42 protein-coding genes (1 of these 42 only partly in view) are annotated in these 57,671 nt (G+C 45.8%); 13 read left to right on the top strand and 29 right to left on the bottom strand.

Annotated elements, in window-relative coordinates:
* Window positions 1–62 precede the first annotated feature (62 nt).
* A complete protein-coding gene (locus FEM33_RS21065) occupies window positions 63–1,547 on the top strand; it encodes an ArnT family glycosyltransferase (RefSeq protein ID WP_139013958.1) in 1,485 nt (494 codons plus the stop codon).
* 31 nt (window positions 1,548–1,578) lie between these two features.
* Here the strand turns inward: FEM33_RS21065 and FEM33_RS21060 are convergent, their stop codons facing one another.
* On the bottom strand, window positions 1,579–2,856 hold the full coding sequence (locus tag FEM33_RS21060) for a sensor histidine kinase (RefSeq protein ID WP_201747820.1): 1,278 nt from the start codon (window positions 2,854–2,856) through the stop codon (window positions 1,579–1,581).
* Window positions 2,853–3,530 carry a response regulator transcription factor gene (locus FEM33_RS21055; RefSeq protein ID WP_139013957.1) on the bottom strand — a complete coding sequence of 226 codons (678 nt, stop codon included), beginning with the start codon at window positions 3,528–3,530 and terminating at the stop codon, window positions 2,853–2,855. Before FEM33_RS21055 ends, FEM33_RS21060 begins: the two co-directional genes overlap by 4 nt.
* A gap of 169 nt (window positions 3,531–3,699) precedes the next feature.
* Here FEM33_RS21055 and FEM33_RS21050 point away from each other — a divergent pair, with 169 nt between their 5' ends.
* Window positions 3,700–5,157: a TolC family protein gene (locus FEM33_RS21050; RefSeq protein ID WP_229214340.1), complete on the top strand. Its 1,458-nt coding sequence runs from the start codon at window positions 3,700–3,702 to the stop codon at window positions 5,155–5,157.
* A 60-nt stretch (window positions 5,158–5,217) separates the two neighbouring features.
* The gene (locus tag FEM33_RS21045) at window positions 5,218–9,579 is read left to right on the top strand and encodes an efflux RND transporter permease subunit (RefSeq protein WP_139013956.1); all 4,362 of its coding nucleotides are present in this window, start codon (window positions 5,218–5,220) and stop codon (window positions 9,577–9,579) included.
* Window positions 9,580–9,643: 64 nt separating this feature from the next.
* Here FEM33_RS21045 and FEM33_RS21040 read toward each other — a convergent pair whose 3' ends face one another.
* From FEM33_RS21040 to FEM33_RS20930, 22 genes are all read right to left on the bottom strand, one after another.
* Window positions 9,644–10,219, bottom strand: a complete 576-nt coding sequence (locus FEM33_RS21040; protein WP_139013955.1) for a DUF4136 domain-containing protein — start codon at window positions 10,217–10,219, stop codon at window positions 9,644–9,646.
* Window positions 10,220–10,553: 334 nt separating this feature from the next.
* The gene (locus tag FEM33_RS21035; RefSeq protein ID WP_139013954.1) at window positions 10,554–11,921 is read right to left on the bottom strand and encodes a Gfo/Idh/MocA family protein; all 1,368 of its coding nucleotides are present in this window, start codon (window positions 11,919–11,921) and stop codon (window positions 10,554–10,556) included.
* A gap of 415 nt (window positions 11,922–12,336) precedes the next feature.
* Window positions 12,337–12,570 carry a hypothetical protein gene (locus FEM33_RS21025; RefSeq protein ID WP_139013952.1) on the bottom strand — a complete coding sequence of 78 codons (234 nt, stop codon included), beginning with the start codon at window positions 12,568–12,570 and terminating at the stop codon, window positions 12,337–12,339.
* A 74-nt stretch (window positions 12,571–12,644) separates the two neighbouring features.
* Window positions 12,645–13,586 (bottom strand): sugar ABC transporter substrate-binding protein, encoded by a 942-nt coding sequence (locus tag FEM33_RS21020; protein ID WP_139013951.1) that lies wholly within the window; start codon window positions 13,584–13,586, stop codon window positions 12,645–12,647.
* Between the two features lie 112 nt (window positions 13,587–13,698).
* Window positions 13,699–14,652: an ABC transporter permease gene (locus FEM33_RS21015; protein WP_139013950.1), complete on the bottom strand. Its 954-nt coding sequence runs from the start codon at window positions 14,650–14,652 to the stop codon at window positions 13,699–13,701.
* Window positions 14,653–14,694: 42 nt separating this feature from the next.
* Window positions 14,695–16,197: a sugar ABC transporter ATP-binding protein gene (locus FEM33_RS21010; protein WP_139013949.1), complete on the bottom strand. Its 1,503-nt coding sequence runs from the start codon at window positions 16,195–16,197 to the stop codon at window positions 14,695–14,697.
* 98 nt (window positions 16,198–16,295) lie between these two features.
* On the bottom strand, window positions 16,296–17,459 hold the full coding sequence (locus FEM33_RS21005; protein WP_139013948.1) for a Gfo/Idh/MocA family protein: 1,164 nt from the start codon (window positions 17,457–17,459) through the stop codon (window positions 16,296–16,298).
* Window positions 17,460–17,622: 163 nt separating this feature from the next.
* Window positions 17,623–18,660 (bottom strand): sugar phosphate isomerase/epimerase family protein, encoded by a 1,038-nt coding sequence (locus FEM33_RS21000; protein ID WP_139013947.1) that lies wholly within the window; start codon window positions 18,658–18,660, stop codon window positions 17,623–17,625.
* A gap of 280 nt (window positions 18,661–18,940) precedes the next feature.
* Entirely contained in the window at window positions 18,941–20,155 is a 1,215-nt protein-coding gene (locus FEM33_RS20995; RefSeq protein WP_139013946.1) for a class I mannose-6-phosphate isomerase, read from the bottom strand.
* Window positions 20,156–20,322: 167 nt separating this feature from the next.
* The gene (locus FEM33_RS20990) at window positions 20,323–21,405 is read right to left on the bottom strand and encodes an aldose 1-epimerase family protein (protein WP_139013945.1); all 1,083 of its coding nucleotides are present in this window, start codon (window positions 21,403–21,405) and stop codon (window positions 20,323–20,325) included.
* Between the two features lie 88 nt (window positions 21,406–21,493).
* On the bottom strand, window positions 21,494–22,309 hold the full coding sequence (locus tag FEM33_RS20985) for an alpha/beta fold hydrolase (protein WP_139013944.1): 816 nt from the start codon (window positions 22,307–22,309) through the stop codon (window positions 21,494–21,496).
* Window positions 22,310–22,636: 327 nt separating this feature from the next.
* Window positions 22,637–23,464, bottom strand: coding sequence for a sugar phosphate isomerase/epimerase family protein (locus FEM33_RS20980; protein ID WP_139013943.1), 828 nt, complete (start codon window positions 23,462–23,464; stop codon window positions 22,637–22,639).
* 38 nt (window positions 23,465–23,502) lie between these two features.
* Complete coding sequence (locus FEM33_RS20975) at window positions 23,503–24,573, bottom strand: ThuA domain-containing protein (protein ID WP_139013942.1); 1,071 nt, start codon at window positions 24,571–24,573, stop codon at window positions 23,503–23,505.
* Between the two features lie 25 nt (window positions 24,574–24,598).
* Window positions 24,599–25,450: a sugar phosphate isomerase/epimerase family protein gene (locus tag FEM33_RS20970; protein ID WP_139013941.1), complete on the bottom strand. Its 852-nt coding sequence runs from the start codon at window positions 25,448–25,450 to the stop codon at window positions 24,599–24,601.
* 45 nt (window positions 25,451–25,495) lie between these two features.
* Window positions 25,496–26,260 (bottom strand): 3-keto-disaccharide hydrolase, encoded by a 765-nt coding sequence (locus FEM33_RS20965; RefSeq protein WP_139013940.1) that lies wholly within the window; start codon window positions 26,258–26,260, stop codon window positions 25,496–25,498.
* A gap of 283 nt (window positions 26,261–26,543) precedes the next feature.
* Entirely contained in the window at window positions 26,544–27,098 is a 555-nt protein-coding gene (locus tag FEM33_RS20960; RefSeq protein WP_139013939.1) for a fasciclin domain-containing protein, read from the bottom strand.
* A 101-nt stretch (window positions 27,099–27,199) separates the two neighbouring features.
* Complete coding sequence (locus FEM33_RS20955) at window positions 27,200–28,345, bottom strand: beta-1,2-mannosidase (RefSeq protein WP_139013938.1); 1,146 nt, start codon at window positions 28,343–28,345, stop codon at window positions 27,200–27,202.
* A gap of 154 nt (window positions 28,346–28,499) precedes the next feature.
* The gene (locus FEM33_RS20950) at window positions 28,500–29,108 is read right to left on the bottom strand and encodes a YceI family protein (RefSeq protein WP_229214339.1); all 609 of its coding nucleotides are present in this window, start codon (window positions 29,106–29,108) and stop codon (window positions 28,500–28,502) included.
* Between the two features lie 86 nt (window positions 29,109–29,194).
* Window positions 29,195–29,767, bottom strand: coding sequence for an RBBP9/YdeN family alpha/beta hydrolase (locus FEM33_RS20945; RefSeq protein ID WP_139013937.1), 573 nt, complete (start codon window positions 29,765–29,767; stop codon window positions 29,195–29,197).
* A 26-nt stretch (window positions 29,768–29,793) separates the two neighbouring features.
* Complete coding sequence (locus tag FEM33_RS20940) at window positions 29,794–30,882, bottom strand: formylglycine-generating enzyme family protein (protein ID WP_139013936.1); 1,089 nt, start codon at window positions 30,880–30,882, stop codon at window positions 29,794–29,796.
* A 16-nt stretch (window positions 30,883–30,898) separates the two neighbouring features.
* Window positions 30,899–32,335: a phytoene desaturase family protein gene (locus FEM33_RS20935; protein WP_139013935.1), complete on the bottom strand. Its 1,437-nt coding sequence runs from the start codon at window positions 32,333–32,335 to the stop codon at window positions 30,899–30,901.
* A gap of 346 nt (window positions 32,336–32,681) precedes the next feature.
* On the bottom strand, window positions 32,682–33,260 hold the full coding sequence (locus FEM33_RS20930; RefSeq protein WP_139013934.1) for a DUF4142 domain-containing protein: 579 nt from the start codon (window positions 33,258–33,260) through the stop codon (window positions 32,682–32,684).
* A gap of 247 nt (window positions 33,261–33,507) precedes the next feature.
* Between FEM33_RS20930 and FEM33_RS20925 the strand changes: the two genes are divergently transcribed.
* The 5 genes from FEM33_RS20925 (at window position 33,508) to FEM33_RS20905 (ending at window position 38,928) form a co-directional block, all read left to right on the top strand.
* Window positions 33,508–33,951 (top strand): response regulator, encoded by a 444-nt coding sequence (locus FEM33_RS20925; protein WP_139013933.1) that lies wholly within the window; start codon window positions 33,508–33,510, stop codon window positions 33,949–33,951.
* A gap of 11 nt (window positions 33,952–33,962) precedes the next feature.
* Entirely contained in the window at window positions 33,963–34,580 is a 618-nt protein-coding gene (locus FEM33_RS20920; RefSeq protein ID WP_229214338.1) for a biliverdin-producing heme oxygenase, read from the top strand.
* Between the two features lie 11 nt (window positions 34,581–34,591).
* Window positions 34,592–36,877 (top strand): ATP-binding protein, encoded by a 2,286-nt coding sequence (locus FEM33_RS20915; RefSeq protein ID WP_139013931.1) that lies wholly within the window; start codon window positions 34,592–34,594, stop codon window positions 36,875–36,877.
* Between the two features lie 215 nt (window positions 36,878–37,092).
* On the top strand, window positions 37,093–38,193 hold the full coding sequence (locus FEM33_RS20910) for a DNA topoisomerase IB (protein WP_139013930.1): 1,101 nt from the start codon (window positions 37,093–37,095) through the stop codon (window positions 38,191–38,193).
* A 264-nt stretch (window positions 38,194–38,457) separates the two neighbouring features.
* Window positions 38,458–38,928 (top strand): ferritin-like domain-containing protein, encoded by a 471-nt coding sequence (locus FEM33_RS20905; RefSeq protein ID WP_139013929.1) that lies wholly within the window; start codon window positions 38,458–38,460, stop codon window positions 38,926–38,928.
* A gap of 128 nt (window positions 38,929–39,056) precedes the next feature.
* On the opposite strand, the gene lolA1 is transcribed toward FEM33_RS20905, so the two are convergent.
* The 3 genes from lolA1 to FEM33_RS20890 all read right to left on the bottom strand — a co-directional run bounded on the left by lolA1 (window position 39,057) and on the right by FEM33_RS20890 (window position 43,459).
* Window positions 39,057–39,707, bottom strand: a complete 651-nt coding sequence (gene lolA1, locus FEM33_RS20900) for an outer membrane lipoprotein periplasmic chaperone LolA1 (RefSeq protein WP_139013928.1) — start codon at window positions 39,705–39,707, stop codon at window positions 39,057–39,059.
* Window positions 39,708–39,840: 133 nt separating this feature from the next.
* Entirely contained in the window at window positions 39,841–42,381 is a 2,541-nt protein-coding gene (locus FEM33_RS20895) for an FtsK/SpoIIIE family DNA translocase (protein WP_139013927.1), read from the bottom strand.
* A gap of 46 nt (window positions 42,382–42,427) precedes the next feature.
* A complete protein-coding gene (locus tag FEM33_RS20890) occupies window positions 42,428–43,459 on the bottom strand; it encodes a quinone-dependent dihydroorotate dehydrogenase (RefSeq protein WP_139013926.1) in 1,032 nt (343 codons plus the stop codon).
* Between the two features lie 453 nt (window positions 43,460–43,912).
* Between FEM33_RS20890 and FEM33_RS20885 the strand changes: the two genes are divergently transcribed.
* The 4 genes from FEM33_RS20885 (at window position 43,913) to tamL (ending at window position 54,930) form a co-directional block, all read left to right on the top strand.
* A complete protein-coding gene (locus FEM33_RS20885) occupies window positions 43,913–46,342 on the top strand; it encodes a TonB-dependent receptor (RefSeq protein ID WP_229214337.1) in 2,430 nt (809 codons plus the stop codon).
* Between the two features lie 391 nt (window positions 46,343–46,733).
* Window positions 46,734–47,447: a hypothetical protein gene (locus FEM33_RS20880; protein ID WP_139013925.1), complete on the top strand. Its 714-nt coding sequence runs from the start codon at window positions 46,734–46,736 to the stop codon at window positions 47,445–47,447.
* A 126-nt stretch (window positions 47,448–47,573) separates the two neighbouring features.
* Window positions 47,574–52,505 (top strand): translocation/assembly module TamB domain-containing protein, encoded by a 4,932-nt coding sequence (locus FEM33_RS20875; protein ID WP_139013924.1) that lies wholly within the window; start codon window positions 47,574–47,576, stop codon window positions 52,503–52,505.
* Entirely contained in the window at window positions 52,495–54,930 is a 2,436-nt protein-coding gene (gene tamL, locus FEM33_RS20870; protein WP_139013923.1) for a translocation and assembly module lipoprotein TamL, read from the top strand. The genes FEM33_RS20875 and tamL overlap by 11 nt, the downstream gene beginning before the upstream one ends.
* A gap of 3 nt (window positions 54,931–54,933) precedes the next feature.
* Here the strand turns inward: tamL and mce are convergent, their stop codons facing one another.
* Both mce and rsgA read right to left on the bottom strand, forming a co-directional pair.
* Window positions 54,934–55,341: a methylmalonyl-CoA epimerase gene (gene mce / locus FEM33_RS20865; protein ID WP_139013922.1), complete on the bottom strand. Its 408-nt coding sequence runs from the start codon at window positions 55,339–55,341 to the stop codon at window positions 54,934–54,936.
* Between the two features lie 59 nt (window positions 55,342–55,400).
* The gene (gene rsgA / locus FEM33_RS20860) at window positions 55,401–56,336 is read right to left on the bottom strand and encodes a ribosome small subunit-dependent GTPase A (RefSeq protein ID WP_139013921.1); all 936 of its coding nucleotides are present in this window, start codon (window positions 56,334–56,336) and stop codon (window positions 55,401–55,403) included.
* Between the two features lie 351 nt (window positions 56,337–56,687).
* Between rsgA and FEM33_RS20855 the strand changes: the two genes are divergently transcribed.
* Window positions 56,688–57,671 carry the 5' portion of an ROK family transcriptional regulator gene (locus FEM33_RS20855; RefSeq protein WP_139013920.1) on the top strand. Its footprint extends 240 nt past the window's final position, so the window shows 984 of its 1,224 coding nt (coding positions 1–984); its start codon is at window positions 56,688–56,690; its stop codon lies off the right edge, out of view.

The raw sequence follows: 57,671 nt of genomic DNA, 5'->3' as shown, positions 1-57,671 counted from the left end.
AAAAAAGGAAGTCAATTGAGACTTCATCTTCGCTGTTTATTATTCTAAAATAGTTCTGTAAAATGGATTCAGGAAAGGAACTTGATTTGCGCAGGCAAAAAGAGTTTACTAAAAATCCGGGCTGGCTTTTGACCATCTGTTTTATAGGAATGACTTTTATCCCGAGGTCGTTTGATCATGTGCTGTTTATGGATGGACTGGCCTATGCAGCCATTTCCAGGAATATGGCTTTAGGGCAGGGCACATTCTGGGAACCGCATTTTGCTGATTCATTCTGGCTTCCCTACAATCAATGCTCGTTTTTCTGCGAACATCCGCCATTGATGTTCGGACTTCAATCGCTGTTATTCAGGATCATGGGCGACACCACGGCGGTCGAAAATACCTATAACACAATCATTCTGCTGGCCAGCATATGGCTGATTTTCAGAATTTGGCAAAAGTTGTTTGAGCATAAACGCCACATCCGGGAACACGCATGGCTGCCCGTTTTACTATGGTACTGCCTCCGAATTGTATGGTGGAGTGTACCGAACAACTTACTCGACACAACAATGGCTGTCTTTTGCCTAGGTTCCTGTTATTTCCAGTTGACCGCCATTACAGCAAGCCAATTCAAGCCTGGTCACTGGCTGCTTTCAGGAATCATGATTGTCCTGGCATGTATGACGAAAGGCCCTGCCGGGATTTTTCCGCTTGCGTTCCCGGCCATCTATTCCTTGGTTTATGGAAAGGTATTTTTTAAACCTGCTTTATCCGGCACCTCAACGATGCTTGCCGGATTTTTATCCCTGATGCTCCTCATTCTCCAGTACCCGCCAGCCCGTTATTTTCTCAGCCATTATTTTGAAGGACAGGTTATGGCGGCGCTGTTAAAGAAAAGAGAGAAAGTCAGTAATGACTGGACTGCCCATTTTTATCTGATCAGGCTCTTGTTCACAAATATTATTCCGCATCTTCTGATAATTCTGGGGCTTCTGGCTGCCCATTTTTATTATAAACTGGGACCAAGAATTTCCGGTCACACGAAAAACGTATGCTGTTTTACGTTCCTGCTGACAATCGCAGTCGTCTTTCCGATGCTGGCCAGTGTGAAGCAAGGTGATCATTATTTGTTGCCGGCTCTTCCTTTCGTCGGGTTATTTTTTGCCGCATGTACGATTGAACTGCTTTTACCAATTACAATAAAATTCCCGTTTGTAACCCGTTTGTCGGTTTATGCCTTGTCTTTGATGGCCGTGATCCTGATGACCTGCAAACTTTTCTGTCCCGAACCGGATCGTATGTTTGATATAGCAAAGAAACTTTCCGGATACGTGCCGCCCAATTCAAAAATTTATCTCCCAAGCAAGATTTCGAATTACCCTGAAATTCACACTTCTTTTCAAAGGTATAGCCGGTTATCCATCGCTTATAATCCAAACGAAACGAAGTACCTGTATTTTGACGATTCCAATGAAACAATGCTGGATTCTATCAAACAAACCGGCACGTATCAGATTATTGATCTGGGCGGTAATGCTGCGCTTGCAATTCATCACAAGTGATGCACGTGCCGTTTCTGGTATGAAGCGGAATTTATTTTACAGTTCCCGACTGTGCGCGTACACGGATAATATGCATAGAATCAATATTTTCATAGCAGATCTGCAGGCCGTAATTATCACAGATCTGCTTTACAATGGCAAGGCCGAGGCCCAGCGATTCCGCTCCGGACGATTCTTTTTTAAACCTTTCAAACAGCCTTTCAGGATCTGTTTTGAGCACATTTCCCGAATTGCTGATCTGAAGAAATCCATGGCCGGTTTCAATTTGAAGCAATCCGTTTACATGGTTATGCTTAATGGCATTGTTCAGCAGATTGGCAACCATGATATCCGCAAGCGCCGGCGACATCATTTTGTAAAAGCTGTCCGAAGACTGAATCTGTACATTAATCTGCTTGTGTGAAAGAATGTCTTCAAAATCGACGAGCTTGTTTTTGACAAACTCCGAAAAATCAATTTCTTCAAGTTCTGTAAACTGCTGATTTTCTATTTTGGCCAGTAAAAGTAGCCCCTGATTAAGCCGGGACATTCTCCTGGACGCATGATAAATTTCCTCGATCCAGTAAGTATGGTCTTTCCCGAGATCGCCCGACTGGATAAATTGTTCCACGCGCGCGTTGATGAGCGCCAGCGGCGTCTGGATTTCGTGCGAGGCATTTTCAGTAAATTCGCGCAGACTTTTATAATCGTGCTGCATTTTGGAAGCCATTTTTTCCATGACGTCGCCCAGCTCGTTGAACTCCGTAATGTTACTGTCTGCGAGCTTCAGTTTTTCATCCTTTGTCCAGTCAAAATCCTTGATGCGCGCCAGTGAATCATAGAACGGCTGCCATAATTTCCCGGAAAGACTTCTGTGAAAAAGGAACATACCAATCATCAGAAGACCGAGGAAAATAATAATCGCCGCAGAAACCGCTTCGATCAGTTTATAAGACTGAATCATGGACTTCCGGATCGCCACCCGATACGGTTTTCCGTTGATTACCGTATAAAATGTAAGCTGCCGGAAAGGGTCCAGACTTTCTTCATAGCGGTTATGAATGAGCGTATCCGTAAAAACCGCTTTTCTGGTAAAATGCTCTTTGGCAGGAATCACATCAATTTTATTTTCTACAAAATAGGAGTTGCTTTCCCATGTATTATGGATGCTGATGTAAGTTTCAAAATCCCTTTTTTCAACTTTAAGCCTGCTTTCGACTTCTTCATAAATCATTGTCCGGATGATCCGGTAAAAGGCAATTCCCACAACAAAGTAAATAACGAGCGACGCCAGCAGGTAAATGCGGCTGGTTTTTTGCAGCAGTTTCAAGAAGCAGTAAATTTATAGCCGATGCCGTAAATGGACTGAATATAATCTTTTCCGTCCTTTTCCAGAATTTTCCGGCGCAGGTTTTTGATGTGTGAATAAACCATATCCAGCGAATCCGACGAATCCATGTGATCGCCCCAGAGATGTTCCGCAATGGATTCCTTTGTAAGCGCAACGTCGATATTGGAAAGAAAATAAAGCAGCAGATCGTATTCTTTTCTGGACAGAAGCGTTTCCTTCTCACTTACGAAAACCTTGCGGGCTTTTAACTGCACCCGGATTTCCCTCCATATCATGTCGTTGCTGCCGCCAAAATGACGGCGCCGGATCAGCGATTTTACGCGTGCGTTGAGTTCGGAAAGGTGGAACGGCTTCGTCATATAATCGTCTGATCCTATTTCCAGTCCTTTGATTTTATCTTCCAGCGTGTTTCTGGCGGAAATGATGATAATTCCGGTTGTGGCGGCTATTCTTTTCAGTGTTTCAATAATGCTGAAACCATCGCCGTCGGGCAAGGTAAGATCCACAATCGTGCAATCGTACTGATAAAGGCTGATTTTTTCATCGGCCTGCCAGAATGTATTAGCCACTTCGCAGACAAAACCTTCTCTGGACAGGAAATCCACAATACTTTCCGCCAATCCCTTTTCATCCTCTACAACTAATATTTTCATGCAAGATTTCTGAAGATAACGGCCAAAGTTAAAGCCGGAAACTGGAAACATTTGGGAAGTCAATAAATTACCAATGAGGCTATTGCTGGCGGCCTTTTTCCCAAATGTTTCCAGAATCGGACTCTAATTTCGGCAGAAAGTTCTTTTGTCGGATTTATTTTCTCACTCCATGAATCAATCAAGTCTCAAAAACACGATTTCCGGAAAGCGCCGGAATTCCGGACCGCATTGCAGACAGGCTTTTCCATTTCTGAGTTCATTGTTGTTTTTTCTGCTGCTGTTTATGTCGCCCGTTTACAAAGCCGCAGCACAAAAAGTAAAATTGCAGGAAATACTGGAAAAGGGAAAGCAGAATTATCCTTTCCTGAAAGCCAAACAGGCTGAAATTCAGCATACTGAAAACCGCATCAAATCGGCAAAAACAGATTATCTGCCCGCTTTGATTGTACAGGATCAGTATACTTTTGCAACAAGCAACAGCGTAACGGGCGCATACTGGCCTAACGAAGGCAGCGCCATTTCTCCGTCGGGCGGCATCCGTTCAGAAAACATCTATACCGGTACTTTCGGCAGCTTTACAACCGCACTTGCAGACTGGCGATTTTTTAATTTCGGGAAAGTAAAAGCCAATGTAAAATCTGCAAAAGCCGAACTGAGCCGCAATCAGGCCGATTATGAAAACGAACTTTTTCAGCATCAGGTCCGCATTGCCGATGCTTATCTTGTGCTGCTGATCAATCAAAAACTCGTGGAAGCACAGCGTCAGAACCTGGAAAGGGCACTGGTTTTCAAACGTGTTACGGATGCAGCCGTCAGTTCGGGCATGCGGCCCGGCGTAGACAGCTCGCTTTCTGCTGCGGAATATGCCAAAGCGCAATTGCTTTTACTCGAAAGCCAGCGCTCCGAAAAAGCACAGCGGCTGAGGCTTTCCGAACTCACCGGCACGTTACAGGACAGTATTGAAGTGGACAGCATGGGTTTTTACTCGCAATTGCCCGTAATCCATGATCAGCCGGATTCATTTCTGAAAAATCCGGCACTGCGTTTTTCGCAGGCGCAGATTGACGTTTCACTTGCCCGGAGCCTTGCCGTTCGAAAATCATACCTTCCATCTATTTCACTATTGGCAGCCGGTTGGGCGCGCGGCTCGGGCATTTCCAATAAAGATGACTCGTACCGTACCGATTTTGCCAGCGGCGTTGGTTATCAGGTTTACAATTATCTGTTCGGGATTTCAACGCGCTGGAACCTGACGAACATTGCCAAAGTTCGCAATGATTACAAAAGCGAGCAGTTTCAGGTTGAACGTTTCAAGGAACTTTATGAAACACAGAAATTACAGCTGGACCGTCAATTGCGAGAAGCCCAAATGCAGCTTCAGTTATCACTCGAACAGGCGCGGCTTACGCCCGTTCAGCTCGGCGCCGCACAAAGAGCCTACAATCAGGCAGAAGCCAGGTACCAAAGCGGACTTACGGATTTGTTCACACTCGCACAAAGCGTAAATGCACTGAACCGGGCCGAAATTGACAAGTTTGTCACTAATGGCAATGTATGGCGTGCGCTGCTCATGAAAGCAGCCGCCGCAGGCGATATGTCATTGTTCCTGAACCAGATCGGAAACTAGCTTTTTGCCTTTTTAACCCGTCCGTAATACCAAAATCATTCAACTGTAACCGAATTCTTTATGTATCAACTCATTCGAACTGCCCTACGACAGCCTATTTCCATTGTGGTTGTGGTGATCGGGATTTTGTTTTTTTCAGTACTTTCCATCCGCAGCATTCCGGTTGACATTTTCCCGAATCTCGACCTTCCGACGATTTACGTAGTCCAGCCTTACGGCGGTATGGCCCCGGATCAGATGGACGGTTTCATTGCAACCCGTTATCAGGACCATTTTCTGTACGTTTCAGGGATCCGCGATGTGGATGTAAAAACGATTCAGGGACTTTCACTGATCAAACTGTCTTTTTACCCCGGAACCGATATGGCGCAGGCGGCTGCCGAAGTGGCCAATAACGTGTCACGTGCCAAAGCGTATATGCCCGAAGGAACCGTGCCGCCGCAGGTTGTGCGGTTTGATGCCAGTTCGGTACCGATCGGGCAAATGGTTTTCGAAAGTTCGTCCCGATCGCTGAACGAAATTCAGGATTTTGCCTCTTCGCGCGTACGTCCGATGTTCAGCCGGATTGAAGGCGTTTCCAGCCCGCCGCCATTCGGGGGAAACCAGCGCACCATTGTAATCCGCGTAGATCCCGAGCGCATCCGGAGTTATCATCTTACGCCGGAAGAAATCATCAAATCCATTATAACCAATAACCAGCCGTCCCCTGCCGGAAACATACGCATGGGCGACCGTACTTTGATGACGCCCGTCAATTCACTGATCCATAAACCCGAAGATTTTCTGAACATACCGATCCGGACCGGCACAGGCCCGACCGTATTTATACGCGATGTAGGAACGGTTGAAGACGGTGCCGATGTAACGGTGAGTTATGCTTTGATCAATGGCCGCCGGGCCGTTTACATTCCGGTTGTAAAAAAATCCGACGCTTCCACGCTGGACGTCGTGAACAACATTCGCGCTGCATTGCCGCAGCTGCGGAACGCGGTGCCGGAAGATGTCAAGATCTCATACGAATTTGACCAGTCCGTTTACGTTACGAATTCACTTAAAAGTCTGATTACTGAAGGTATTCTGGGCGCATTGCTGACCGGCTTAATGGTTCTGCTTTTCCTGAGAGACTGGCGGAGCGTAATCATTGTGATTGTCACGATTCCGATTTCTGTTTTATCTGCCGTAATCCTGATGAATCTGTTTGGTCAGACAATCAACATCATGACACTGAGCGGGCTTGCGCTGGCAATCGGGGTTCTGGTGGATCAGGCGACTGTAACCATTGAAAATATTCACCAGCATCAGGAGATGGGCAAGCCCAAGGAACAGGCGATTTGGGATGCGTGCAAGGAAATTGCATTTCCGGAATTCCTGATTCTGTTGGCGATCCTGGCCGTTTTTGCGCCGTCATTTGTCATGAGCGGCATTCCGCGGTCTATGTTCCTGCCGCTTTCACTGGCCGTCGGTTTTGCCATGATCGCCTCCTTTCTGCTTTCGCAAACGCTGGTTCCTGTTTTGTCAAACTGGCTTTTAAAAGATCATCCGCATCATGAAGCGCTGACGCTTGCACTGGACAACCGGGAAGTAAAAGACGTCATTGCGGAAGGAAATCATTCGTCATTGCCGCCAACGGGATTTGAAAAATTCAAAAGAAAATATGTTAACGTCCTGGGCGGTATTATGGATAAAAGTTCGTTTGTGGTGCCGGTGTATCTGGTTGCAGCCGTTGCCCTGATCATAGGCGGTTTCTTTCTGATCGGAACGGATATTTTGCCCAAAGCAAACAGTCACCAGTTTCAAATGCGGCTGCGGGTTGCCGACGGAATCCGTGTGGAACGTACCGAAGAAGCCACATTGAAAGTGCTGGACCTGATCAAATCGGAAGTCGGGAAAGAACACGTTGAAATCTCGTCGGCTTACGTCGGTACCGTTCCATCCAGTTATGGAACTTCCAACATCTTTGTTTTCAACAGCGGCCCGCATGAAGCTGTTCTACAGGTATCGTTGCATGAAGATTTTCCCGTCAGAATGGATGCATTGAAGGAAAAACTGCGCGAACGGATCGGCAAAGAAATCCCTGCGCTGAAAATATCCTTTGAACCGATTGAACTGGTTGATAAAATCATGAGTCAGGGCGCTTCCACGCCCATTGAAGTAAGCGTTGCCGCCAAAGACGTAGAAGAAGCCGGAAGGTTTGCAAAGAAAATCCAGAGCGAAATGAAGCAGATCGATTTTTTACGCGATGTGCAGATCGCACAGCCGCTTTCGTATCCAATACTGAATGTCGAGATTAACCGGGAAAGGGCCGGACAGCTGGGCATTACGTCCACGCAGGTGGCAAGATCCATGGTGGCGGCTACTTCTTCCAGCCGTTTTACGGACAAAAATCTCTGGCTGGACGATTCAAAAGGATTGGCTTATCAGGTGCAGGTACAAATTCCGGAACATCAGATGAGCTCGATAGAAGACATTGGGACCATTCCGCTCAAAACCGGCGCAAGCAATCCGCTTTTGGCCGACGTTGCTACTTTTTCCGAGAAAACGGCTCCGGGCGAATACGACCGCGCCGGCCCAAACCGGCTGGTGACTGTTACGGCAAACATTCACAAAAAAGATCTGGGTGCAGCGACTACCGCCGTAAAAAAAGCAATCCAAAATGCGGGCGAACCACCGAGAGGCGTATTGGTGGAACTGAAAGGCCAGTCGGATTTGCTTACTGAAACGCTGAGCAGCCTTCAGACCGGCTTGCTGATTGCCGTTGTCATCATGTTTCTTTTGCTTTCGGCTACGTATCAGTCGTTCAAACTTTCGCTCGTTGTACTTTCCACCATTCCGGCCGTTGTTGTCGGCTCGCTTGGCCTGCTGCTGATTACCGGTTCCACGCTGAACCTGCAGTCTTATATGGGACTGATTATGTCTGTCGGGGTTTCCGTAGCAAATGCGATTCTGATGGTGACCAATGCAGAAAATCTACGGCTTCAGCTAAACGATTCCAGACAGGCCGTACTGCTTGCTGCCGGAAGCCGGATTCGCCCGATCCTGATGACGAGTATCGCCATGATCGCCGGGATGATCCCGATGGCCAGCGGACTGGGCGAAGGCGGCGACCAGATTGCGCCGCTTGGACAAGCTGTAATCGGCGGCCTGATTGCATCCACGCTGACTTCCTTGCTAATCCTTCCGGCCGTATTTTCAATGGTTCAGAAAAAAGCATCGGTACATTCGGTTTCACTTGATCCAGAAGATCCTGAAAGTAATTTCTTCCGTAAAAAACTCCAAACATCCGTTTCCATGAATACCCTGAAATCATTGTTGATCCTGATTACCCTAGCCGTTGGCATCACTTCCTGCAGTTCCGAAGCGGGAGATACGGAAAAGCAGAAGCAGAACACCGAACCAACTACGGCCACAGCAGAACTGGCACATGTAAAAAGCATGAAACCCGCTAAACAGATCGGTTTGCCCGGCGAATTGAAACCGTGGAATAAAGTTAGTATTTATCCCAAGATCAGAGGTTTTGTAAAAACAGTAAGCGCAGACCGCGGAACGATGGTCAAAAAAGGACAGGTTCTGGCCGTACTGGAAGCGCCGGAAGTTATTTCGGAACTAAGCCAAGCCAAGGCGCAGCTTATTGCCGCAGAAGCAGCTCTGAGCGAGATCAATACAAAGTTTCAGACCAGCGCACTGACTTACAGCCGGCTTGTCCGCACCAATCGGACAGAAGGTGCCGTTTCGCTGAATGAACTGGACATTGCCAAAGCCCGCGTGATGACAGACAGTTCTGCTGCGGCCGTTGCCAAAGGGAATGTGCAGGCAGCGCGTTCGTTTCTGGAAACCAAATCGGAAATTGCAAGATACCTTACGGTTACGGCGCCATTTAACGGAATTATTACGGAACGGAATATCAGTCCGGGTGCGTTGGTCGGACCGGGTGAAGGCGCTGCAAAACCGTTGTTTATCCTGGAAGACAATACCAAGCTGCGTCTGACGCTGGCCATCCCTGAAAATCTGTCCGGTGCCGTTCCTTCCAGAGGAGAAATCACTTTTACCGTTTCTGCCAGTCCTGAAAAACAGTACAAAGCAGTTTACGCAAGAAGTTCAAGGACGTTATCCGAAGAGAACCGTTCGATGATGACCGAATTTGATGTTGAAAACCGTTCCAGTGAACTGAAGGCAGGCATGTATGCTCAGGTTTTACTGAACACGGCGCGTTCCGCTCCGACTTTGTTCGTGCCCGTGACATCGGTCGTAAATTCCAGTGAAATGATATTTGTAATCCGTGAGAAAAACCGGAAAGCAGAATGGGTACCGGTAAAAAAAGGAACCGTTGTGGACACGCTTGTGGAAGTATTCGGTGATCTGAACGAAGGCGATGCCATTGTCAGAAAGGCATCGGAAGAATACAGGAATGGACAAAACCTTTAAGTAGCCGCATAAAAAAAGACTTGCCGGTTTATTCCGGCAAGTCTTCTGCTTGACTTTCAGCTGATTATTTTCTGCTGTAAGTATCCAGCGTGGCCTGAGGGAAAGTTCTCAGAATATCGGCCATCGTATTTTTTACCATGGTTTCACGGTCTTCTTTTTTGGTAGGCGCTTTTACTTTTCCTGCTGCCCATCCCTGCCAGATCATGCGATCGCTGTTTTTCTGATAAATGTTCAGGATAAAACGGCTTTCCTGATAATTATAAGTAGAAATGTTGTTTCCACCGCCATACCACCACATATAAGGCGAGTACATGTTGTTGGAACGAACCTGCTGACGTTCTTTAACGTCTGTCATAAACCTTACAATGATCTCAGGATTCTGCTGATCCAGTTTGTAGCCTTTTGCTTCCATTACTTCAACAACTGCATCTCCCAGTCTTCTTCTGTTCAGCTCACTTCCCAAAAGCGGATCCTGTTCAATGTTATGTTCAGCTTCTACTTTAAACGTTTTAAACTGTTTCAGATTCACCGAAGAATCGTAATCATAACTAACCTGAAGTGCCTGACTACAACTCATGATCAGTATTCCCGCAAAAGCCACCAATGCAGTGGACTTCATCAACTTCACTATGTTTTTCATTTTCATCTGTTTTTAATTTATTAAATATCTGACTGTTTAAATGGTTAAAAGTTTAATCGTTTTTTTCAGATATTTCATTAACTAATAAACAAATACGCTTGGTATATCAGTTCAAAAATTTAATACAATTTAACGACTTTTAACCATTGAAAAACTGCGTCGGAAGCCTCAAAATGCCTTTACTGCAAAAGACTTTTGTGATAATCAGAATTAAGCTGATAACAGAAAAACAGGTAATCTGAAAGTCATTGCAAATCGGGTTTAAACAAACACGCGCCCGGGTTTTAAACCGGACGCGCCTGACTGGAATTGCGGACCACAAATTTCTGGAATACTAAACGTTTTTGTAATCAGGATGCTTGTACGGATCGCGGTACGGGCGTGCCAGCAGGTTATTTGCTTCACGGTCCCCAACAATCTCGCGCTTTACAGGATCGTACACAATCGGCCTTCCGGTTTTCATCGAAATATTGGCCAAAATGCAGCTTGCCGTGGAAATATGGCCTTCTTCAATGTCGGCTACGGGCTTGCTGCTGTTGTCAATGGCACTCAGGAAATCCAGCATGTGCAGCCTGGTGGCAGGCGCTGCGTTCAGCTCAATTTTATCTTCTTTAAGATCTTCCGGGTATTTTTCTTTTTCAAAAACGACATCTTTATGGATCTTTTCACCTTTGCCTTCAGGGATAAAGTCATACGACATCGTACTTGCCCACAAAGTCCCTTTTTCACCGTACAGTGTAAATGACCACGGATAATCCGGATTGTTCGGCGTTCCCCACGTGCGGTGCTGCCACACACAATTCAGCCCGTCGTACTCGAATACAGCCGACTGCGTGTCCGAAATATTGGATTTTCCTTCTTTCTGCACATATATGCCGCCCGTGGAACTGATTTTCTTTGGCCAGCCGAGTTTGAGCATCCAGCGTACCGTATCGAACATATGTATGCACATATCGCCGGTTATTCCGTTGCCGTACTCCATAAAAGTCCGCCACCAGCGCACGTGCGGCAGCCCGTCATAAGGCCGCAGCGGAGCCGGGCCGGTCCATTTTTCATAATCCAGAAAAGCGGGAACCGCTTCAACGGGCGGGTTGCCGTTGTTGCGCATGTGAAAGTAACAGCACATTTCCACATGCGAAATTTTGCCCAGCAAACCGGCATCGACGATATTCTTTTTAGCATCGATCAAATGCGGCGTGCTCTTGCGCTGCGTTCCCACCTGAACGACCTTTTTGTACTTTCTGGCGGCTGCAACCATTGCTTCACCTTCCATTACATCCACACTGATCGGTTTCTGTACGTACACATGCGCGCCGGCTTTCACCGCATCGATCATCTGCAGTGCATGCCAGTGATCCGGCGTACCGATGAGCACAATGTCCATTTCATTTTCTGCCAGCATTTTCTGGTAATCGCCGTAGAGTTTGGGCGTTTTACCGGATTTCTGCCGCTGACTGACCAGCTTGCCGGCTTCGTTCAACTGGTTTTTATCTACATCGCAAAGCGCAATTACCTCAACCGGAGCAACCTGTATCAATCTAAACAAATCACTTTTACCGTACCAGCCGGTTCCAATAAGCCCTACACGCCAGGTTTTAGGCGGATTAATGAGGTCCATTCCCTGCGCACCGAAAGTTGAAAGTGCAAGTGCAGCCGTGGCACCGTGAAGAAAATTCCGGCGGTTTATATTGAAACTGTTCATCAGGAATTTAGGATTGATTTTAAAAATAAAAAAAGCGTCCTTAATGAGTGGACGCTTATAGAAAGATCGTTTTTGACAATGTTTACTATTCTTAAACTTTACTTTACAAAATGGATTTTTTATTTATCCCATAATGGCCGCTGATATGTATTGTACACAGCAAGAATTGTGACTATTTTAAAGCTTTCATCAATACTAAAATGAATTAAAAACGGGAACTTCCAAACGTTAGCACATCTTATACTTTCATATTTTACAGAATAGATAAACGGATTTCTGGCAATCTGATTAATTGTACTTTCTACCTGATTATAAAATCGCAATCCCAATCCCATCAATTTTTCTTCATAATATGACATTGATTCTTCAATATCCTGAATTGCATGAGATGATAAGAGTATTTGAAAGTCCGGCATTAGTGGATGAATGCTTCAAGCCTCTGTTTCGCATCAATCCAAGAAATAAGTGTTTCAGGATTATTCTTTGCTTCATTCAGGCGAGCAAGCACTGATTCTTTCTGCCATTCCATTATTTCAATATCTTCTGTGTCTTGCTCCTGAATAATCTCAATTGCATCTACTTTTTGCAAATCTTCAATTAATGCAGCAGCATATTCCTTTTTAATCCTCAGATGATACGTTACAGACATAATATTAAGTTTAGTGTAGTGTAAATAATTTTAATGTAAGTTATCAAACAATCAGCTTATATCCAAGTTGTATTTTATTTCAGAAATTCCTCCACATTCTCCTTTGTCACCAGCTGAAACGGGACAAGAACCTCTTCTTTGAATGCTTCTTTTTTGGCGGCTTTTACAGCGGTTTCAATAGCCGTACCGCCCTGCTGTGCCGCGTTCTGGTAAATAGTGGCGTCCAGCGTTCCTTTTTTTACAGCCTGCAGAGCGTCCGGAATGGCGTCCACGCTGATTACGATCACCTTGTTTTTCATTCCTGCTGCTTCCAGTGCTTTTACGGCGCCCATCCCCATTTCATCGTTATGCGCAAATATGGCATTGATCTGATTTCCGTAGGATTGTATCCAGTTTTCAGTCAGCGACATGGCTTTGGCGCGGTCCCATTCGCCGGATTGTTCCGCCAGCAGTTTCAGGCCGGAATTGGCTTTCAGTATTTCCTTTGCACCGGCATCTCTTTTGATCTGCGCAGCCTGGCCCATAAATCCGTGCATGATCAGCACATTTCCCTTACCGCCCAGTTTTTCAGCAATGTATTTCATGGCAATGCGCGCGGATTCCGTATCGTCGGAACCGACAAAGGCCGTAGGTTTGGAAGAAGTTTCCGAATTGACATTAATAATCGGGATTTTGGCATTCATGGCCAGCTTTACTGCGGGCGAACTTGCCTCCACTTCGCACGGGTTCATGATGATGGCGTCCACGCCCTGCGCAATAAAACTTTCCACTTGTTCAACCTGTTTCAAAGCCGAGCGTTCCGCATCAACGGTAATCAGCTCCACATCAAGCGCCTTTGCCCGGGATCCCATTTCATCGCTTACATTGACAATAAATTCATTCTGCATGCTCAGCATCGTTGCACCAACGACAAGCTTCTTGCCCGAACTTTCACCACCGGATTCACCGCCGGACTGATTGCAACCAAACAATACTGCGCCGGCAACAAAAACAGCATAAACCGCATTAAACTTCATAGCCATTGATTTTAACTATTTTGAAACAAAAAAACTCAGCCACAAGCCATTAACGACACATGACGTCACATGACATTAATTTCCCTTCCTCCTTCTTCCCTTTCTCCTTCTTTCACCCCCTCTCCTTCTTCCCCGCACTATCCAGCACAACTGCCCCGATGATGATGATACCCATTACAACCTGCTGATAATATGATGTTACATTCAGAAGATCAAGGCTGTTGCTGATGACACCGATCAGCAGCGCACCGATCAGAGTGCCCGTCATGGTTCCGGTACCGCCGGATGTACTCGTGCCGCCGATGATGGCCGCGGCAATGGCGTCCAGTTCAAATCCTGCGCCGGCATTGGGCTGACCGGTTGTAATCCGGGAAGTAAGCAAAATTCCGCCCAAGGCAGAAAGGATGCCGCAAATGGTATAAACCCATATTTTAACGCGGTTCACGCCGATTCCGGAAGCCCTTGCAGCCGGTTCATTTCCGCCGACCGCATACATGTATCTTCCCAGAACGGTTTTTTTTAAAATCACCGAGCAAACCAGAAAAGCGATGATCAGAATAATGATCGGAAACGGAATCCCGAAAACATTCCCGCCGCCTATGAAATTGAACGGGTCGGACAAGTTGGAAACCGGACGTCCTTTGCTAAGAATCAGCGCCAGTCCACGGCCGATTGTCATGGTTCCGAGTGTAACAATAAAAGGCGGGACTTTGCTTTTTGTAACCACAAAACCGTTGAAAGCGCCAAAAAGCAATCCGGCGCCCAAACCTGCCAGCAGAGGCACAGCCAGCGGATACGTATCCGGATGTGCAAAAGTGGCCGCCACAACGCCGGTCACCGCCACCATGGAACCGAGCGAAAGATCGATGCCGCCGGTGATGATCACAAACGTTACACCGAATGCCAGCAATGCATTAATGGAAACCTGCGTACCGATAATCATGAGATTGGGCACGGTAAAAAACCGGGGCGTACTCAGCGCAAGTCCAATGCAGATAATCGCAAATGCCAGAAAGATTCCGTAGCGGCCTGATTTCAAATAGCGGGAGTTTAATTTTTCGTTCAATGATTGAGTCGGTTAATTATTACTTGTGCCAAAAGCCGGTTTTCAGGCCACTGCATATTTCATGATCAGTTCCTGCGTTGCTTCTTCTTTGGAAAGCATGGCCGTTTGTCTGCCTTTGGATAAAACCAGAATCCGGTCGCTCATACCCAGAATTTCGGGCAGTTCGGAAGAAATCATGATGATTGCGATTCCCTTTTCGGCCAGATTTCGTATGAGTTTGTAAATTTCAACTTTTGCGCCTACGTCCACGCCTCTCGTCGGTTCATCCAGAATAACGATTTCAGGCGATGCAAGCAGCACTTTTCCGATGACGACTTTCTGCTGGTTTCCTCCGCTCAGATGAACCGCTTTCTGATCCGTCCCGGAAGTTTTAATCCTTAATTCGCTGATGATCCGGTTTACTGTCAGTTCCTCGCTTTTTTCATCAATAAAAATTCCTTTCCGGTGCTGACGTAGACTCGACAGGATGATATTATCCGCAACAGACATGTCAGGAATAAACCCCCATCCTTTCCGGTCTTCGCTTACATACCCGATTCCCTTGCTGATGGCGTCCTGCGGAGATTGGATGCGTACACTTAGATTTCTGATTTTTATTTCTCCGTTTTCCAGCGGATCAAGTCCGAAAATAGCTCTTGCGATTTCCGTTCTTCCCGCGCCCATCAGTCCAGCCAGGCCCAGGATTTCACCGGAACGGACCTGAAAATGAATGTCTGAAAATTTCCCCTTACTGCTCAGGTTATGAACAGACAAAACAACTTCACCATGATTCCCAGCACTTTCCGGAAACATCTGACTTATTTCACGTCCGACCATCATGGCAATCAGCGAATTACTGTCCAGTTCCGAAGCAGCTTTGGTTGCAATGTATTTGCCGTCTCTCAAAACCGTTATGGTATCCGAAATTTCAAAAATCTCGTCCATTTTATGCGAAATGTAAATAATGCTTACTCCTCTCGCTTTCAATTCCCGGATGATGCCAAAAAGCGTGGCGACTTCCCGGTCGGAAATGGCGGAAGTCGGCTCGTCCATGATGATTACCTTGGCATTATTGGAAATGGCTTTGGCAATTTCGACCATTTGCATTTGTGCCACGCTGAGGAACTTCATTCTGGCTTCGGGATCAATGCTGACGCCCATTTGTTTCAGGAGTTCTGCGGCCTTTTTATTGATTTCAGAATCATCAAGCCAAAGTGACGACCAGCCTGATCTGCGGGTTACTTCTTTTTCCCTGCCCAGAAATATATTTTGTGCAACGGTAAGTTCGGGAATAACCAGCATTTCCTGATGAATCATGGAAATGCCTTTTTTCAATGTTTCACTTACATTGCTGTTTTCCAGATGGCTTCCTTCAAAAATCATTTCACCGGAATCGGGTGCAAGCAGCCCGACCAGGATTTTCATAAAAGTGGATTTCCCTGCGCCGTTTTCACCCATCAATGCATGCACTTCCCCCTTTTTCAGGTCAAGCTGAACATTATCTAATGCTTTTATGCCTGAAAAAGCTTTGGAAAGCTGTTTTACACGCAGGATGGTTTCGGCCATGGTTTGAAGAAAGGCTTTAACTGCAGTCTGATCGAGAAGCAGTCAAAGCCTTTTATTTTTAGTTTAAACGAAATAACGGAGCAAGCCGGAAATTAAAATCAATTGCCTTCCCAGATTACACCAGTATCTTTCCAGCTTTTTGAAGCTGCGGAATCCAGAACGGCTTCGCACACTTTCTGCGTTTCATAAGCATCCTTGAAAGTTGGCTGGCAAGGTTTTCCGGTTTGCAGGCTTTCAAAAAAGTCAGCGGCCTGGTGAATAAATGAGTGTTCGTAACCAATGCTTGTTCCCGGAATCCACCATCTTTTCATATAAGGCTGATCGCCGTCTGTAACCAGTATGGATCTCCATCCGCGGACAATCGATTCGTCGTTATGGTCAAAAAATTCGAGGCGGTTCAGGTCGTGCAGATCCCAGCGGATGGACGCATGCTCGCCGTTGATCTCAAAAGTATAAAGCGCCTTGTGCCCGCGTGCGTAACGTGTGGATTCAAAAAGTCCAAGCGAACCGTTATCAAAATGACAGTGGAAAATACAGGCGTCGTCAATTCCTACCTTCTGGATTTGTCCGCTGCCCTGATGTACACGTTCCTTGATGAACGTTTCGGTTACAGCCGATACATCCTTGATGCCGCCGTTGATCCACATGGCCGTATCAATGCAATGCGCCAGCAAATCACCGGTTACGCCGGAACCCGCCGCATCCACATCCAGACGCCATGTGGCCGCTCCGCCCTGCGGAACATCCGGATTGATCGTCCAGTCCTGAAGAAAATTCGCACGATAATGAAAAATCCTGCCGAGCTTGCCTGAATCCACAATCTGCTTGGCCAGCGTAACGGCCGGAACGCGGCGGTAGTTGTACCAGACTGTATTTTTAACGTCAGCCTTTTCGATGGCATCCACCATGGTTTTGGCTTCTTCCAAAGTCCGTGCAAGCGGTTTTTCACACAATATCATTTTGCCCGCAGCTGCGGCAGCAATGGCGATTTCGGCATGCGTATCGTTGGGTGTGCAGATATCCACTGCGTCAATATCATTCCGTTCAATGATTTTTTTCCAATCTGTTTCTACGGATTCATAGCCCCATTGTTCGGCAAATGCACGCACTTTTTCTTCGTTACGCGAACAAACTGCCTTTAAAACCGGACGATATTCCAGTTCAGGGAAAAAGTCACCGATTCTTTTATATCCGTTGGAATGCGTACGGCCCATCAATCCGGTACCGATCAGTCCAATCCGTATTTCTTTTTTGTTTGACATAGTTGTTGGGTTTTGGGAGTGGCTATTGGCTTTTAGCTGTTGGCTTTTACTATTTGGCTAATTGCCCTTAGCTTTTATCATTATTCGGAAGATTAAAATGCAGGCTGCCAGCCATTAACTCAGTACAATTGGTAAAAGCTAATGGCTAACAGCTAAGAACCATTCAATTAGGCTCATACCAGCCATGCGCTTTACGAACTTGGATCAATGCTGCGAGTATGTCATTCCAGGTTTGCTGGCTGTTCATTACATCGTTCGGGAACATGCAGCCGTCCCAGCAGATATGACCGAATTTTTTGGTGATGTTTCCGTTTTCGTCCCTTAGCCAGTAACCGGCATCATGCGTAATGTCCAGCTTTCCGTTGGGATCAGTAGCAAGGCAGTGACGGCCGGTTTTGTCATGAGATCCGGTTCCGTGAACGGTTCCATCGTTTTGTGCAACGTGAAAATCGATAGTCCACGGACGCAGTGCAGCAGTCATTTTTTTGAGGCCTTCTTCCAGTGAAGCACGATCATCCCAATCGAAGTTTTCAGGAAGTACGCGATGTTCCGGTGCATTGTACCCAAGCAGATAAAGGAAAGTATGCGACATATCCGCCTGGAATCCGATATTCGGACGGTCTACTGCTTCCAGCGTATCGATCATGGTTCTCCAGCTGTGCATTCCTCCCCAGCAGATTTCTCCTTCGGCTGCCAGTTTTTCACCATAATCTGCTGCTACGTCACAGGCTTTCCTGAAAGTTTCTGCGATGAGTTTGGTATTGTTTACAGGATCAAGCGCCCAGGCTTCCGGCTTGCTTGCGGAGTCAATGCGAATGATGCCATGCGGGCGAATGCCGTATTCTCTCAGTTTCTGTCCGAAAATGCAGGATTTGCGCACCATCTCGACAAATGTGTCGCGTTCTTCCTTGCTGCCCATTGCAGGCCCGCCCCAGATCGGCGCAACAAGGCTTCCGATTTCAAGGCCAAGTCCTCCTATTTTATCTACCAGTTTTTTGATACCGTCATCGCTCATATCGAGATCAATGTGCGGATCAAAAAGGCCAAGATCGACGCCATCAAATTTTACACCGTCCACTTCTGCAGCGGCGGTTTTTTCAAGCATGGTATCAAATGAGATAACGGGTTCCGAATCAGAACCTTTGCCTACAATGCCAGGCCATGTAGCATTGTGGAGTTTGGGATAGTTATTTTCAGGCATGGTTTAAGGATTAATGGTTTAATATCTAGAAACAGGAGGCCCCTCCGGGGCCGCACATTACAATATTTCAATCCGGCAATTTTCTACAAACAGGAGGCCCCTCCGGGGCCACGTTAATATTTCAGCTCCGGAGGAGCATTCTGCTTATAGATATTCAATGCGGATTCGTAGTTGGGCTCCTGTGGAGCCACCTTGCGGACATAAGGAGGCTCTGCCAGAGCCCAATTACCATTCAAACACATCTTTTTCTATAAACAGGAGGCCCCTCCGGGGCCGCACGTTATAATACCAGATCAGGGTTTCCCGGACCGAAGTGCTTCAATATGACAATTGGGTCCGTTTTGGACGGATTGCTGATGACAACACCTTCAATCGCCGCTTTTTCGCTTACGAAAAATTCATCGTTGGTCAGCTGGCCGTAACGGATCAGTGCAGGCGTTTCAATATCCCATTCACCGAATTTGCCATGGCCTTGCATAACAATAATTCCGTAAGCTGCCGCATCCTTAATGGTTACGGTTTTTCCCGGAAGTACGGTCAGTTCTTTTGCACTGAATGCTTCGTTAAGGTAACAAACCCAGTTTTCAACATATCCTTCAGATTCCATTTCCTCTACTGCTTTCACAGGCTTCGGACGCATAAAACGCGTTTCCAGCAAATTCGGGTTTACGTTCAGTTCCCAGTCAATTACTTCCATCAATTGGTCGTAATCCCCTTTTCTGTCTTCGGGTGTTCCGTTCCAGAGCAGTTCTTCCGGAATAATGGCTTCATTTACCAGAGACTGGTACATAGCAAAAACATCGGAAGCTTTTTGCGGCTCGTACGTGCACAGACTTCCCGGCGCATGCAGCATGCCCGGCGGAACGTCCCAGCCCGTGCCCGGCTCTAAACGAAATGCCTGTGAGTAATTTGTAATCTTGTTATCGCCTTTTGAAAAATTCATCAGACATTCCTTGATCTGTTCCTTTGTTGTTCCCGGAGCAATCCCGAAGAAGGTGTATGGAAAATCGCCGCCATGGTTATTCAGCTGAGGCGGAAAATAATAGGCTTCCGGCTTGCCTTTTTGTCCGATCAGCGCAGCATGTTCGTCATTGTGGTGAATATGGTGCGGAAGAGGGCCCATGTTATCAAAAAACTTTGAATACATCGGCCAGCTCTGATACTCGTTCCACAGACGGTCGCCGATCAGTTCACCTTTCAGTTCATCCACGGCATCTTTCAGTAATATCTGCTGTTCACCATTTCCGTCATCGTAAACAATGGCGCTCAAACCTTCATTTTCACCGGTTAAAGGGCCATTTTTTGCAGGAGTTGTGGAAGATAACCAACGCTCGTCGATTCCGCCGCGTTCTCCGCCCAGAACATAATAATCATCGGGATGTAACTTAATCCTGCGGCCCGGAACACAGAATGAACGCGGCACCCATGTCGGAGCCAGACGCAGTATTCCTTTTCCCTGCTCTAATGCCTTTTCAGCTATACTTGAAAGTCCCATTGTTTTTAATTTGAAATTTGGTTTTAATTATTACGCGATTCAACTTTTGATTTATACTATGCAGCTTTTGGCTATCAGCTGTTGGCAATTAGCTTGTGATTGTTGGCGAGTTAATGTTAATTAATTCAAAATCCCTTCGTCCCTCCTCCTTTCACCCCTTTCCCGCTTCAAGACACATTCACACTCAGCACAAACTCGTCAATTGCTTCCTTTTCCGTCATGATTTCCAGTTCCAGTTCGTACAGCCTGCTTTCTTCCGGTTCAATGAATAACAGCGTTTTGTCTTTTCTGGCCTGTGCCTGTCCGGAAAGCGGATGCGTGCTGGGTTCAATGCCGGTGACGTACTCGCCTTTTCCCCAATGCTGCCAGTTGGCCAGCCACGGAAGCTGTTCTTTTTTAAATTTCATCGCAACCGCAAGCCCAAGCTTCGAATTGTGCAGTCCGCAGATGCTTTGTCCGAAAATATCCGCTTCCACATCAATCAACGCGACTTCTTCGCCGGTTCCCAGATGCGATTCCAGCGGGGCAGGACATTTTTTGAAGTCATTTCCTTCTTTAAAGATCTTTGCATTTTCTTCGCCGTGCCGCGGATGCCATTTGCCATTCCATAAAATATCGGCACCTTCATCGGCAAGCGGCCAGCCAAAATTGAAATGATAAAGCAGCATATGCGGAGCGGGCGTATTTGCCTTGTTTGTTACTTCGTCATGGATACGGATTACGGATTGCCCGATTGTTGCCGAAATGGTTCTTTTCAGTTCCAGACTCGGGCCAAATGGCTTGGTTTCCCGGATGATGCCTGTTATGCTCATTTCCAGCTTTCCGGCCCTGAGATCGGGCTGAATGATGGAGACGATTTCCGCAGGAGAATTACTGATTTGTCCGTGCAAACCGCGTTCGCCGAAATTGTCGGATTCCGGGCCGCCTACATGCGTCAGCCCGCAGGTCGTCAGCAAGCCTCCGCCAAAAGTTCTCAGCCAGTCGATGCCTTTATCGGAAAATGGCTGCGGGTAAGTAATGCCGCCATGGCTCAGCCACGCCAGGCTATGCTGATTGTAAAATGCATCCGCAATGTCCATGGCTCTGTCAATGACAACCTTGAACCGCAAACCTGTTCCGGTATTGAACCAGGCGATCCGCGTGCCTCTACCGGCGCCGTTATCAATCACGGAAGTTTCAATGCCTCCTACCTGCAGATGATTTGATACTTTGTCTTTCCAGTCCTGATTTATTGAATCGGCACTCTCCATTATATATTATTTAAACTAATAATTATCTAAAAGGAAAAAAGGCGCAATCGGGCCGGTTTTAATGTATATCGATCAGAAAATACCTTTATTAATGTACAGAAGGTACTTTCTGCAGCCAGTTTCTGATTCTTCCGTTAAAATCTTCGGTGTTCTCAAAGTGAAATGCATGCCCCAGCTTATCGTACAGGTAAAGTTCGGCGCCGGGAATGCCGCCAGCCACTTCTTCGGCCATCCAGACGGGTGTGAAAATATCCTCTTTCCCGCCGATGACGAGTGTTGGTTTGTTTATTTTGCCAAGATCATTGAGTGCGTTATGCGATATGCATGCAGCGGCTTGCCCTTCCAGTCCGTGCAGCGGCTGCGGATAAGGATTGTACCCGTCTTGCCTGCGGCCTGTTTCAAACTCTTCATGCTTCTGTACATTGTCCCAGGATGATTTTGAAAAGATAAGCAGCTGAATATACAAGCTGAATTCTTCGGGCCGGAACCTTGCCTTGCTGTTCATGATATGTTGGAACAATCCTTTGGCATAATTGTCGCACCGTGCCCACGGACACATCAAAACCAGCGACTTTACTTTGTCCGGATGCCGGATTGCAAGTTGCTGCGCAATCGTACTGCCCATCGAACAGCCTACAACATGCACGTTTTTCAATCCGAGCGAATCGAGCAGGCCGGCATAATCATCGGCCATTTGTTCTGTGGTATAAGGCCCCGCCGGTTTGTCCGTCTGGCCTACGCCGCGGTTATCGCCTATAATGCAACGGAAATGATGCTTCCAGTCTGCAACATGAACATTCCATACAGAACCCGGTGCCGTGATTCCCATTATGAGCAGCAACGGTTCGCCGGAGCCACGCTCTTCATAATAAAAATTGATTCCGTTGGTTTTTATGGTCGGCATTGTTACAAATTATTTTTGTTATGGAAAGGATTTACAAACAGGGGGTGCCTCCGGCACCATTACAATTTTCGGATTTCCTTTTTGCTACAAACAGGGGGTGCCGCTGGCACCTTTAATATCCGGATTTCCTTTTTGCTATAAACAGGAGGTGCCTCCGGCACCTTTAAACTTTGTATTTTCCTTTGCTATAAACAGGAGGTGCCGCTGGCACCTTTAATATCCGGACTTCCTTTTTCTAGAAACAGGAGGTGCCTCCGGCACCATTATAATTTCTGGATTTCCTATTTGCTATAAACAGGATGTGCCGCTGGCACCTCCTTCAATGCCTTATTTCAATGCGGGAATCAGATCTTCCTGAATCCATTTGCCGTCGTGCAGCGTTACAAAATCCGGATCTTCCAGTGCTTCTTCGCCTTCATCTTCACAAATGATCCAGCCATTGTAATGGATATCTTTCAGCCATTGCGTCACAGATAACAGATCTACTTTGCCTTTTCCCATTAAAGTAAATTCCGGCTCGCCGTTCCAGTCCTTGAAATGAACATGATTGATCAAAGACTGGTATTCCTTCATTTTGGAAAGCGGGTCCATTCCGCCGTTGATGATATGTCCTACGTCGGGCGTCCAGCCGGTTACTGCAGGATCCAACGATTCGAGCACGATTCTATAATCCTCCTCCGTCCGGATAATGGATGTATGCGGCGAGTTGGGATGATAACTGCAGGGAATGCCTTTTTCAGCAGCTCTTCTGGAAACGGTATTGACAATATTGACAAGCCGCTTTTGTCTTTCTGCAAGATCATGGCGGCCGGTAGGGATCTGGACTGTATTCAGAACTGCTCCGGGAAATCGCTGCAGCACACGGATGGCATGATCGGCTACTTCGCGCTCTCGTTCTGTTTCTTTTTCTTCGTTCCAGTCCAGCGCCAGTGCAAGTGCGGCCAGTGTAATGCCCTGTTCGGTTAATTTTGCTTCCAGTTTGTCAGGATCAATCAAATCGCCCATCCAGGTAAAAATCGGCTGTATGCCTGTAAAACCTGCTTTGGCAATCACTTCGATCATATGCCCGAGGCGGTTCTGATGCGTTTGCCCGCTGTTGCTCATAAACCAGGTATAAACCTCTGACCCGAAGCGGAAAGGAAGTTGTTGGGACATGTGTTAGTTCTTTTTAAAATTTAAAAATCATTTAAACCCTATTTTTCCTTTTTCTTCACAATTTCTCCCGGCATAATCAGCGAATCCCACCCTGCCAGATCCGACGGCTTTACATTGGCCTTGTAGCCGCTGAAATTGAATGTAGTCGGCTTGTAAGGCCCCACGAATGCAATGTTGTTATCCGGTTTGATCTCGTTTTCCATACCTGCGGCCCAAAAGCATGCATTCAGTACCATGCGGCGGAATCCTTCGTTCAGTAAATCTTCGGATGCACCGTGTGTTGTGGCAAAAGCACGTCCGGACTTGCCGGATTCAATCTGATAATCGCGGACCCAGGCGACAGGAAGCAGCTGCTTGGTTTTGTCCGGTTCGGATTCCGGCGTCATGCCGTTTAAAACCTGTCCGCGCACCAGCACAGTACCTTTCGGCTCGGCTGTGTAACCGCCGGATTGTACCCACATATCTTTTACGCCGCGCAGAATCGGATGCTGCGACTGCGTTTCTTCAATAATCAGTTTTGACGATTGTTTGTGATTGGTTCCATAATGTGAAACCCAGGTTTCGCCGAGTACGTATTCTCCGAAACCGTCTTTCCACGCTGTTTTCGGACCTTTGTAATCCCAGCTGTAATGCGCCCACTTCGGGTTGTTTTTGATACTGAAAGCATGCGTGGAAGTCCGGAAACCAACGACAGGACCGCCGCGCCGGATGTATTTGTCAATATGCTGCATTTCCGCATCGGGAAAATCGGCAAAGCGCATGAACATCACCAGCAGATCGGCATTGTCCAGTACGTCCAGACCTTTTAGGTTGGAGCCGCCCGGCAGGATATTCCCCTGTTCGTCAAGCGCATACACGACAGTACAAGTGAACCCATAATTTCTGGCCAGAATGCGCGCCAGTGCGGGAAGCGATTCTTCACCCCGGTATTCATGATCCGTAGCAATGAAAACGATATTTTTACCTGTGCCCGGCCCTTTTTCACCTTTGTAAACAACGCGGTATTTAGCTGCATCATTCTGACTGGAAGCTGTTTGACTTTGTGTTTTGAAACAGAATAAAATCAGGACAATGCCCGTCAGCAGCATTGATCTCAAAAAAGTTTTCATAAGCATTCAGGAAAAGTAGTAAGCTTCAGAGTCCGTGTTTCAGACTCATTTCACGGATAAACCGGTAACCGTTTTCCGCAATATCCCACGGATCTGAAAATTCCCGCCAAACACCGATTGCATTGGCAAAATCAGGATCATTTCTTGAAAAAGCCTCAATCGTTAGCCAGCCTTTGTAGTTGATTGCGGCCAATGAAGAAAAGGCATCATCCCAAAGCACTTGTCCGTCTCCGGGCGTTCCGCGGTCGTTTTCACTGATGTGCACATGTGCAAGCACGGGCGCAATGGTCTGTAATGCAGTTGAATATTTCTTTTCCTCGATATTGGAATGATGCGTATCAAACATCGCCCGTACATTCGGATGATCCGCCGCCTTTACAAGCTTGTAAAGTTGCTCCATTGTATTGCACAGATAACATTCAAACCGGTTCAGGGCTTCCAGTGCAAAAACGATGTTGGCCTGCGCGGCATAATCGGCAGCGGCATTCAGTACTTCTCCGGCCAGCGCATATTCCTGATCCAAAGCCGGACGGTTTACAAAAACGGTATGTGCAGAATGGAAAGGCCCGCAGATGATCCGGGCATTCAGGTCATGCGCGCGGTCTACGGCCCATTTGATTTTGTCCAGCGCTTTCCGGCGTACTTCCACCGATTCGCTCACCGGATTTTCATCTTTGCCCAAAGTCATTACCGCGGTGGTTTCCAGACCGACATTTTTGGTATAATCGCCCATACGCCTGTATACGGCCGCATCCTGAGGCCCGAGATAAAATTCCGCCCCGTCGTAACCGATGCTTTTCAATCTGTCGATAACCGGAAATAAATCGTCTGAAACTGCTGCCGTCCAGGCAAGCACATTGAATCCTATTTTATTCATTTTACTGGCGACCGGCTTTTGGATGCCGTATATTTTACTGAAAAATTACTGCTTGATGCGAATATCCTTATACTCTACTCTCATAGGCGGGCCTACATGCACCTGAACGCCCAAAAGTCCTTTTCTGGAACCGTTTACCGTATCATTGTCTGTTACATCGCTCATCAGCACGCCGTTGATATAATGCTGCAAACGGTTGCCCTTTGCGATCAGATGAAATTCGTTCCAGTCTTCGCTTTTGATCAGTGTTTTCAGGGAATCCGAACTGCCGAGGGAACCTGTTACTTCAAAGCCCGTCCATGCATTGTTCTTGACGGCGGCTCTGACGGCTTCCGGCGTTTTTTCACCTGTATATTGTTTGATTACCGTTTTCTGGCCACGGTATGCCAGTGTCGTTCTTTTGCGTTCTTCGTAATTCTGGCCTGTATAATTGTTTTTTCCGTCAATATCCGCCTGATATCCTTTTAATGCAAAAGGCACGTCTGTCAGCTGTTCGCTTCTGTAATTGATACCCGAATTGCCGTCTTTGGCGATTTTAAATGATCCTTTCAGCTCAAAGTCTCCGGGTTCGCCTCCGCGCCAAATGATAAATGAATTGGTTTTCAGAAGCGTTTCAGGTGTAATTTCACCAACCAGATTGCCGTTTTCCACACGCCAGTATTTCGGATCGCCGTCCCAGCCTTTCAGCGACTTGCCGTCAAATATCTGAACAAACCCTTTTTCTTTCTTCTGGGCCATGCATGAAACGTGGCCAAAAATGGTCAGTAAAACTGCCAGCTTAACTCCGGTACTGATCAATCTGAAATGCATATTCAATCCTTTTATAGGTTTAGTGACTTCTGAATTGCTGGTTTCCCTTATAAGAAGAGAAATATTCTGATACTTGTTACTCTTAAAAAAGCAGAAAATAATATTCAAAAATTCCTAAATTTATTGTACACACTATCCTGTACTGACCTGCTTGAACGAGACTTTCCGGGTTTTTTGGAAAATTGCAATATACGGAAACAGGCACAAAAAAAGCGGGAAAGCCTGAGCCTTCCCGCCACTTCACAACCAACCTTCCTTTACTAACTTATCTTCACTCAATCATTTATGGCATCAGAACCTTATCGATCACATGGATCACACCGTTGGACTGATATACGTCCGCCGTTGTAACTTGTGCTTTATTTCCTTTGGAATCCGTAACAATTACATTCTTTCCGTCCAGAGAAAAAGTAAGCTCTGCACCCTGAACAGTTTTGGCCATTGCCCTGCCGTTTCCGTCCTTGATCATTTTGATTACCGATCTGGAATCCACTTTTCCCGGAATCACATGATAAGTCAGAATAGATGTCAGCATTCCTTTGTTCTCCGGTTTGAGCAGATTATCCACTGTTCCCGCAGGCAGCGCGTCAAACGCTGAATTTACCGGGGCAAAAACGGTAAACGGCCCTGTTCCGGACAATGTTTCAACCAGCCCGGCTGCTTTTACAGCGGCAACAAGCGTTGTGTGATCCTTGGAATTTACCGCGTTCTCAATAATGTTTTTGGAAGGGTACATTTCTGCACCGCCCACCATCACTGTTTTTTCCTGCGCAAAAGCACTGAGCGCAGTCATGAATGCAACTGCAAAAAAGCTTGTCATTTTCATCGACATTTTCATAGGTAGTAGTATATTTTGTTTTATACTCCCATATACGTCTTTGAAAAATTTTCAGATCAAAAGCAGGAAATAATATTTTAATTATAAAAAACAAAACTATATTACGGCAAAGGATCACCGGGCGTTTTGATTTTCGGGTCAAAAACGGCCATGCCCACACGCGAATCCGCGCAGCCGTAATACAGCAGCCATTTTCCCTTGAAATAAACCATTCCTTCAATAAACACGGTTCCGGCTACGTACTGGCCGCTCTTCTCGAAAGGCTCCATCGGACGAAAAAAAGGGACGTCCATTCTGGCGAGTAATTTTGTCGGGTCGTTTTTATCAAACAAAACCTGACCGGCGCAGTAACTGTTGGGCGTAAACCTTTTGTCACCGTCTTCGCCTTTGTCATTCTTGCCGTTATACAAAAGCACGATTCCTTTGTCTGTAACGATTGCCGGCGGGCCGCATTCCGTCAGATTGCTGTCAAAGAAACCTTTACGCGGAGAAATCAGGTTGACAAGATTTTCATTTTTGTCCACAACCGGTTCCCAGTTTACAAGATCCGTAGAAGTCGCTACATTGACGTGCGATTCGCCGAAATAAAGCCAGTATTTACCATTTATCTTGGCAATAACCTGCTTGCCGTTAACGAGTTTTGTTACAATTGAGGCGGATTTGGACCAGATTTCATTGAATTTTCCGTTGTATGCTTTCCTGAAAACCGGCCCGTGCTTTTCCCATTTCAGCAAGTCCCTGGAAGTCGCCACGCCGATCCTTGCTTTGTCCTGGTTCCATTGCGTATAAAAAATAACGTACATTCCGTCTTCGGTGACGGCAACGCGCGGATCTTCGCAGCCACCCGGCCATTCCATGGCTTTCTGGCTGTCCTCCGCGGGATATAAAACGGGCTCTTTTCTTCTTTTAAATGTAACTCCGTCTTCACTTTCTGCATATCCGAGCCGTGAAGTACGTTTGCCGATGGCTTTTCCGGCTTTGTCTTCTGCACGGTAAATCACCACGATTTTCCCGTTCTTAATGGTTGCAGCCGGATTGAACGTATCGTTTGATTCCCAGTCGATCTGCCTTTTGTTCATAGGGCAAAAAAACGTGGAAGTGCTGTCGGGAGAAATAACCGGATTGACACCTTCCGGACGTACAAAACCACCGAAAGCCCAGTCGGGAAGCTTGTTTTCAGTCTGGGCATTCGCAAATCCCGATAACAGGCAAATACATACAAAGCAGCAGCCAATAAAATTTTTCATGGATATAATTTAATTTATCAAACAGGATTTCAAATATATACCTTTTCTGCAAGCGTCATTTCATACGGTTACATTTTTAGAATGAAATGGTCAAATAAAAAATCCGGTCTGAACGATTTCAGGCCGGATTTTCTGCGTGCTGTAAAGTTATCTGTTACTTGTTTGCAACAAGATTTACATCCAGCGTAAAATCATTATCTATTGCTTTGTCACCCAGATTTTCAAAAAAGTTGGAAGAACGGAACTTGATGTCATATTTCGTACGGTCTACGGTTACTTTTGCATTGGCGGTTACCTTTTTAGCATCGGACTTCACGGTTGCGGGAAACTTCACTTCGTCGGTAATTCCTTTGATCGTCAGTTTTCCGGTCACATCGTATGCATCTCCGCCTTTTGGCGTCACCGAAGTAATTACAAGCTTGGCCTGCGGATGTTTTTCAACTGAAAAGAAATCATCGCCTTTCAAATGTCCTGTCAGCTTGCCGTTCATTTCCTTATCGGTAATATCCGTTACAACGAGTGATTTTACATCCACTACGAAATTGCCGCCTTTCAGTTTGTCATTGTCAACAATCAATGAGCCGCTTGTCAGCGGAACGGTGCCGGCATGTGTTCCGGTTACTTTTTTTGCACCCCATGTTACCTTGCTGCTTTTGGTATCCACTGCCAGCGTTTTATCGGCTGCCTTGTGCTTGTCGGGGCCGGCAATGGCTGCGGCATTGAAAAGTAAACCGGCCATTACATAAACAAACATTTTCTTCATAGTCATTTCAAGTGTTTAAGTGTATAAAGAGTTGTAATATTAAAATTTAAAACAGAACTTTTATAATGCTATACACCATACGGAAATTATGCGATTCCTGTTGCTTCGGAATTGACAAGTTTATAATCAGCTAATTTTTCCAGTATTTCTTTTCCCTGCGGCCAGTCTTCCAATCCCGAAACGGCATTGATATGGCCTTTTTTACCGATATTAATAAATTCACTTCCCCAGTTGTCGGCAAACGTTCTGGAATGGCTTATAGTGGCGTAAATATCGTTGGTACTTGCCACGACAATGCTTCTGAAAGGAAGCGGCTTTACCGGAATCGGTGTAAATCCCACAACAAAATTCAGCCTTTTCGACAACTCCGCATCTGCGGGCGCAACCAGCAATGCACCTATTATTTTATCTGATGCAAATTCCTGCGCCCAATGCGCAACCGTAATGCAGCCCAGACTGTGCGCAACCAGAACTGTCGGCCCGGGCAGTTCACTGATCTGTTTCTGCAGTTGCGGAACCCACTCGTCTTTTACCGGCCAGTCCCAGTTTTCCTGCTGTACCCTGCTGAAAATATCCGGATATTGCTGCTCCCATATCGTCTGCCAATGCTGCGGGCCGGAACTTGCCAGGCCGGGAACGTTCAGGAAACCAATGCTCATATTGCAAGAATTCTGATGAATAGAATTTATTTTTTACTCATTACACAACGGAAACCCAGATTGTTGCTTCCGCTTGTAACTTCTCCTTTTCCGCGGCTTCCGGCTTTATACCGGATGCAGTAATCGTCGCTGCATAGGAATGACCCGCCGCGCTGAACGCGTTTCACAGCGCCGGGCTCATCGGGGTCATAGCTGTCGGCCGGGCCTTGCGGATTGTTCTTTTCACTTTTCTGATAATAATCGGGCCGGTAAAGATCCGAGCACCATTCCCAGACATTGCCGTCCATATCGTACAAACCGTACGGATTGGCCGGGAAAGTGCCAACGGGCGCCGCCGCAATATAACCGTCTTCTTTGGTATTTTTATCCGGAAAACTTCCCTGATATATATTGGCAACCCATTTGTTTCCGGGTTTCAGCTCATCGCCCCAGTAATACGTATGATTTCCTTTTCCGCCCTGCGCAGCAAATTCCCATTCTGCTTCGGTCGGCAGCCTTTTTCCGGCCCAGCTTGCGTAAGCAGCTGCATCTTCATACGATACATGCGTAACCGGATAATTTTCTCTTCCTTTGATTGAACTGGACGGACCTTCGGGATGCGCCCAGCTTGCACCGGGAACATAATTCCACCATTGCAGCGGATTGTCCAGCGAAACCTGCGTGGGCGTAGGCGTAAAAACGGCCGAGCCGGGCACAAGCTTGTCTGCAGGAACGCCCGGATAATCGGCAGGGTTCAGCGGCCTTTCGGCAATGGTTTTATAATTTGTTGCTTTTACAAAGGCGGCAAACTCTGCATTGGTTACTTCATGCTTGTCCATGTAAAAGCCGTCCACCGTCACTTCATGCATAGGCCGGGAATCCGGAAATTCATCAGCGCCCATCAGAAATTTTCCGCCTCCGATCCACGTCATATTTGCCGTATCGCCTTTTGCTGCTGCGTAACTTACATTCCGGATGGCCGAAGCACGGGAAGGCATGCCGTCGGCAATGCATTGCGCGAGGCTGTCCGCTGTCTTTTGCTCCGCAGTCTGCTTTTCCGAACCGCAGCTGAAACTTGTAATGGCTGCCAGTGCAATAACACATACTTTGCTGATATCCGTCAAAAATAACTTCATACCCTGATTACTGATCTTATAAATTACTGATTTTAAAAACATCTTTCAAAGCTTGTTTTGCCGCATGAAATCCGCACATTCCGTGTACACCTCCGCCCGGCGGCGTGGAAGAAGAACATATATAAATGCCTTTTGCAGCAGTGCGGTACGGTGACACGCTCAATACCGGCCTTGTATAAAGCTGCCGGATATCCTGAACGCCGCCGTTGATGTCGCCGCCGATGTAATTGGCATTGTAAGCTTCCATCTGAGCGGAGTTCATCGTGTGTTTTTCTCTGATCAGTTCCCGAAAGCCCGGTGCAAAACGTTCCACCTGATTTTCAATTTCCGCCGTCATATCTTTCAGCGATCCGTGCGGAACATGACAATATGCCCAGGCTGTATGTTTTCCTTCCGGAGCACGGCTTTTATCAAATATACTTTGCTGGGCCAGCAATACAAAAGGCTTTTCTATGTGCCTGCCCCTGAAAACGCTTCTTTCATAAGCAGCAATTTCTTCGATTGTGTTGCCGATATGAACGGTTCCGGCACTTCTGCATGCTTCTGCTGTAAAAGGAATTGCGTTGTCCAGTGCCCAGTCTATTTTAAAAACACCCGTTCCGTATCGGTACTTTTCCAGTTTTTTCCGGTAAGCAGGACTCAGTTTTTCCCCTGCCATTTTCAGAAGCTGGCGCGGCGTTACATCCAGCAGAACTGCTTTGGAAGACGGCAGCTGACCCAGAGAATTTACCTCAAAACCGGTTTCGATTTTTCCTCCCAAAAACCTGAAATAAGCTACCATTGCATTGGCTATGGACTGGCTGCCGCCTTTGGGAACCGGCCAGCTGTTCAGATGTGCCGCCGCCATCAGCATGATTCCGAAGGCAGAAGTCGCCATGTTTTCGAGCGGCTGCATGGCATGTGCGGCCATGCCTGCCCAAAGTGCTTTTGCTTCAACCGTTTTAAAAAGTCTGCTTGTATTTAAAGAAGAAGGAAGCGCTTTCAGTCCGAATTTTGCCAGAGATAGAGGTTTTTCCGGCATGGCCAACGGACCGAGCAAATCCGGAATCAGGCCGGGCAGCATACTGACCAGCGGTTCCATAAAATCCAGATAGGCTGCTTTATCTTTTCCCATTCTTTCTGCTGTTTCCTTCACAGAACCGTTCAAAATGGCTGCATGGCCGTTATCCAAAGGATGAGCCGCTGCAATATCGGGTGTTATCAGTTCCAGTCCGTACGCCCCAAGCGGTATGCTTCTAAAAAACGGCGAAAGCAAAACCAGCGGATGAATTGCGGAACATACATCATGCGTATAACCGGGAAGTGTAAGTTCCTGTGTCCGCATTCCGCCGCCGATTGTCGGTTTTGCTTCGGCAATCAGAACGGAAAGTCCTGCTTTCTGCAATGTAATGCCGGCTGCAAGTCCGTTCGGGCCGGAACCCACTACAATGGCGTCAAACTCTGTCCTATGCACTTTTCATCTTCTAGTAAAACCCGGTACGGATGTAAAACATTTTAAACGATCAATGCTCAGGAAATTACTTGTATCTGAATGAAATGACCGGAAATTTTCAAGCCTGTCTTACCCTTTCCAATTTCTGCAAAACAGAAAAACAGCGCTCTTCTTATTACTCTATTAATTTGATAGACAAAATAAGCTTACAGAATACTATTTCACAAGTGTTTGAACCAATTTACTTGCAAGTGCTGCATTTTAGGCAGTTATCCGGCAGGAAAAAGCATGCTGTTTACATAGCCGGAAAATAAAAAAGCCGAAACCAATATTCCGGTTCCGGCCTTCTAGTCAAACAAACAACTGCTTATTTCTTGGCGTCTTTAAGTGCTTCGGCCATTTCCAGGTGGTGTTTCAGGACCGGCACTTTTCCGGCTGCCCATGCTTTTACATCCGGATCCTTGGCATCTTTTGCAGCTTCCTCAAACTCGCTGATGTCTTCCTTGTGATCGTCAACCATAAAGGCTGCATAAGCTTCATCGAATTCAGCGCCTTTTTTCTTGCTCAGCTCGTCAAATTTCTTTTGTTTGTCATCACTCAGTGTTACAGGCAATGTTATATTTTTTTGCTGGGCCAACGCTTTCAGTTCACTGTTTGCCTTGCCGTGATCTGTAACCATGCTCTGCGCAAACTTCTTGACGCCTGCACTGGTACCGTTTGTTTGTGCCAGCTCGCCGAGCTTTACTTCCATTAATCCGCCATCGGCTGCTGCGATTGCGAATTCGGCGTCATCTTCCATTTTGGTGTCATCAAGCGCCTGCTCGTTTTGTTCTTCTGCTACTTCCTTGCTGTCTTTATTTTCTTCTGAGTTGTTCGGATTACTATTACAAGCAGAGAACGTCAATATAGATGCTACTACTAATGAGGTTAATGATATCTTTTTCATAATCAATTTACTTTTTTTGTGATATTGTATTTTCTGCAATGAAAAAACTGTGCCAGAAAGATTACAGCCTGTTCTGAAAGCCTGATAAGCAAACTCTAAATCTGGCAGAAGCAGGAATTTATTCTTTTTGAAAAAGATATATTAATTTTGTGAATTGCTGCCTTGATCTGTTTTCTAAACTATTCACCAAATGAAATCTTCAATACTGCAATAGCGCAACCCATAAGCTGTCCGCCCAAATTTTATAATGAGCAACGTTAAACCTTTACGGATATTTTTAGCTGACGACGACGACGACGATACGTTTTTATTTCAGGAGGCACTTGAACAGATTCCGCTGAACACGGAACTGACTATAGCCGGAAACGGCATGGAGCTGATGGAAATCCTGAATGACGGAGAAGTGGAGCCTGATCTTATATTTCTGGACATGAACATGCCCGTTAAAAACGGCCTCGAGTGCCTTCAGGAAGTAAGAACGTCGCAAAAATTCCGAAACGTCCCGATTGTAATACTGTCCACGTCCGTAGCCCAGTATCTCTGGGAATCAGCTTACAAAGGCGGAGCAAACCTGTATATCCAGAAGCCTACGAGCTTTACCGATCTTGTTGATATTCTAAAAAAGTGTCTATTGAAGGATCCCGGATCAAAATGGATTTCCGACATGGAACAGTTTTTGATAAAGAACTAAGTTAAAAAGTTTTGAATTTGCATTCTATGAATGAAGCGCATGTTTTTAATAAAGAACAGGAAATATTTATTAAAGAACTAAGACATCAGACAGCAGAAAGTCACCAGAAATTAGAAGAAAACTATCTTTCAAAAGCTATCCTGAATCCTTCTGTAACGCAGGCAGATTATCAGAAATACCTGTCGGGATTATACGGTCTGACTATTGCATGTGAAGATCAGGTTTTCCCGAAATTAAACCATATTGTGCCGCAGCTTGAAAAGCGGTATAAATCCGGAAAAATCATAGAAGACCTTTCTTTTACGGGCTTTACTGATCTGAAGATAGATGAATTGCCGTATTATCAGTATGAATTTTCTACGGTGGCAGAAGCACTGGGCATTATGTATGTACTGGAAGGCTCGTCGCTGGGCGGAAGAATTTTGTACAAACATATAAATCAGTATCTTGGCCTGGATGCAGAACACGGCGCTGCCTATTTCTGGGGGTACGGACAGGAAACCGGCCCGATGTGGAAATCCTTTATTTCAGAAACAGCGCGGTTTGCTGCTGAAAACAGGGAAGGTCAGACGATAATCGACAGTGCAATAAAGACATTCAATATAACGGATACCTGGCTTAGAAAGTAGTAATCGAATTTATGAATATCAAAAATATTGTAAACCGGGACAACGTCAATTTGACAAATTGCGAAAGTGAACCCATACATATTCCCGGAAGTATTCAGCCTCACGGTTTTCTGCTGGGCATCAAAAAAGACTCTTATAAAATTGATTTCTGCAGTGAAAACATCCATACATATGTTGATTTCAGACCGGAATCTGTTTTGGGAAAGGTATTATCCGATGTTTTTCCGGCAGACCAGAGTGCTGATTTTATCCTGTATGCAAATGAAGAATTCATAGATACGGCAAAGCCTTTTGTCTTTACACTGAGCGAGGTACCTTATAATACAACCGTACACAAAAGCGGCGATACGATTATTCTGGAACTGGAACCTTTTCCGGACGGAACACTTAATCTGCCCAATCTTTACAATCAGACGCGGAAGTTTGTGTCGATTATGGAGAGAGCCACTTACCTGCCCGAACTCTGCCAGGAAATTGCAAACGAGACACGCGCCATAACCGGTTATGACCGGGTAATGATCTACAAATTTGATCCTGATTACAACGGCGAAGTCATTGCAGAGAGCAGAAACGAAGATTTCGTCTCGTTCGCCGGCCAGAAATATCCGCATTCGGATATTCCGGTGCAGGCCCGGGAACTGTACATCCGCAATCCGTTAAGGATGATTGCAGATATCAATTACAAGCCCGTACCGATTCTTACGCTTGACGATTCTACAGAAAAAAGCAACAAGTCACTTGATTTAAGCAATTCCATCTTACGGAGCGTTTCTCCGATTCATATAGAATATCTGCAGAATATGGGCGTTGGTGCAACGCTTACGATTTCACTTCTGCAGAATCATAAATTGTGGGGCCTTATTGCGTGTCATCATTATTCTCCCAAAATCCTGCCGCATTATACAAGGCTTTCGGCTTTGCTTCAGGGCCATTTTCTTACTTCGCAGATTTCTGTGAGAGAAGTTGCGGAAGAGTTTGAAGTAGGCCGGGAAGTAGACAAAGCCCTGGTGGATTCGCTGGAATTGCTGCATGATAATGAAAACTTTATTGAAACCCATTTTCAGTCACCTTCCATTCTGAAACTGGCCAATGCAAACAGCAGCGCACTTTATTATAATGGAAAGCTGTATAAAAACGGCGATATGCCTGAAGATGAAAAACTGATCCGGCTTTTTCATTTTCTGTCAGGAGAATACCCGAATCATGGAATGGATACTTTCAGCCTGTCCACAGTTTATCCGGATGGAAATGAATTGTCCAGGCTTGTTTCCGGGATTATATATCATCCGCTGAATTCGGGAAATGCGAACGGAGTTTTATGGATGCGGCCCGAAAAGGTTGAAACCATAAACTGGGCAGGCGATCCGAAAAAGGCAGTCTTGCAAAGTGAAAACGGGTTCAGGCTTTCACCGCGCAAATCCTTTGAATTGTGGATGGAAGTGGTCAAATACAAGAGCAATCCATGGCGTAAGTCGGAACTGAACGCTGCGTCGAGCTTTTCCTATGCATTGCAGAAGCACATCAATTTTCAGATTATCCGCACGCAGGAAAAAAAGAACCGGCTGCTGAATGAAGAGCTTAAAACAGCAAACAAGGAACTTGCAAACCTCAACTGGATCAGTACGCACGACTTGAAAGAGCCGTTGAGAAAAATTCAGATATTTGCTTCAAAAGTACTGGATCGGGAAGACCCCGACCTTTCCGTTCAGGTAAAGGATTCTGTGGAACGCATGCGTTTTGCTGCGCACAAAATGCAGATTCTTATTGAAGACATTCTGAATTACTCAAAAGCCGGAAGCATGGAGAAGGTTTTTGAAAAGACGGACCTTAATCTGGTCCTGCGGAACGTACTCAGCGAACTGAACGAAAATATAGAGGAAAAGAAAGCAGTTGTCCATTCCGACCCGCTGCCAACGCTCAGCATTATTCCGTTTCAGATTCATCAGCTGTTTATCAATCTGATCAGCAATGCAATCAAGTTCTCCAAAACTGATGTAAGTCCTGTTGTCCGGATCCGTGTAAATATTGTAACCGAGGAAAAAAACCAGGTTTCGGATGAACAGCAATATTACATGCTTTCATTCGAAGACAATGGAATCGGATTTGAAAACGAATATACAACCCGGATTTTTGATGTATTCCAGCGGCTGCACCCGGCTCATAAATATCCGGGAACCGGTATTGGACTCGCTATTTGCAAGAAAATCATGGAAAATCACGGCGGTTTTATCAAAGCTGATTCCGAACTGGACAAAGGCTCGGTTTTCAATATCTATTTCCCTGTAAACAAGGATTAAAGCATTCCGGCTTCCCCATAAAATGAGTACAATGTTCCTCAGCAAAAGCCGGAAGTGAAAGATTCCCGAATGCGGGCATTTGCATTAAAGCTTGTTTTGATTACGTACTTCATTAATTTTCAACAACATAGCTTCAAATCCCTTCGGCCGTTTTATTTATTTTCAAACTGGTATCACTTTGTTATTAGCAGATAAAACAGTTTAAAGTAAATAACATGTCGGTAGCCGTAGCAGTTGGAACGTTGACAGAAGCGCCAGTTATCTCTGCAAAACAATTCAAGAAACTTAAAAAAGACCCTGCGCTCACAGCCGCAGCAGCGGGGTTGAATTATATCCAGTCCGGTACAGCGCCGGGTTTTATCCGGAAAGGCAAATCACCCCGTTTCTTTTATCTTGACAAAGACGGCAACAGGTGCAAAGACAAAGAAGCGATCAGAAGAATCAAGTCGCTTGTGCTTCCGCCGGCATGGAAGGAAGTCTGGATCAGTGAAGACCCGGATGCACACCTTCAGGCCACCGGGATTGATGAAGCCGGCCGCAAGCAATACCGTTATCATCCGCACTGGAACCTCATCCGTAACCAGACCAAATACTACAGATTACTTAATTTTTCCGAAGCCTTGCCGCAACTGCGCGAGCAAGTGGAACACGACTTGCGCAAAAGGAATTTTGACCTTAACAAAACGATTGCGCTTGTAGTAAAACTGATGGATAAAACGTGTATCCGCGTTGGTAATCAGCGGTACAAACTGAAACACGGCTCATCGGGAATCACAACGCTGGACTCCAAATGCGCTACGGTAAAAGGAAGTACGATCCGGTTTGTATTCACAGGAAAAAAAGGCGTTAAGCAAGATATAACGCTGCGTGATACACAGCTGGCCAGACTTGTGAAGCAGTATAAGGAAATGCCAGGAAAAAGACTTTTCCAATATACAAGTGAAAGCGGCGGCAAATGTTCACTCAATGCACGGCAGGTCAATGACTATATTCATGAACATACAGGCTCGCATTTCTCTGCCAAGGATTTCAGGACGTGGATGGGAACTGTAACGGCTTTTGAATTTCTCAGTCATCAGGAAAAGTTTCAGTCTCAGCGGCAATATACCCGCGTTGTAAATACTTGCCTTGACGTGGTTGCGGCACATCTGGGAAATACCCGTGCCGTCTGTAAAAAATACTACGTGCATCCGGCTGTTTTCAGGGCTTATGAAAATGGTAAAATCCAGCGCTTTCTGAACAAACAGGTTGAAGAAATAAAAAACTTTTCATCCAGTGAACAGTATGTAAAATCACTGCTGGCACATCAGGTTTAAACATAAAACCGCTTTGCCTGCAGCCTGAAAAATTTGTAAACAAACGTTTACAAAAAACCTGTTTACTGCTGATAATCTGTCTGTTACTAAACTCAAAAAAAAGTCAAGATTCACATCTGTCTTTTCTACCGGGCAAAAACAGCTACAAGTACACAACTATTTCAGCATTATTCCTGTGTTTTCAAAACGGATGTGAATGGCACAGGATTTTACATTTTCAGGTAAGCAATCAAAAATTTATCACAAACATTAAATATAAAAAATATGGATACCAATGAAGATCTTGTGGAGGTTTTGAATGACCTTATCAAAATAAATAATGACCGTATTGATGGCTATGAAACGGCATTGAATGACGTAAAAGACATTGATATTGATTTGAAAGGAATATTTCAGAAAATGGCCAATGAAAGCCGTGAAAATATAAAGGAACTAAGCAGTGAAATAAGAAGTCTGGGCGGCGAAGTTGCCTCCGGAACGACCAACTCAGGAAAAATATATCGTGTGTGGATGGATATCAAAGCTACATTCACAGGCCATGACAGAGCTTCTGCACTGGAAAGCTGCGAATACGGCGAAGATGCGGCACAGGAAGCTTATGACGATGCACTTGCAACAAGCGTTGACCTTCCGGTGCATGTAAGACAGCTGATTGCCAACCAGAAAGCAGAGCTGCTTGAATCGCATAACCTGATCAAGAAATACCGTGATCTGCATCAACTGATCAGCAAGTAGTTGTTAGCTAATAGCTGTTAGCTTTGAGCTGTTAGCTGTTACTCTAAACTTACTTTGCAACATGCAAAACAAACCGGGCTGAAATCAGTTGATTTCAGCCCGGTTTGTTTTATAGAATAAAATGTATTTTATCTCAGATCCACAACTTCCACGCCGGGATACATCTTGGAATTAAATGCAAAAAAGCTGTCGGCGACATTTACATCAGGAAGGAACTGTTCTACTTTGTAAGTAACAACCTGTCCGTTTTTCTGGAAAATTTTCCAGCTGCTGATGGCATTGTCAGCCTTGTTGACTTCAATCTGTACTTTGTTGACCTGACTGGTTTTATTGGTTGAAGTCAGTTCCACAACATCAAGCGTTTTGTTGCCTTCCTTTTTTTCTTTCAGATAAGCGTACTTGAAGCCTTTTTTATAAGCTGTATAAATCTTGGTCGGATCCAGGTCGCCCGTTGCAGTGGGATCGAAATCCTGAAGATTGACTTCATTGGTTTCCTTGATGTACGTAGCCATCAGTTTGCCATCGTTAAATATTTCCTGACCGGCCATTTTAAGCCTGAACTTGGTCCCTTTTACAGTTGCTTCGCCCTTTAAGGGTTTCTGGCCTTCCGGAATGTAGGAAAATACCGCTTTAAAGGATTTGATCTTCTGGTATTTGTTGCTCATGGCTTCCAGAATGGCTGTTGACTTTTTATCGCCCTGCGCCTGCACATCTGCAGTTCCCAGAAGTGAAATCACCATGATGGCTAGCCAGCAGGCACTTATTTTCCAGTTTTTCATATAATTGATTTGGTTTTTAGTTAGTTAAGTAAAATGGGTTATTCAGGCTGTTTACAAAATTTAGACCAACATCCGGGATGAAGGTTTAAACCGTTAAAAGATGATTTATAAAGACTGCAATATACCGGTTTGCTCAGCCTACGCCCATTACACGAAGATGTTCTTCAAGACCGCCCAGATCATGGAACATGACATCCCGAGCTTTACTTCCCGTAAACGGGCCCACGATGCCGAGTATTTCCAGCTGATCCATAATCCGGCCGGCGCGGTTATAACCCAGCTTCATTTTGCGCTGAATCAGCGAGGTACTTCCCTGCTGATGCGTAATGATCAGCCGGGCTGCGTCAGGCAGCAATGCATCAAAATCGTCCGGGTTCAGCTCGCTTCTTGATTCCGCTGCATCTTCGCCTTCGTATTCAGGAAGCGCATAGGCATCGTCGTAGCCACGCTGTGCACCAATGTATTCGCACACATCTTCAATTTCGCGGGTATCAATGAACGGACACTGCAGACGGATCACTTCGGAGTTGATCGCAAGGAGCATATCTCCCTGCCCTACAAGCTGCTCCGCGCCGCCCATATCAAGAATGGTCCGTGAATCGATGCTGGATGTAACCCGGAACGACAAACGCGCCGGAAAGTTTGCTTTGATAAGACCTGTAATGACCTTTACCGAAGGCCGCTGCGTAGCCACAACAAGATGTATTCCGACGGCACGCGCAAGCTGTGCAAGACGCGCAATCGGTGTTTCCACTTCTTTGCCGGCAGTCATCATCAAATCTGCAAGTTCATCAATGACCAGTACGATATAAGGCAGAAAACGGTGTCCCTTTTCAGGGTTCAGCCTGCGTTGGGCAAATTTGGCATTGTATTCTTTCAGGTTCCTTACGGCTGCTTCTTTCAGAAGGTCATAGCGCGAATCCATTTCAATACATAGTGAATTCAGCGTAAAAATTACCTTTTTGGTATCCGTTATGATGGCTTCTTCGGCATTCGGAAGCTTGGCGAGAAAATGCCTTTCCAGCTTGTTGAACAGTGTTAGTTCCACCTTTTTCGGGTCAACAAGAACAAATTTCAGTTCCGCCGGATGCTTTTTGTAAATAAGCGAAGCAAGAATAACGTTCAGCCCGACCGACTTTCCCTGACCTGTTGCACCGGCCATCAGCAAGTGCGGCATTTTGGCAAGATCGACAATATGAATGTCGTTGGAAATCGTTTTTCCCAGCACAATAGGCAGATCATAATTGGCTTTCTGAAAGCGCTCATTGGCCAGAACCGAACGGATAAAAACAGTTTCCCGGTTTTTATTGGGTACTTCAATCCCGATCGTTCCGCGGCCGGGCATAGGCGCAATGATCCGTATACCCAAAGCGGCAAGGCTCAGTGCAATGTCGCCTTCCAGGTTTTTGATCTTGGAAATCCTGACACCCGCCTCCGGGATAATCTCGTAAAGCGTTACAGTTGGCCCGATCGTCGCCTTGATCTTGGAAATATTGATGCCGTAACTTCCCAGCGTATCCACAATTTTGGTCTTGTTGCTTTCCAGCTCTTCCTGACTTACTTTTTCATGCTGGTTATCTACAACATCATTCAGCAAAGTAATATCCGGAAAATGATACGAAGGCAGATCCAGCATGGGATCATACTGACCGAATTCCCTGACAATCGACGCACTGATGTCTTCTTCCTCATACTCTTCCATAGGCTCGCTGACGGCCATAGGCGTTTCCACTTCCAGTTCCAGCACGGCGGGTTCCGCAGGACTTACGGACATAACTGGCATAACGGGCAAAATGATCGGTGCGGGAACAATTACCTCCGGCAGATGCGGATCTTCATCCTCTTCTTCTTCAACGGGTTCTTCTTCCGGTTCCTCTCCTTTTTCGACATAAATATCATCATAGGTCCCGTTCACAACGGATGTAAAAGCGCTTTCGGGTACAACGGGCTTTTCTTCCGGCTCGGCTTCGGGCACAGCAACGCTGGTTTCCTCCTGCTGCTGATCCGGCATCACTTCAGGCTTGGCATTCTTAAGCTGCCAGGCTTCAATGGCCGATCTTGCGTCGTAAAAGAAAACGGCAAAAACAAACAATGAAAAGATAATCGGGATAATACTGCCCCATTTCAGCCAGTCGAACAGGAAAACATTTACGATGTATCCGATTCCTCCTGCAATAAAGCTGCCGGAATTCTCGGAATTGCTCATCAGCACGACGTAGCCCATCAGCACGCTGAGCCATAAAGTAAAGAAGATCACTTCCTTTGTCGTTCGGCTTAGCGGCAGCAGTTCTTTCCCGAACGCCATTTTCCAGCCTGTGACAAAAGGGATCAGCGGCACAAGCAGCGCACCAATTCCAAACCAGCGGTAAACAAAGAAATGGGAAATTACAGCGCCGAGCACGCCAAAAAAATTGCGGGTCTGACGGCCGGCATCACGGATGGATTCATGTCCGAGGCCGTCGATTACGCTTTGGTCTGAAAGCCCGGTGGCAATGTAGGACAGAAATGATATTTCCAGAAATAGCCCGAGTACAATAAAGAATGTACCCCAGGCCAGTGTATTTTTCGGACTGGAAAAAATATGTTCCCAGTCGAATGAAATACGAAATCGGGAACCTGGCAATTCTTCTGCTTTCGGGCGGTTTATATTTCCTCTTGGCTTATTTACGGACATTTACTTTAATTCTGATACGTCAAGTATAATTTTACTCCCGATTTTCTCATGGGTTAACCAGCGCCTTGCATATTCTTTTTACCAAACCCGGCCCTTCATAAATAAAGCCTGTATATAACTGTATCAGAACCGCACCGGCCTTTCTCTTGTTCTTCGCTTCTTCCGGCGAAGCAATTCCGCCCACGCCAATAACTGGAAATGCGTAACCGGATTTATCACAAAGGTAACGAATTACTTCAGTTGACTGATGTGCCAGCGGCGCTCCGCTCAAACCTCCTGCACCCATTTTTTCGATTTCCTCCGGACTTGTACGCAGGTTCTTGCGGCTGATCGTGGTATTGGTTGCAATGACACCGGCGATTCCGGTTTCTTTTACGATGTCAATAATATCATCCAGCTGGTTCCATGTCAGGTCCGGAGCGATTTTCAGAAAAATCGGTTTCGGGTTGAATCTTTCCCTGTTCTTTTTCTGAAGTTCTTTCAGCAACGCGGTAAGCGGCGCTTTTTCCTGAAGATCGCGTAGTCCCGGCGTATTCGGAGAGCTTACATTCACCACAAAATAATCAACAAAGTCAAAAAGTTCGCGGAAACAGATCAGATAATCACTTAATGCCTGCTCGTTCGGCGTATCCTTATTTTTACCGATGTTGCCTCCAACCAGAATTTTCGATTTCCTGCTGGCCAGCTTTGCCGCTGCTACGGCTGCCCCTTTATTGTTGAAACCCATCCGGTTTATCAACGCCTTGTCACTTTTCAGGCGAAACAGCCTCGGCTTGTCATTTCCCGGCTGCGGCTTTGGCGTTACAGTCCCGATTTCTATAAAACCGAATCCGAGCGCATCCAGCTGATCAACGAGTTCGGCATTTTTGTCAAATCCTGCTGCAAGCCCCACGGGATTACGGAAACGCAACCCGGCTACTTCCTGAACAAGGTCCGGATGTTCGTAAGTATACAAAGACCTTAACAGCTGCGGGACAAACGGGATTTTAAAAGCAAGCAATAATACCTCACAAACAAAGTAATGAATCCGCTCGGCATCAAAAAGAAAAAGTATCGGGGAAACAAGAATTTTATACATCCTGCAAAAATATGATGTTTAAAAGCAAGCGGCGGAGAAATCAGGTGTTTTTATTTTAACCCTGCCTATTCTGAAACAGGTCCCCGGCTTTTCACTCCGGTTTCCGGAACACATTCCGGCAGGTATGGATGCGCGTTCAGCTCTAAACAAATATAATAAAAAGGGTTTCAGTGTGAAGTACACATGGGCGCCTAAAAGGCGAATTACATTTTATTTTTACAATCCGGCTGCCATTAAAAGGTTTGCTTATGTTACACAAATTGAAGTTTTCACACTTTAATATACGGCAAATCTTTATTTTTTTATAATTTTATGTAATTATTCAACAGAAAATGCTGTTAAAAAAATGGCAGTGAATTTACATTCCGGTGTTCACCCAAACTGAACATCTTCATTTTCAAAGCCTGCTTAATCGAATAACTTAACTCCTGATCCATATTTAAACCTGTACCTGTGAAAATAAACCCTTTTCTTAAACTTATTACACCCGTTTTGTTTACCTGTTCCGCTTTTTCATTTACAGACGTCCTGGCGTCCGGTTCTGAAAAAAGTGCAATCGTTCGCGCAGACGGCGCCAAGCTTGTGGGCAAAATCGTGGAATCGCCAGGCAATGCCGGCGTAAGCTTTGCAACCGTGGCATTGCTTTCTTCCAGGGATTCTACGCTATCCACCGGCGCCGTTTCCGATGAAAACGGTGTTTTCACCATCAGCAGCGTCACTTCCGGAAATTACATCCTGCGTGTAACCAATATGGGTTATCAAACCCGCTATGTACCGAATGTCAGTGTCGCTACGGAAGCAAATTTCCTGGATCTTGGCAACATCGTCCTGCTTCCCGAAGCGCAAAAGCTGAATGAAGTGGTTGTAAAAGGTGAGAAAAGCATGATTGTGGACGATATTGACAAGAAAATCGTCAACATCGGAAAGGATATGCTGGCTACAAGCAACAACCTCAGTGACTTGCTGGAAAAAGTTCCGGCGGTTTCTCTAGACGAAAACGGCAATCCGCAGGTCCGGGGCAAAGGAAATGTGGTCGTTCTTATTGACGGCAAGCCTTCCAATCTGTACGGAAGCGACCTTCCGACGATTTTACAGTCATTTCCGGCCAATCTGATCGAACGCATTGACGTGATGACGACGCCTTCCGCCAAATATGAAGGTGAAGGCGCTTCGGGCGTTATTGACATTATTACAAAAAAGGACAAAATCCGCGGTACAAACGGCACCCTGCGCGTAAGTCTCGGCAACAGGAACAACCATAACGCTTCCGGAAATATCAGCTACCGTGCGGGCAAACTGAGCATTAATGCATCGCTTAATGCGCAAAACAGAAATATGACCTGGAAAAGAAATCTGAGCCGTGAAAACTTTATTTCTGAAACCAGCTCTCATCTTGAACAATCCGGAACGGGCGAAAACAAAGGGAAAAACGCATTCGGCCGCGTCGGGATCAATTATGATTTCAATGAAAAAAATGCGGTTGAAGTCGGTTTTAACTATTCAGCAAACCAGAATAACAACGGCAGCAATCTTTTAAATGAAACCACGCTTTCGACCGGAGCTGTTCAGGAACGTTTCAACCGTATTTCCAACAGCAAAGGCGACGGGGGCAACTCCAATTTCAGCCTGGACTACCGCAGGAAATTCAACAAAAAAGACCAGCAGCTTAACTTTACAAGCAGCTATTCCATCGGGCAATCGGACGGTGAATCGTATTATACGCAGGAAAGTGCCGTTGACAGCCTTTTGCGAAACCAGCAGAATTTCAGGGACAACAACCGCAGATCCTTGTTCCTGAACACAGATTATACATGGCCTGTAACGCCGAAATCCACTTTTGAAGTCGGCCTGCGTTCCCGGACTAGCTCCAACGATAATACAAACTCTTTTTACAACCTGAACAGAGAAACGGGCAACTATGTGTTTGACCCGAATATCAGCAACATTTTTGGTTACAAAGATGCTACTTACACCGGTTTCATGACTTTTTCCCAGAAAACGGACCTTTGGGGACTGCGTGCCGGATTGCGTGTAACGGATTACAACCAGGAAATCAATCAGATCAGCATTAACCGTGAATTCAGCGTTCATTTTCTTACGCTCGTCCCGTCACTTGCAGTTACGCGTAAACTCGGGGAATCGGCCCAGCTGAAACTCAATTACAGCAGACGTGTACAGCGTCCAGAAGCAGACTGGCTGAACCCGTATACGGACGTTTCGGATCCGAGGAACATACAGTCCGGAAACCCGAACCTGCGACCTGAATTTACGCACAAGGCCGAAATGGGTTATTCCAATTACGAAGCAGACGGCGGCTGGGGTCCGTCCCTGTTTATGGATTATTCCAACAATGCCATTACAAGGATCAGGACCATTGATGAAAGCGGCATTTCACTCACACAGTTTGACAACGTAGGACGCGAACTTTCTTACGGCATGGAAACGGATTTTTCTCAAAAGATCGGAGATGTGCTTAAGATAAACGCAAGCGGGCGGGTTTACAGAACGGAAGTGGTGTCGCAGGTTGCACAGATTGACAACCGCACATGGAGCTATTCGGGAAACCTGAATGCGTTTGTGACCTTGCCGATGGATTTCAGAGCATCGGCTTACGTGAATTATGAAGGTCCGCGTGCCGTAGCGCAGGGAACGCGCGAAGGTATTTTCGTTGCCAATATGGGCATACGCAAAGAACTTATGGAAAAAAAAGCTACAATTTCATTCAACGTACAGGACATATTTTTGTCCCGGGCATACAAGAACCAGCTGAACACTTCTACATATTCCCAGAACTCACTCTGGCAGCAAACCAACCGGCTTGTTAACCTGACTTTCCAGTACCGATTTGGTAAAATCTCGTCAGGCACCGGCGACGATGCGTAAAGAAAATCAATAAGTGTAAATGAAAAGGGAAGGATAAAAATTATCCTTCCCTTTTCATTTACAAGGCATTAACATCGAATAGTTCAATTTTACCGAATCTGCAAACTGGTAAACCGGCGACTGCAAGCGATCTGTCCGGAGCGTTTTCCTGGCGGCGGGAACAATGCCCGGCGCATTTGCAGGAATGCGTCTGATCAACTCTGTCAAAGTCAACAAACGGGTATAATCCGGCGTAACAGCAATTGATGGAATGGTTTTTGCAATCAGCTACATTGCAGCGGGCCATTATAATGCTTAATTAAACCTTGGACAACATTACTGATCTAAATTACGGAGAACACAAAATCTTCATAAACACAGTAATCTGAATCAAACATTAATAAATAAAAACATGAAAAAGTTATTGAATATTCTAACAGCACTACTGCTGGTTTCAACCGTTTCCTTTGCCCAAAAACTTCCTGTTGATTCCATTTTTGCCAATTACTATAAAGCAACTGGCGGAAAAGCACTTTGGGACGGTGTAAAATCCTACAATATTAAAAGAAGCTATTCCGCTGCAGCCGCAACGCCGTATGATGTCAATATCTCTGCTTCTATTCCCGAGCAGTCGCTTTACAAGTCCAAAACCATTATGAAACGCAGCTTTGTGTATACGATCAAAGGAAATGAAGGCTGGATTAAGGTTCCTATTGCACAAAAAATGGACGTAAAAGACCTGAGCCAGGCCGAACAGCAAAACATGCATCTAGAGCTTTTTGAAAACCTGGTACCTTTTATTGATTACAAAAAAAGAGGTTTTATAGCTACTACTGTCGGCACCGAAACGCTGAACGGCGCGCAGGTTAATCAGGTGGAACTGCAGGGAAAAGGCATTAAATACAACCTTTATTTCGATGCAAAAAGCGGCTTGCTTGTCAAGCAAAGAGAAACAAAAGCCGGTGTGGAAACCACAACGGATATGTCGGATTACACAAAATCTGCTTACGGCATTATGTATCCGTCCAAACTGGTTGTTGTAAACAGCACGGAGAAAAAACCGCTTACGATCAAATCCACACTGGCGGTTAACGAACAGGTAAACCCTGCGCTTTTCAAAAGATAATCAATACAATGTCAATGCTTTTCTGGATAATCAATAACGGGTTTTGATTATCCAGATTTTTTATCAGATAACAAGAACTTTACAATCATCCTGTCACTCAACGCAGCGCAGAATTAACAGTTAAGAATGAAGAAAGCACTAAAAGTATTGGCGATTATAATACTGACAGTTTTAATTCTGGTCGGAGTATTAATTTGGGGTATTCAAACGCCCTTTGGACAAAACTTTTTAACAACACAGGCCAATTCCTATTTACGCAAAAAACTGAAAACCAAAGTCAATATCGAAAAAGTACGTTTCGATGTTCCCGACTGGATTTTACTCGAAGGCGTCTATTTTGAAGATCAGCACGGAGACACACTGGTTGCCGGAAAAAGGCTGTATGTCGATCTGGACATGTACAGTCTGATCAAAGGAAACGTAGGCATCAACAAAGTGGAGGCGGAAGGAATCAATGCCAATATCACACGGGTTTTGCCGGATACCGTTTTCAACTTTCAGTTTATCGTGGATGCATTTGCAAGTGCCGATACTACTGCACAAGTGGACACGACTTCAAGCCCGCTGGAAATGCGCCTGAATCAGCTTTCATTGAAAGATATCCGATTATCCTACCGCGATGCCGTAACCGGAATGGATGCGGAAACAAGCATTGACTCCGCGCTTGTAAAGTTTGATAAATTCAACCCGACGCTTTCACAATACCATCCTACAAAAGTCGCCTTGCTGAACAGTCAGGCGAAATTGCGGATGTACACGCCGCTCAAAACCGACACGGCCCCGGAAACAGTGCCTGATCCGGCAGATTCGCTGGATATTAAAGTAGGCGATATTGATATCCGTCAGTTTAAATGGCTGTTTGAAGATGAAACTTCCGGACTTAAGAACGGCATGACCGTCGGAAAACTGGAAGGAAAGGTAAACAGCATTTACATGGGCAGCCAGCAGGTTAATGTGGACAACATCAATCTGGAAGATATGTCTTTGTACGCTGAATTTGCAAAAAAGGCAAAAAAGGCTGTCAAAAAAGATTCTGTGGCCGCAGATACTGCTGCTTCCGGATGGAATGTAAAGGTCGGCAACATCAGACTGGCCAATAACGACATCCGCTATGATGATTTCAATACGCCGAAACAGCCGAAAGGACTTGATTTTGCACACCTTGATATCAAGGATCTGAACATTGATCTACAACAGTTCATTTTCTCGCCTGAAAACATTGCGGGTTCTTTGAAGTCGGGTTCCTTTAATGAAAAAAGCGGTTTCAGACTGGAAGAATTCAGGACCGATTTCCAATACGGCGAACAGGAAACTTTCCTGAAAGGGCTGTATGTAAAAACGCCCAATACGCTGCTCCGCGATGAACTTGTACTTAAATATAAAAATCTGGACGAGCTTACGAAAGACATTGCAAACGTAAGAATCCGCCTTAACCTTACCGATACACGCGTTGCATTTACCGACATTCTGCTGCTGGTTCCCGATCTTGCCAATACGCCGCCTTTTAACAAAGTGCCAAACGGCATGCTGAAAGGAACCGGAACCATAACCGGCACTGTGGACGATATGCTGATTTCGAAGGCAAGGTTCAGCATGCTGGGAGGAACGGTTCTGAGCCTGAACGGCCGTGTACGCGGATTGCCTGATCCGGAAAAAGTATCGCTGGATATGACGATCAATGAAATGTCGTCCACCAAGCAGGATCTGATGAAAATGCTGCCCGACAGCGCAGTTCCGGCTACCATAGAAATTCCTGAAAAGGTCAAAATTACAGGTAAAGTCAAAGGCACGATGGAGAATGTGACTCTGACTACGACCATCAATACGTCATTTGGTACAGGCTCGTTTTCCGGAAATTTGAAAAACATTACAGACAGCATGCGTGCGCAATACAACGGCACACTCGCTTTCCGTGAATTCGATCTCGGCAAACTGATGAAACAGCCGCCGGAACAAATGGGCAAGCTGACGCTCAGAACGGATCTGGAAGGTGTCGGCTATGCGCCTTCAACAATGAGGGCACGTCTGGACGGAAATGTTGAAAGCGCTGATATCCGCGGCTATGTTTATAACAATTTGCGCCTGAAAGGGGATGTTGACAATGGCCTTGCCAATATTACTGCTGACATGAACGATGCGAATATTGACGTTGCGCTTACGGCACAAGCTGATTTGTCCAAAGAATTTCCAAGTGTAAAAGCAGATGTCTCGATTGACAACCTGAATCTGACCGCACTGCATTTGTATCAGGATTCATTACAGGTAAAAGGAGATATTAAAGTCGATATGCCTTCTACAAACCCGGCAAATCCGCTGGGAACGGTGAATGTAAACGGGCTTGTGCTGAATTACCGCAATAAGCCTATTTCCGTTTCGGATATGACTGTACAGCTTACGGATTCAAGCGGACAGAAACAGGCGAACATTGAAACACCTTTCCTGAAAGCAAAAATGGAAGGTGATTTTGTTTATACCGAAATTGCCGATGCGCTCTTTACTGAAGTAGGAAAACACTTCAAGGTTCCGAACCTTACATATAACCCGGTTACAAAGCCGGTGAGCTTTACATTGGATGCAAGTGTTACAAACAACACGGTTTTCCAGATGTTTGCGCCTCAGCTCCGTGAAATGAATCCGGTAACATTCCATGCCAAGTTTGATAACCAGCAGGATTCTTCCATTGTGGCCAGACTGACCGTTCCGAAAGTGGAAATGGACAGCCTGCAAACCGAAAGGGTTATTGTTGACCTGAGCAGTACAAAGGAAAATGCTGCCATGAACGCATATGTCGGGCTTGTCAGCACAGGCGGTTTCAAACTTAAGAATGCTTCCCTGCAAAGTAAAATCAAAGACAATAATGTGAAATTCGATTTTATTGTCAAAGATTCGGTAGATACTGACCGCCATGCCGTAAAAGGTGCCGTTGCTGTTGCCGGCAACAGTTACCGCTTTAATCTTCGTGAAGACCTGCTGCTGAATTACAGCCAATGGCAAACCGACACGGCCGGATATATCCAGTATGCACCGGACAGCCTTTTTGTAAAAGATTTCACAGTCCGCAGCGATGATCAGTCACTGGTCGTCAATTCTACTGACCCTGCGCCAAACAGTCCGCTGGATATAACGATGTCCAATATTTCCATCGGCCCGCTGATTGAAATTGCAACACAGGATTCTACAATGGCAACGGGTATACTGAACGGAAAGGTGTTGCTCAGAGATTACATGGCATCACCAATCTATACCGGCGAACTTACGATCGACAGCCTTGCCGCCATGAAAATTCCGGTCGGAAACCTGTCTCTGAAAGCATCCAACGAAACGGAAAACCTGATCCGCGTGGCCATGGGACTGATCAGCGGAGAAAATGAAGTGAATCTGGACGGAAGCTATAACCTGCAGTCCGAAACGCCGATGGATTTCAGAATGGACCTTAAAAAACTGAGTGCAAAAACAATTGAGGCATTCAGCTTTGGCGAACTTCAGCGTGCAGAAGGCGATCTTACCGGCGACATCGCCATTACCGGCGCTACAAGCAGCCCGGTTCTGAACGGAGCCGTGAATTTCAACAATGTGGCTTTCAATGCCACACAGCTTGGTTCAAGGTACTCGCTGGCAGGTCAGAAAATTCTTTTTAACGGACAAAATATCAACTTTGATAACTTTACGCTTACGGATTCGCTGAGCCAGAAAATGAGCATTAACGGAAACGTAAACATTGCGAACATTCCGGATGTTGGTTATAACCTTACGATCAACGGTAAAAACTTTAATGTTCTGAATTCCACTCAGAAACAAAATGAGCTGTTTTACGGAAAAGCAACGATTGATGCATCCATCACCGTAAAAGGACAAGGTACAAAATCCGTTGTGGACGGCAGCCTTACCGTGGATCCGGGAAGCAACATTACAGTGGTCCTTCCGAATGACGCCACAGAAGCCGGTGATGCTAGCAAAGGCATTATCGAGTTTGTGGACATGAGCGACTCTACAAGGCTTGTGAAAATGGATACCGTTGCGGCTCCGAACAACATCATGGTCGATTTTGCATCACAGATTTCCATGGACATTGCCGTTGATGACAGATCGGAGTTTAAAGTAGTAATTGACGAGCTGAACGGCGATAACATCCGTCTGAAAGGAAACGCACAGCTCAGCACCGGAATTTCACCGAACGGCCAGCTGTTCCTGCTTGGTTCGTATGACCTGACCGAAGGTTCGTACGACCTGACGCTGCAGATCCTGAAAAGACAGTTTGAAATCCTGAAAGGCAGTAACCTGCTCTGGACCGGCGATCCGATGAAAGCTGATCTGAATATTACGGCCGGCTATGAAGTAATGGTCGATCCGGGTTCCATTTCTTCCAAATTCCAGGGTAACAGCAAAATTCCGATTCAGGTACAGGTTATTATTACCGGAAACCTGACGACGCCAAATATTTCATTCAACATTGTTCCGGGAGAGGGCATTGATGAACAGGTAAGAAATGACATTCAGAACCAGACTTTCTGGAATGACATGATCAACAATACCTCCGAGATGAACAAACAGGCATTTGCCCTTTTGATCACCAACAAATTTATTACCGATCAGTCTTCACCGGGCTTTAACCTGGGTTCCAGCGCAGAAGCGGTTGCCCGTCAGAGTGTAAGCCAGCTGCTCACCGATCAGCTGAACAATCTTGCTTCCGACCTGATCAAAGGTGTGGACCTGAACATTGGCCTGAACTCAACTGCGGACCAGACCACCGGCGCACGTACGGACCTGAACGTAGGACTGAGCAAGGCGTTCCTGAATAACCGATTGAAAATTTCGGTTGGTAAAAACTTCGAAATAGAAAATCAGAGCAATGCGCCAAGTTCATCCGAAGTAGTTGATAACATCGCACTGGATTACTCCATCACTCCTGACGGACGGTATTTGTTCCGTGGTTACCGGAAAAACCAGTATCAGTCCATTCTGGAAGGTTTTATCATAGAAACCGGTGTGAGTTTTATTGTAACTGCTGATTATGATCTGTTCCGTGAAATTTTTCAAAAGCAAAAAAATGAGAAATAGTTTATTGGCTTTAATGGCTACATGTATCTTGCTGAGCAGCTGCTCGGTTGATAAATATGTACCTGCAGGCCAGAGCCTGTATGTTGGAAATAAAGTAAATGTAGAACCGGACAGTACTTCCAAACCCAAAGTTGCCGGTCTGGAAAGTGAGCTGGAAGCCATTATCAAGCCGGTTCCGAACAAGACACTTTTCGGGTTTCCGTACAAAGTATGGTTTTATTATTTCATTGGCACGCCGAAAGATGAGGGCGGCCTGCGCAGCTGGTTCCGTAACAAGCTGGGCGAGCCTCCTCGCTTCGCATCGCAGCGCGTTGTGGATATCAATGCAGCCAACATGGTTTCTTTTCTGGACAATGAAGGTTATTACCGTTCGGATGTAACCGGAAAGATTGTGGAAAGCAAAAAGAAGAAGCGTAGAACTGCTATTTCGGAGTATGATGCCTACATCATGCCGCGTTACGTTATCAATCAAGTCAACTATGTGGTTAATGACAGTTCACTTTTCAATCGCGACCTTGTACTGGCAAAAGAGAAAACGTTACTGAAAAAAGGTGACCCGATCCGGCTGGACGTTATTTCAACCGAGCGCGTTCGCATTGACCAGGAACTGAAAGGCAAAGGTTATTACTTTTTCAATCCGGATTACCTGATTATAAAAGTCGATTCTACAATCGGACGACAGGATTCAACGCTTGCTGCACAACAAGTAAATCTTTATTTGCAGGTAAAACCGCAAACTGCCCAGACTTCGCTTAAACAGTATTTTATCAACCAGATTTATGTAAATACCGGAACAGAAGAAAATCCTCTGGCAGACAGTATCCCTCGCAGGGGCCCGATACGGCGCGGAATTAATATAAACGATCCCGGAAGACTTTATAAAAGAAGAATTTTTTACGATGCCATCGGTTTCAGACGCGGCAACATGTATACAAATACGATGCATGACGTGTCACTTTCAAGGCTTGTGAACCTTCAGAACTTCAAGTTCGTAAGAAACCGCTTTGACCTTGTACCCCGCTCGGATTCCGCCTTGCTCGACGTGTATTATGATCTGGCACCGTTGAAAAAGAAATCTTTGCAGACCATTCTTAGTGCCAGTACAAAATCCAATAACCTGGGTGGTTCGCAGCTGGATGTAACGTGGCGGAACAGAAACATTTTTCGAGGTGCAGAAATGCTGTCGGTCAATGCTTACTTCGGGTTTGACGTTCAATTAGGCGGAAACAGAAGCGACAGTCCAAATAAAATTGGCAATGAATACGTCAGATATGGTGCAAATGCAAACTTGTCCTTTCCACGCTTTCTGATTCCCTTTATAAGAATACGGCCGGAAAGAAGTCAGGTTCTGCCTAAAACCATGCTTTCACTTAACTATGAAAACCGGGTTCAGCGAGGACTTTACACGACTACTTCCATCCGCGGAGACTGGTCTTATATTTGGAACAAGAATGCTGAAGTTCAGCATACACTGGCGCCGATTTCCATTAATTTTGTGCAGCCGACCAACGTCAATACGGAGCGCTTGGGAGCGATTGCAGAAAATCCGAACACCAATCCGCTGGATATTGACAGGCTTTACAAACTTGTAGACCAAAAGTATTTTATAGTTGGATCGAATTACACCATCTCATATCATCCGACGCCCCGGCCTTTTGCAAGAAACCGTTTTGCATTAATCGGGGGCATTGACTATGGCGGCAACCTGCTTAGCCTGTTTGCAAAGAAAGATACAGAAGATGAAACCTTGCCAAAAACATTTCTGGGCGTTCCCGTATTTCAATATGTAAAACTGGATGGCGACTTTAGATATTACAGAACGGTAAGCTCGAAGTTAACGTGGGCAAACCGGCTTGTACTTGGTGCAATCAAACCTTATGGCAATTCCATTACCATGCAGACTCCGCAGTTCAAACAGTACTTTGGCGGCGGTAGTACCGGAATCAGGGCTTTCCGGGCGCGTTCACTCGGACCGGGTGCTTATCCGCCGGATACGACCTATATCAACCTCGTCGGATACCAGTCATTTGGCGATATCCGGATGGAATTCAATACCGAAATGCGTATTAAATTTACAAATATCATTAACGGAGCTGTTTTTGTAGATGCCGGAAATATCTGGTCATTCGGTGACAGCACCAGGGCCGGTTATGACAGACGCGCGATAATCAGCAATGATTTCCTAAAACAGGTTGCAGTTGGCGGCGGAATCGGCTTGCGTCTGGATTTCTCTTATCTGGTATTCAGGCTTGACCTTGCGACACCTTTCAGAAAACCGTGGTATACGCAGGAACCGGATCCGGCCAGTCCGGAAGGAACGGTGACTTACCGGAATCCGTGGGTTTTCAAAGAAATCGATTTGGGCAGCAAGACATGGCGAAAAGAAAACCTGATTTTAAATATTGCAGTCGGGCTTCCTTTCTAGCATCTACGATTTGATTTCCTGACATAATTCGATCAGCATGCCATTCGTACTTTTCGGATGAAGAAAACAAACCAGCTTGTTGTCGGCACCAATAACCGGGGCTTCACTTAACAAAGTGAAGCCCTCATTTTTTAACCGTTCCATTTCGAGCTCAATATCGTCCACTTCAAATGCAAGATGATGAAACCCCTCTCCTTTTTTCTCGATAAACTTTGCAATAACACTGTCGGGGTCAGTAGCTTCCAGAAGCTCTATTTTGGTCTGGTTGATCCTGAAAAATGAAGTAATAACGCCTTGTGAAGCAATATTTTCACGTTTGTAAGGCATAATGTTGAAAAGTGTCGAAAACAGTTCTTCGGCCTTTTCAAGTTCATTTACGGCTATTCCGATATGCTCGACATTCTTCATCAAGTACTGGCTTAAATTTTTACTAACCACTAAAAGCTAACCGCTTTTAGCGATCTTTTGAATTATTTTCTGTTGTCGCTGCCTCCAACCATGCTGAGGTAACTTTCATAGCGGCTCATGGCAATATTTCCGGCCATGACCGATTCTTTTACGGCACAGCCCGGCTCATTGATGTGCCGGCAATTGTTGTAACGGCACTGATTGAGCAGTTCGCGCATCTCAGGAAAATAATGGCTGATTTCCTCCGGTTTGATGTCGGCAAGACCGAGTTCCTTGATTCCCGGCGAATCGATAATAAAAGTACCTTCTTCCAGCTCAAACATTTCCGCAAATGTAGTCGTGTGCACGCCTTTGTTTGCAAACGTGGAAACTTCCTGCGTCTTAATGTCAAGATCGGGTGCGATGGCATTCACAAGTGTGGATTTTCCCACGCCGGAATGGCCGGACAAAAGCGAAACTTTTCCTTTCAGCACGGCTGCAAATTCTTCCAGTCCTTCTTCGCTGACTGCCGTTGTGGCCATGCATTTATAGCCAAGGCTTTCGTAAAGCTCCATCAGTTCCGTCTGAAAATCCTTCATTTCATCATTCAGCAGATCCTGTTTGTTGAAAACAAGCACGCCGGGAATGCGGAAAGATTCAATGGCAACCAGAAACCGGTCTATAAATCCAAGTGAAGTACGCGGAAAAACCAGCGTGGCAATCAGGATGGCCTGATCTACATTGGCTGCAATCAGGTGGGCAAAAGCACTTTTATGCACCGACTGCCTGACGACATAGTTCTGCCGCGGTTCTATTTCATGGATAATGCCGAAATTCTGCGTTTCATCTTCCTCTTCAAACCTGACGTAATCACCGACCGCAATCGGGTTGGTGACTTTCAGTCCCAAAGCCTTGAACTTTCCTTTCAGCCTGCATTGCCAGATGTGCCCGTCCCTGCTGTCTCTCACATCATACCATGAGCCTGTCGAGCGCAGTACCAATCCTTTTACTAGTCCCATTCTGAAATTTTGTGCTGATAACGAATTTTACGGAAATATAACCAACGCCAATAAAACTTAACAGTCAGGTATAAAACCGGATAATAAAATTAAGTAGTTTTCTTGTCATCCCTGTTTTTTATTCAGAATAAAGAATGGGTACAAACTTCAATGCAATAGCCAGCAGCAATTTACCTCACTATTCATCAATCCAAAACCGGAACGGGTTGTTTTTTATTCATGAAGCAGACTTAACCATTTAATAATATTTTTAGTATAATTGCCTGCATTTTTATTTTTTACATAGATTTAAATCGTAAATTATTAAAGAATATTAAAAACTACCTTTAACAAAAAACTTTTACCCTCAGAATGGACCTAGTTGCAGAAGAACCGAATTCGGTGATTGATATCCGCAAAAACCGTATCAGAAGTAATTTGTTGCTTTATTTATATCAATCCGGTGATACTTCGATCAACAAAATGGCCAAGTTGTTTCACGCCAGTATTCCTTCCGCAACCGGGATTGTCAATGATCTGATGCGTGAAGGCTGGATTACCGAAACCGGCACTGGGCCGGCAAGAGCCGGACGGCCGCCTGTTCTGTACGGCCTGAACCCGAAAAAGTATCTGACGCTGATTATGGATATCAACAGGCACGATACGCAACTGGTTATTTTTGATCTGCACAACCAGCTTATTGTAAGACGTAAAATAGATATCCGGCTGGATGATTCCGCTACTTTCCTCCAAGGCCTTTTTACCGCTTCGGACGATTTCCTGAAATCCAATCAGATCAGCAAGGAGCAGTTATGGGGCATCGGCGTTTCCATGCCGGGCCTGATCAACTCTTCACAGGGTATCAACCTTACTTACCCGAACCTTACGCCGCCGGGCACGCCGCTGGTTTCGTATCTGAAAAAACACTTCGGGCTTCCGGTGTGCCTCTTCAACGATACGAAGGCGACAACTATCGGCGAGCACAGGTTCGGTTTTGCCGTTGAAAAATCGCAGGTCCTGACGATCAATATTGACTGGGGAGTTGGTTTGGGAATTGTCGTTAACGGTGAGGTTTTTAACGGAGCATCGGGATTTGCCGGAGAACTCGGACATATTCAGGTGAAACCGGACGGGCCGCTTTGTCACTGCGGTAAAATAGGCTGTCTGGACACAATTACTTCGGCCATGGCGCTGATCCGGCAGGCGAAAGAAGGAATTGCCAGCGGGAAAGCAACGATTTTGTTACAGATCGTCAATAACGATCTGGATATGCTGGATACCTCGCATATTATCGAGGCCGTTCATGCCGGCGATGAGTTTTCTATTGACCTGCTGAGTACTGTGGGAACGGAGCTG

The organism is Dyadobacter flavalbus (assembly GCF_006149045.1).
Taxonomy (GTDB): domain Bacteria; phylum Bacteroidota; class Bacteroidia; order Cytophagales; family Spirosomataceae; genus Dyadobacter; species Dyadobacter flavalbus.
This window is presented reverse-complemented; position numbering and strand designations above follow the sequence as displayed.

Coding starts and splice junctions, on each gene's coding strand:
- FEM33_RS21065 (WP_139013958.1), top strand. CDS start 63: ATGGATTCAGGAAAGGAACTTGATTTGCGCAGGCAAAAAGAGTTTACT.
- FEM33_RS21055 (WP_139013957.1), bottom strand. CDS start 3,530: ATGAAAATATTAGTTGTAGAGGATGAAAAGGGATTGGCGGAAAGTATT.
- FEM33_RS21050 (WP_229214340.1), top strand. CDS start 3,700: ATGAATCAATCAAGTCTCAAAAACACGATTTCCGGAAAGCGCCGGAAT.
- FEM33_RS21045 (WP_139013956.1), top strand. CDS start 5,218: ATGTATCAACTCATTCGAACTGCCCTACGACAGCCTATTTCCATTGTG.
- FEM33_RS21040 (WP_139013955.1), bottom strand. CDS start 10,219: ATGAAAAACATAGTGAAGTTGATGAAGTCCACTGCATTGGTGGCTTTT.
- FEM33_RS21035 (WP_139013954.1), bottom strand. CDS start 11,921: ATGAACAGTTTCAATATAAACCGCCGGAATTTTCTTCACGGTGCCACG.
- FEM33_RS21025 (WP_139013952.1), bottom strand. CDS start 12,570: ATGTCTGTAACGTATCATCTGAGGATTAAAAAGGAATATGCTGCTGCA.
- FEM33_RS21020 (WP_139013951.1), bottom strand. CDS start 13,586: ATGAAGTTTAATGCGGTTTATGCTGTTTTTGTTGCCGGCGCAGTATTG.
- FEM33_RS21010 (WP_139013949.1), bottom strand. CDS start 16,197: ATGGCCGAAACCATCCTGCGTGTAAAACAGCTTTCCAAAGCTTTTTCA.
- FEM33_RS21005 (WP_139013948.1), bottom strand. CDS start 17,459: ATGTCAAACAAAAAAGAAATACGGATTGGACTGATCGGTACCGGATTG.
- FEM33_RS21000 (WP_139013947.1), bottom strand. CDS start 18,660: ATGCCTGAAAATAACTATCCCAAACTCCACAATGCTACATGGCCTGGC.
- FEM33_RS20995 (WP_139013946.1), bottom strand. CDS start 20,155: ATGGGACTTTCAAGTATAGCTGAAAAGGCATTAGAGCAGGGAAAAGGA.
- FEM33_RS20990 (WP_139013945.1), bottom strand. CDS start 21,405: ATGGAGAGTGCCGATTCAATAAATCAGGACTGGAAAGACAAAGTATCA.
- FEM33_RS20985 (WP_139013944.1), bottom strand. CDS start 22,309: ATGCCGACCATAAAAACCAACGGAATCAATTTTTATTATGAAGAGCGT.
- FEM33_RS20980 (WP_139013943.1), bottom strand. CDS start 23,464: ATGTCCCAACAACTTCCTTTCCGCTTCGGGTCAGAGGTTTATACCTGG.
- FEM33_RS20975 (WP_139013942.1), bottom strand. CDS start 24,573: ATGAAAACTTTTTTGAGATCAATGCTGCTGACGGGCATTGTCCTGATT.
- FEM33_RS20970 (WP_139013941.1), bottom strand. CDS start 25,450: ATGAATAAAATAGGATTCAATGTGCTTGCCTGGACGGCAGCAGTTTCA.
- FEM33_RS20965 (WP_139013940.1), bottom strand. CDS start 26,260: ATGCATTTCAGATTGATCAGTACCGGAGTTAAGCTGGCAGTTTTACTG.
- FEM33_RS20960 (WP_139013939.1), bottom strand. CDS start 27,098: ATGAAAATGTCGATGAAAATGACAAGCTTTTTTGCAGTTGCATTCATG.
- FEM33_RS20955 (WP_139013938.1), bottom strand. CDS start 28,345: ATGAAAAATTTTATTGGCTGCTGCTTTGTATGTATTTGCCTGTTATCG.
- FEM33_RS20950 (WP_229214339.1), bottom strand. CDS start 29,108: ATGAAGAAAATGTTTGTTTATGTAATGGCCGGTTTACTTTTCAATGCC.
- FEM33_RS20945 (WP_139013937.1), bottom strand. CDS start 29,767: ATGAGCATTGGTTTCCTGAACGTTCCCGGCCTGGCAAGTTCCGGCCCG.
- FEM33_RS20940 (WP_139013936.1), bottom strand. CDS start 30,882: ATGAAGTTATTTTTGACGGATATCAGCAAAGTATGTGTTATTGCACTG.
- FEM33_RS20930 (WP_139013934.1), bottom strand. CDS start 33,260: ATGAAAAAGATATCATTAACCTCATTAGTAGTAGCATCTATATTGACG.
- FEM33_RS20925 (WP_139013933.1), top strand. CDS start 33,508: ATGAGCAACGTTAAACCTTTACGGATATTTTTAGCTGACGACGACGAC.
- FEM33_RS20915 (WP_139013931.1), top strand. CDS start 34,592: ATGAATATCAAAAATATTGTAAACCGGGACAACGTCAATTTGACAAAT.
- FEM33_RS20910 (WP_139013930.1), top strand. CDS start 37,093: ATGTCGGTAGCCGTAGCAGTTGGAACGTTGACAGAAGCGCCAGTTATC.
- FEM33_RS20905 (WP_139013929.1), top strand. CDS start 38,458: ATGGATACCAATGAAGATCTTGTGGAGGTTTTGAATGACCTTATCAAA.
- lolA1 (WP_139013928.1), bottom strand. CDS start 39,707: ATGAAAAACTGGAAAATAAGTGCCTGCTGGCTAGCCATCATGGTGATT.
- FEM33_RS20895 (WP_139013927.1), bottom strand. CDS start 42,381: ATGTCCGTAAATAAGCCAAGAGGAAATATAAACCGCCCGAAAGCAGAA.
- FEM33_RS20890 (WP_139013926.1), bottom strand. CDS start 43,459: ATGTATAAAATTCTTGTTTCCCCGATACTTTTTCTTTTTGATGCCGAG.
- FEM33_RS20880 (WP_139013925.1), top strand. CDS start 46,734: ATGAAAAAGTTATTGAATATTCTAACAGCACTACTGCTGGTTTCAACC.
- FEM33_RS20875 (WP_139013924.1), top strand. CDS start 47,574: ATGAAGAAAGCACTAAAAGTATTGGCGATTATAATACTGACAGTTTTA.
- tamL (WP_139013923.1), top strand. CDS start 52,495: ATGAGAAATAGTTTATTGGCTTTAATGGCTACATGTATCTTGCTGAGC.
- rsgA (WP_139013921.1), bottom strand. CDS start 56,336: ATGGGACTAGTAAAAGGATTGGTACTGCGCTCGACAGGCTCATGGTAT.